General features: G+C 71.7%; 49 protein-coding genes, 3 tRNA genes and 1 pseudogene (2 of these 53 cut by a window edge). 26 read left to right on the top strand and 27 right to left on the bottom strand.

Translation table 11 applies throughout. The features are described from left to right. Positions 1–111 carry the end of a LysM domain-containing protein gene (locus O7627_RS00770; protein ID WP_278091564.1) on the top strand. 984 nt of this gene lie to the left of the window's left edge, so the window shows 111 of its 1,095 coding nt (coding positions 985–1,095); its start codon lies beyond the left edge, outside the window; it ends in the stop codon at positions 109–111. A gap of 113 nt (positions 112–224) precedes the next feature. Beyond that, positions 225–1,463 (top strand): MFS transporter, encoded by a 1,239-nt coding sequence (locus O7627_RS00765; RefSeq protein ID WP_278091563.1) that lies wholly within the window; start codon positions 225–227, stop codon positions 1,461–1,463. Here O7627_RS00765 and O7627_RS00760 read toward each other — a convergent pair. Beyond that, the gene (locus tag O7627_RS00760; protein WP_278098100.1) at positions 1,416–2,267 is read right to left on the bottom strand and encodes a Rieske (2Fe-2S) protein; all 852 of its coding nucleotides are present in this window, start codon (positions 2,265–2,267) and stop codon (positions 1,416–1,418) included. The two genes, O7627_RS00765 and O7627_RS00760, sit on opposite strands and share 48 nt — an antisense overlap. Before the next feature lie 100 nt (positions 2,268–2,367). Between O7627_RS00760 and O7627_RS00755 the strand changes: the two genes are divergently transcribed. Together O7627_RS00755 and O7627_RS00750 are read left to right on the top strand one after the other, a co-directional pair. Next, positions 2,368–3,408 carry an NAD-dependent epimerase/dehydratase family protein gene (locus tag O7627_RS00755; RefSeq protein WP_278091562.1) on the top strand — a complete coding sequence of 347 codons (1,041 nt, stop codon included), beginning with the start codon at positions 2,368–2,370 and terminating at the stop codon, positions 3,406–3,408. Positions 3,409–3,535: 127 nt separating this feature from the next. Next, positions 3,536–3,847, top strand: coding sequence for a hypothetical protein (locus O7627_RS00750; RefSeq protein WP_278091561.1), 312 nt, complete (start codon positions 3,536–3,538; stop codon positions 3,845–3,847). A 50-nt stretch (positions 3,848–3,897) separates the two neighbouring features. Here O7627_RS00750 and O7627_RS00745 read toward each other — a convergent pair whose 3' ends face one another. Further along, a complete protein-coding gene (locus O7627_RS00745) occupies positions 3,898–4,725 on the bottom strand; it encodes an SAM-dependent methyltransferase (RefSeq protein WP_278091560.1) in 828 nt (275 codons plus the stop codon). After that, complete coding sequence (locus tag O7627_RS00740; protein WP_278091559.1) at positions 4,722–5,579, bottom strand: SAM-dependent methyltransferase; 858 nt, start codon at positions 5,577–5,579, stop codon at positions 4,722–4,724. The genes O7627_RS00745 and O7627_RS00740 overlap by 4 nt, the downstream gene beginning before the upstream one ends. A 239-nt stretch (positions 5,580–5,818) precedes the next feature. Here O7627_RS00740 and O7627_RS00735 point away from each other — a divergent pair, with 239 nt between their 5' ends. After that, positions 5,819–7,057, top strand: coding sequence for an MFS transporter (locus tag O7627_RS00735; protein WP_278098099.1), 1,239 nt, complete (start codon positions 5,819–5,821; stop codon positions 7,055–7,057). A 159-nt stretch (positions 7,058–7,216) separates the two neighbouring features. Here O7627_RS00735 and O7627_RS00730 read toward each other — a convergent pair whose 3' ends face one another. The 5 genes and pseudogenes from O7627_RS00730 to O7627_RS00710 all read right to left on the bottom strand — a co-directional run. Then, positions 7,217–8,215: an RNA polymerase subunit sigma-70 gene (locus O7627_RS00730; RefSeq protein WP_278098098.1), complete on the bottom strand. Its 999-nt coding sequence runs from the start codon at positions 8,213–8,215 to the stop codon at positions 7,217–7,219. Between the two features lie 63 nt (positions 8,216–8,278). Continuing rightward, positions 8,279–9,649 (bottom strand): NAD(P)/FAD-dependent oxidoreductase, encoded by a 1,371-nt coding sequence (locus O7627_RS00725; RefSeq protein WP_278091558.1) that lies wholly within the window; start codon positions 9,647–9,649, stop codon positions 8,279–8,281. Positions 9,650–9,762: 113 nt separating this feature from the next. Continuing rightward, positions 9,763–11,115, bottom strand: a complete 1,353-nt coding sequence (locus O7627_RS00720) for a hypothetical protein (RefSeq protein WP_278091557.1) — start codon at positions 11,113–11,115, stop codon at positions 9,763–9,765. 166 nt (positions 11,116–11,281) lie between these two features. Then, a complete protein-coding gene (locus tag O7627_RS00715; RefSeq protein WP_278091556.1) occupies positions 11,282–12,487 on the bottom strand; it encodes a deoxyribodipyrimidine photo-lyase in 1,206 nt (401 codons plus the stop codon). Between the two features lie 317 nt (positions 12,488–12,804). After that, positions 12,805–13,710, bottom strand: a pseudogene (locus O7627_RS00710) (phytoene/squalene synthase family protein); the annotation flags it as partial. Between the two features lie 177 nt (positions 13,711–13,887). On the opposite strand from O7627_RS00710, the gene O7627_RS00705 reads away from it, so the two are divergent. The 8 genes from O7627_RS00705 to O7627_RS00670 all read left to right on the top strand — a co-directional run bounded on the left by O7627_RS00705 (position 13,888) and on the right by O7627_RS00670 (position 19,345). Continuing rightward, positions 13,888–14,991: a polyprenyl synthetase family protein gene (locus O7627_RS00705; RefSeq protein WP_278098097.1), complete on the top strand. Its 1,104-nt coding sequence runs from the start codon at positions 13,888–13,890 to the stop codon at positions 14,989–14,991. 60 nt (positions 14,992–15,051) lie between these two features. Further along, a complete protein-coding gene (gene crtI / locus O7627_RS00700) occupies positions 15,052–16,533 on the top strand; it encodes a phytoene desaturase family protein (RefSeq protein ID WP_278091555.1) in 1,482 nt (493 codons plus the stop codon). After that, positions 16,530–17,129, top strand: coding sequence for an isopentenyl-diphosphate Delta-isomerase (gene idi / locus O7627_RS00695; RefSeq protein ID WP_278091554.1), 600 nt, complete (start codon positions 16,530–16,532; stop codon positions 17,127–17,129). The genes crtI and idi overlap by 4 nt, the downstream gene beginning before the upstream one ends. Continuing rightward, a complete protein-coding gene (locus O7627_RS00690; RefSeq protein WP_278091553.1) occupies positions 17,119–18,042 on the top strand; it encodes a MerR family transcriptional regulator in 924 nt (307 codons plus the stop codon). Before idi ends, O7627_RS00690 begins: the two co-directional genes overlap by 11 nt. 77 nt (positions 18,043–18,119) lie before the next feature. Beyond that, positions 18,120–18,935, top strand: coding sequence for a polysaccharide deacetylase family protein (locus tag O7627_RS00685; protein ID WP_278091552.1), 816 nt, complete (start codon positions 18,120–18,122; stop codon positions 18,933–18,935). A 125-nt stretch (positions 18,936–19,060) separates the two neighbouring features. Further along, a tRNA-Glu gene (locus tag O7627_RS00680) sits at positions 19,061–19,133 on the top strand. Positions 19,134–19,161: 28 nt separating this feature from the next. Beyond that, positions 19,162–19,235: transfer RNA gene (locus O7627_RS00675), tRNA-Asp, on the top strand. A 36-nt stretch (positions 19,236–19,271) separates the two neighbouring features. Continuing rightward, positions 19,272–19,345 (top strand) — tRNA-Phe (locus O7627_RS00670). A 725-nt stretch (positions 19,346–20,070) separates the two neighbouring features. On the opposite strand, the gene O7627_RS00665 is transcribed toward O7627_RS00670, so the two are convergent. After that, entirely contained in the window at positions 20,071–20,556 is a 486-nt protein-coding gene (locus tag O7627_RS00665; protein WP_278091551.1) for a GNAT family N-acetyltransferase, read from the bottom strand. A gap of 84 nt (positions 20,557–20,640) precedes the next feature. Between O7627_RS00665 and O7627_RS00660 the strand changes: the two genes are divergently transcribed. The 4 genes from O7627_RS00660 (at position 20,641) to O7627_RS00645 (ending at position 24,278) form a co-directional block, all read left to right on the top strand. After that, the gene (locus O7627_RS00660; RefSeq protein WP_278091550.1) at positions 20,641–21,168 is read left to right on the top strand and encodes a DUF6244 family protein; all 528 of its coding nucleotides are present in this window, start codon (positions 20,641–20,643) and stop codon (positions 21,166–21,168) included. 80 nt (positions 21,169–21,248) lie between these two features. Continuing rightward, entirely contained in the window at positions 21,249–22,340 is a 1,092-nt protein-coding gene (locus O7627_RS00655; protein WP_278091549.1) for a hypothetical protein, read from the top strand. A 202-nt stretch (positions 22,341–22,542) separates the two neighbouring features. Continuing rightward, positions 22,543–22,719 carry a hypothetical protein gene (locus tag O7627_RS00650; protein WP_278091548.1) on the top strand — a complete coding sequence of 59 codons (177 nt, stop codon included), beginning with the start codon at positions 22,543–22,545 and terminating at the stop codon, positions 22,717–22,719. A 164-nt stretch (positions 22,720–22,883) separates the two neighbouring features. Further along, on the top strand, positions 22,884–24,278 hold the full coding sequence (locus O7627_RS00645) for an IS4 family transposase (RefSeq protein WP_278091547.1): 1,395 nt from the start codon (positions 22,884–22,886) through the stop codon (positions 24,276–24,278). Between the two features lie 122 nt (positions 24,279–24,400). Here O7627_RS00645 and O7627_RS00640 read toward each other — a convergent pair whose 3' ends face one another. The 6 genes from O7627_RS00640 to O7627_RS00615 form a co-directional block, all read right to left on the bottom strand. Then, positions 24,401–25,873 carry a glycosyltransferase family 39 protein gene (locus O7627_RS00640; RefSeq protein ID WP_278091546.1) on the bottom strand — a complete coding sequence of 491 codons (1,473 nt, stop codon included), beginning with the start codon at positions 25,871–25,873 and terminating at the stop codon, positions 24,401–24,403. A 221-nt stretch (positions 25,874–26,094) separates the two neighbouring features. Then, positions 26,095–26,823 (bottom strand): 3-oxoacyl-ACP reductase FabG, encoded by a 729-nt coding sequence (gene fabG, locus O7627_RS00635; protein WP_278091545.1) that lies wholly within the window; start codon positions 26,821–26,823, stop codon positions 26,095–26,097. 1 nt (position 26,824) lies between these two features. After that, positions 26,825–28,336, bottom strand: a complete 1,512-nt coding sequence (locus O7627_RS00630) for an aromatic amino acid ammonia-lyase (RefSeq protein ID WP_278091544.1) — start codon at positions 28,334–28,336, stop codon at positions 26,825–26,827. Next, on the bottom strand, positions 28,333–29,490 hold the full coding sequence (locus O7627_RS00625) for a class I adenylate-forming enzyme family protein (RefSeq protein ID WP_278091543.1): 1,158 nt from the start codon (positions 29,488–29,490) through the stop codon (positions 28,333–28,335). The genes O7627_RS00630 and O7627_RS00625 overlap by 4 nt, the downstream gene beginning before the upstream one ends. Before the next feature lie 53 nt (positions 29,491–29,543). Continuing rightward, a complete protein-coding gene (locus O7627_RS00620; protein ID WP_278091542.1) occupies positions 29,544–29,864 on the bottom strand; it encodes an acyl carrier protein in 321 nt (106 codons plus the stop codon). A gap of 107 nt (positions 29,865–29,971) precedes the next feature. Next, positions 29,972–31,228: a beta-ketoacyl-[acyl-carrier-protein] synthase family protein gene (locus tag O7627_RS00615; protein ID WP_278091541.1), complete on the bottom strand. Its 1,257-nt coding sequence runs from the start codon at positions 31,226–31,228 to the stop codon at positions 29,972–29,974. A 472-nt stretch (positions 31,229–31,700) separates the two neighbouring features. On the opposite strand from O7627_RS00615, the gene O7627_RS00610 reads away from it, so the two are divergent. Then, entirely contained in the window at positions 31,701–33,857 is a 2,157-nt protein-coding gene (locus O7627_RS00610) for a BTAD domain-containing putative transcriptional regulator (RefSeq protein WP_278091540.1), read from the top strand. 25 nt (positions 33,858–33,882) lie between these two features. Here O7627_RS00610 and O7627_RS00605 read toward each other — a convergent pair whose 3' ends face one another. Together O7627_RS00605 and O7627_RS00600 are read right to left on the bottom strand one after the other, a co-directional pair. Then, positions 33,883–34,596: a class I SAM-dependent methyltransferase gene (locus O7627_RS00605; RefSeq protein ID WP_278091539.1), complete on the bottom strand. Its 714-nt coding sequence runs from the start codon at positions 34,594–34,596 to the stop codon at positions 33,883–33,885. Between the two features lie 29 nt (positions 34,597–34,625). Then, positions 34,626–35,927, bottom strand: coding sequence for an activator-dependent family glycosyltransferase (locus O7627_RS00600; protein WP_278091538.1), 1,302 nt, complete (start codon positions 35,925–35,927; stop codon positions 34,626–34,628). Between the two features lie 251 nt (positions 35,928–36,178). On the opposite strand from O7627_RS00600, the gene O7627_RS00595 reads away from it, so the two are divergent. Then, a complete protein-coding gene (locus tag O7627_RS00595; RefSeq protein ID WP_278091537.1) occupies positions 36,179–36,943 on the top strand; it encodes an NAD-dependent epimerase/dehydratase family protein in 765 nt (254 codons plus the stop codon). A 24-nt stretch (positions 36,944–36,967) separates the two neighbouring features. On the opposite strand, the gene O7627_RS00590 is transcribed toward O7627_RS00595, so the two are convergent. From O7627_RS00590 to O7627_RS00575, 4 genes are read right to left on the bottom strand one after another with little or no spacing between them, the layout of a single operon-like run. Then, complete coding sequence (locus O7627_RS00590; protein ID WP_278091536.1) at positions 36,968–38,263, bottom strand: activator-dependent family glycosyltransferase; 1,296 nt, start codon at positions 38,261–38,263, stop codon at positions 36,968–36,970. A gap of 32 nt (positions 38,264–38,295) precedes the next feature. Further along, positions 38,296–39,603, bottom strand: coding sequence for an activator-dependent family glycosyltransferase (locus tag O7627_RS00585; protein WP_278091535.1), 1,308 nt, complete (start codon positions 39,601–39,603; stop codon positions 38,296–38,298). Between the two features lie 48 nt (positions 39,604–39,651). Then, on the bottom strand, positions 39,652–40,956 hold the full coding sequence (rfbH, locus tag O7627_RS00580) for a lipopolysaccharide biosynthesis protein RfbH (protein ID WP_278091534.1): 1,305 nt from the start codon (positions 40,954–40,956) through the stop codon (positions 39,652–39,654). A 17-nt stretch (positions 40,957–40,973) separates the two neighbouring features. Further along, entirely contained in the window at positions 40,974–41,972 is a 999-nt protein-coding gene (locus O7627_RS00575; protein WP_278091533.1) for a Gfo/Idh/MocA family oxidoreductase, read from the bottom strand. Positions 41,973–42,233: 261 nt separating this feature from the next. On the opposite strand from O7627_RS00575, the gene O7627_RS00570 reads away from it, so the two are divergent. Next, positions 42,234–42,518: a hypothetical protein gene (locus O7627_RS00570; RefSeq protein ID WP_278091532.1), complete on the top strand. Its 285-nt coding sequence runs from the start codon at positions 42,234–42,236 to the stop codon at positions 42,516–42,518. A 77-nt stretch (positions 42,519–42,595) separates the two neighbouring features. Here O7627_RS00570 and O7627_RS00565 read toward each other — a convergent pair whose 3' ends face one another. Beyond that, entirely contained in the window at positions 42,596–43,867 is a 1,272-nt protein-coding gene (locus O7627_RS00565) for an activator-dependent family glycosyltransferase (protein WP_278091531.1), read from the bottom strand. Between the two features lie 58 nt (positions 43,868–43,925). On the opposite strand from O7627_RS00565, the gene rfbA reads away from it, so the two are divergent. From rfbA to O7627_RS00540, 5 genes are all read left to right on the top strand, one after another. After that, positions 43,926–44,816: a glucose-1-phosphate thymidylyltransferase RfbA gene (rfbA, locus tag O7627_RS00560; RefSeq protein WP_278091530.1), complete on the top strand. Its 891-nt coding sequence runs from the start codon at positions 43,926–43,928 to the stop codon at positions 44,814–44,816. A gap of 129 nt (positions 44,817–44,945) precedes the next feature. Next, entirely contained in the window at positions 44,946–45,611 is a 666-nt protein-coding gene (locus tag O7627_RS00555; protein ID WP_278091529.1) for an LmbU family transcriptional regulator, read from the top strand. A gap of 71 nt (positions 45,612–45,682) precedes the next feature. Next, complete coding sequence (locus O7627_RS00550; protein WP_278091528.1) at positions 45,683–47,431, top strand: fatty acyl-AMP ligase; 1,749 nt, start codon at positions 45,683–45,685, stop codon at positions 47,429–47,431. Between the two features lie 77 nt (positions 47,432–47,508). After that, a complete protein-coding gene (locus O7627_RS00545; RefSeq protein ID WP_278091527.1) occupies positions 47,509–48,618 on the top strand; it encodes a DegT/DnrJ/EryC1/StrS family aminotransferase in 1,110 nt (369 codons plus the stop codon). Between the two features lie 30 nt (positions 48,619–48,648). Then, positions 48,649–50,085, top strand: coding sequence for an NDP-hexose 2,3-dehydratase family protein (locus O7627_RS00540; protein WP_278091526.1), 1,437 nt, complete (start codon positions 48,649–48,651; stop codon positions 50,083–50,085). Between the two features lies 1 nt (position 50,086). Here O7627_RS00540 and O7627_RS00535 read toward each other — a convergent pair whose 3' ends face one another. Genes O7627_RS00535 through O7627_RS00515 form a run of 5 tightly spaced genes read right to left on the bottom strand, consistent with a single transcriptional unit; the run spans position 50,087 to position 56,375 of the window. Then, positions 50,087–51,589 (bottom strand): amino acid adenylation domain-containing protein, encoded by a 1,503-nt coding sequence (locus O7627_RS00535; RefSeq protein ID WP_278091525.1) that lies wholly within the window; start codon positions 51,587–51,589, stop codon positions 50,087–50,089. Next, positions 51,586–52,731 (bottom strand): acyl-CoA dehydrogenase, encoded by a 1,146-nt coding sequence (locus tag O7627_RS00530; protein WP_278091524.1) that lies wholly within the window; start codon positions 52,729–52,731, stop codon positions 51,586–51,588. Before O7627_RS00530 ends, O7627_RS00535 begins: the two co-directional genes overlap by 4 nt. 25 nt (positions 52,732–52,756) lie before the next feature. After that, positions 52,757–53,791, bottom strand: a complete 1,035-nt coding sequence (locus tag O7627_RS00525) for a ketoacyl-ACP synthase III family protein (protein ID WP_278091523.1) — start codon at positions 53,789–53,791, stop codon at positions 52,757–52,759. 2 nt (positions 53,792–53,793) lie between these two features. Next, positions 53,794–55,098, bottom strand: coding sequence for an activator-dependent family glycosyltransferase (locus O7627_RS00520; RefSeq protein WP_278091522.1), 1,305 nt, complete (start codon positions 55,096–55,098; stop codon positions 53,794–53,796). Between the two features lie 26 nt (positions 55,099–55,124). Next, complete coding sequence (locus O7627_RS00515) at positions 55,125–56,375, bottom strand: activator-dependent family glycosyltransferase (RefSeq protein ID WP_278091521.1); 1,251 nt, start codon at positions 56,373–56,375, stop codon at positions 55,125–55,127. A 250-nt stretch (positions 56,376–56,625) separates the two neighbouring features. On the opposite strand from O7627_RS00515, the gene O7627_RS00510 reads away from it, so the two are divergent. After that, positions 56,626–57,671 carry the 5' portion of an activator-dependent family glycosyltransferase gene (locus O7627_RS00510; RefSeq protein WP_278091520.1) on the top strand. The gene runs 223 nt beyond the window's last position, so 1,046 of the gene's 1,269 nt are visible here — the first part of the coding sequence; the start codon lies at positions 56,626–56,628; its stop codon lies off the right edge, out of view.

Below are 57,671 nucleotides of genomic sequence, written 5' to 3'. Positions count from 1 at the left end.
ATCGGCGCCCAGATCGGCGCGGTGCTCGGGCTGCGCCGGCAGTCGGTGGGCCAGAGCGGCGAGATCGAGGTCGGGCGGCACCGCAACCGGTTCCGGCGGCCACGCGGCTGACCCCATCCGGCCGGGGCTCCTGGCCAGGGCTCCCCGGCCGCCGGGTGCGATCCCGGCCACTGCCCAGGCTAATTGGCTGGGCAGGTCGGCGGGGACGGCGGAGAATCCGGCAGGTGCCCGCAGCCACCCCGACCGCCGTCGCCCCCGCTCCCGCCGGGGTGACCCTGCGCGGCGCGGCCGTGGTGGGCGCCCTCGCCCTCGGCGCGTTCGCCTTCGTCACCACCGAGAACCTGCCGATCGGTCTGCTCCCGCTGATCGCGGCCGACCTGCAGACCTCGCTGTCCGCGGTGGGCCTGCTGGTCACCGGGTACGGGTTGACGGTGGCCGTGGTGTCGGTGCCGCTGACCCGGCTGACCCTGCGGATTCCGCGCCGCTTCCTGCTGTCCGGGTTGTTGACCGTCTTCGTGCTGGCCACCCTGCTCTCGGTGGCCTCCTCGACGTACTGGCTGCTGCTGGTCGCCCGGGTGGTCACGGCGCTCGCCCAGTCGGTGTTCTGGGGGGTGATCGCGGCGACCGCCAGCGGGCTGTTCCCGCCCCGGGTCCGCAGTCGGGTGATCGCGGTCGCGTACTCGGGCGGGTCGCTCGCCGCGGTGCTCGGCGTGCCGGCCGGCACCTGGCTGGGCCAGCAGGCCGGCTGGCGGGCTGCCTTCCTGGCGCTGAGCGGGCTCGGCCTGCTCGCCCTGGTGAGCATCGCGACGCTGCTGCCGACCACGCCGGCCGGGCAGGGGCACTCGGCCACCGGCACGGAACCGGACCGGCGCCGCTTCGTGGTGGTGCTGGTGGTGACCGCGCTGGCGGTGACCGGCCTGTTCACCGCGTACACGTATGTGGTCGCGTTCCTGACCGAGGTCAGCGGGTTCGCGTTGGAAACGGTGAGCCTGCTGCTCCTGGTTTTCGGGGCGGCCGGGGTGTTCGGGACGCTCGCGGCCGGCGCGCTCGCCGACCGGCACCCCCGCCCAGCGGTGATCGCGCCGGTGGCCACGGCGATGACCGCGCTGGCGGGGCTCTACCTGTTCGGTGCCGCCCAGCCGGCGGCGGTCGGCCTGGTCGGGTTGACCGGGATGTCGCTGGCCGCCGTCCCGACCGCGATGCAGAGCCGGATCATGCACATCGCCCCCGGCAGCACCGAGGTCGCGTCGGCGGCGAACGGCGCCGCCTTCAACGCGGGCATCGCCGGTGGTGCCCTGCTCGGCGGCGTGCTGCTACCGGTGGCCGGGGTGCGTGCCACCCCCCTGGTGGGGGTCGTGCTGCTCGCCGCGGCGCTGGCGGTCCTGCTCGCCGAGCCGCTGCTGGCCCGGGACCAGTCAGGGCAGGCGGGTGTGCAGGGTGCCGCCGATCACCCGGGTCGGTAGCACCTGCTGGTCGGTGCCGGCCGGTCCGTGAATCACCTCACCGCCGCCGAGCTCGAAGGTGCTGCCGTGCCAGGGGCAGATCACGCAGGTGCGGCCATCCACCCGGGCCACCTCCCCGCTGCCGAGCGGCCCGCCCTGGTGGGCGCAGCGCTCCAGCATCACCGTCACCTCGTCGCCGTCCCGGTAGACCACCACCGCGACGTCGTCGACCTTCCGGGTGACCAGGGTGGCCTCGGGGATGGCGGCCAGGTCGGCGACCGGGCGCCAGCCGTCCGACATCTGGTGCAGCTCCGGTACGCCCTGGTTGACGCCGGCCGCCTGCTTGTACGCCAGATGACCGCCGAGGTACGCGCCGCCGTTCACCGCGGCCAGCCCGAGAAATCCGAGGGTACGACCGGCGCGGTGCCGCCCGGCAAGCCGCGCCACCAGCGAGCCGGCGTAGCAGACCGTGCCCACCGCGTTCGCGGCGGCGTGGACCAGCCCGACCCGGCGCTGGTCCCGGGAGAGCTCCGCCCAGTCGTTCGCCCCGGCCGCCGCCGCCGGAACCGCGGCCGCCACCCCGACCGCGACCAGCACGGTGGCCGGCCGCCGCGGGCCGGGCAGCAGGTCGAGGATCGCCGCGCTGGTCCACGCCCCGATCGGGACCTGGGCCAGCGCGGGGTGCAGCGGATGCCCGAGCCAGACGCCGTGCAGCAGGTCACGGACCCGCTGCGACCGGAAGGTCGACCACACCCGCCGCTGGAGCTGGTCGGCTGCCCCGTCCAGCCGGGCGGCCCGCTCGATTCTCGTCAACGCTGCTCGCACCCGTTGCGGCTTCCCGGTCTCCGCGCCGACAAACCGGCGGGCGTCGAGCACCAGCCGACCCGTTCGGGCATGTCCGGCCGCCGGCCGGGTAGAGGCGGGGATGCGGATCGTGATCACCGGAGCCACCGGCAACGTCGGCACCGCCCTGCTGCGCCGGCTGTCCGACGAACCGGACATCGAGGTGATCGGCATCGCCCGCCGGACACCCCGCCCGGACGCCGGCCCCCCGTACCAGGGGGTGCGCTGGCACGCGCTGGACCTCGGCGACCCGGCCTGCCTGAAGCCGCTCACCGAACTGCTGGCCGGCGTGGACGCGGTCGTCCACCTCGCCTGGCGGATCCAGCCCAGTCACCGCAGGGCCCGGCTGCGCCGGACCAACCTCGGCGGCACCCGTCACCTGCTCACCGCGATGCTCGACGCGGGCATCAGGAAGCTGGTGTACGCCTCCTCGGTGGCCGCGTACTCGCCGGGTCCGAAGGATCGGCGGGTGGACGAGAGCTGGCCGACGACCGGGGTCGGCAGCTCCGGCTACAGCGTGGACAAGGCCGCGGTGGAGGCGCTGCTCGACCGGTACGAGCGGGAGCATCCGGAGTTGCTGGTGACCCGGCTACGCAAGGCGCTGGTCTTCCAACGGGACGCCGGCTCCGAGATCACCCGTTACTTCATCGGCCGGCTGGCGCCGACCTCGCTGCTGCGGACCGGCCGGTTGCCGGTGATCCCCCGGCACCGCCAGCTTCGCGGGCAGGTGCTGCACGCCGATGACGCCGCCGAGGCGTACCTGTTGGCGCTGCGCAGCGACCTGGTCGGGCCGTTCAACCTGGCCACCGAGCCGGTGCTCGACGGCCCGCTGCTCGCCGAGGAGCTCGGCGCCATGCCGGTTCCGACGCCGATGGTCGCGCTGCGGCTGGCGGTGCGGGCGGCCTGGCGGGCCCGGATCGTGCCGACCGAGCCGGGCTGGCTGGACCTGACCGCGTCGGCGCCGATCGTCGACTGTTCGCGGGCCCGGGACGAGCTCGGCTGGCGGCCCCGCCACGACGCCCGGCAGACCGTCCACGAGCTGCTGATGGGGATCGCCACCGGCGCCGGCACGGCGACCGCCAAGCTGCGCCCGTCCCGGCGGGCGGTGCACACCGGCAGCTGACCGCCAAGCTGCTCCCACTCCGGCGGCGGCATCGGCAGTTGAGGTGCCGGGGGTGGTCCCTTCGGGGTACCGGGGTTTCCGCTTCCGGGAGGACGACCCGGCCGCGTCCGCATGGTCTGGTGACGGTATGGCCACCCAGCCCGATCCCACCCGAGCCCGCGTATCCGGTCCGGTCGACGAAGCCATCGCCACCGAGCGACGACGCTGGTTGGCGCACCTCGCGCTCTACCTGGTCGCGCAGGTAGTGCTGGCGTTGCTGGGGCACTCCTGGCCGTACGCGGCGCTGACCGGCCAGCTGACCTGGGAGGAGATCGTCACCGGGAACATGGGCGGCGGCTGGCCGCTGCAGGCGAGCCGGATCTGGACCTTCGTCATCGTCGCCGACACGATCTGGTCCTGGGCGAGGATCGCCCGCTGGTCTGCTCGCGCCCGCCGCTGACCCGGCCGGGCCTCGTCGGCGGCCCGCCCGGCCGGGTCAGCGGCGACAGGTCACGGCTTGCGGGCCAGTGCGCCGGCGAAGGTGTGGTAGGTGTCGGTCTGCTCCGAGGGCGGCTCGTCGGGGTCGGGCCGCCAGTCCGCCACCGGCACCAGGCCCGGTTCGGCCAGTTCGAGGCCGTCCAGGTAGGTGAGGATCTCGTCGTCGGTGCGCCACCGTCCGGTGCCGAGCGTCTGGTTGAACAGCTTCTCGACCTCCCGCGCCTTGCGGGACGCGTCCGGGTGCGCCTCGCCCGGGTCCCGGAAATGCGAGATCGCCACCCAACTGCCGGACGGCAACGCGTCGATCATCATCCTGGCGATTCCGGCCGGGTCTTCTTCATCGGAGAGGTGGTGCAGGATGGCGAAGAGCAACAAGCCGACCGGCCGATCGAAGTCGATGAACCGACGCACCTCCGGATGCTCCAGAATCGCGTTCGGCTCCCGCAGATCCGCCTGGATCACCGTCGCAGAACCACCGTCAGCGAGCAACGCCCGACCGTGCGCCAACACGATCGGATCATTGTCGACATACACCACCTTCGCCTGCGGATTCGACTCCTTGGCGATCTGATGCACATTCCCCTGCGTCGGCAACCCCGAACCGACGTCGATGAACTGGGTGATCCCCTGGTCAGCCACCAGATGCCGAACCACCCGGCGGAGGAACGCCCGACCGGCGCGGCCGGCCTCGGGACCGTCCGGAGTGATCTCCAGCGCCTTCTGGGCCACCATCCGGTCCACGGCGAAGTTGTCCTTGCCGCCGAGCATCCAGTCGTAAACCCGGGCGACGCTGGGGACAGTGGGGTCGACGCCGGTGGGCACCCATTCCTCGTCGGTCATCCCGCACCTCCATCCTCGCTGGATACGCCCGGCTTCCGCGCCAACACACCGACGAAGGTGTGGTACGTGTAGGTCTGCTCCGACGGCGGATCGCCGGCGTCGGGACGCCAGTCGGGCAGTGGCACCAGTCCCGGCTCAACCACGTCGAGACCGTCCAGGTAGGTGAGGATCTCCTGGTCACTGCGCCACCGTCCGGTGCCGAGCGTCTGGTTGAACAGCTTCTCGACCTCCCGCGCCCTGGCCGACGCATCCGGGTGCGCCTCGCCCGGGTCCCGGAAGTGCGAGATCGCCACCCAACTACCCGGCGGCAACGCGTCGATGAGCGTCCGGGTGACGCCGGCCGGGTCCTCGTCGTCGGAGAGATGGTGCAGGATCGCGAAGAGCAACAAACCGACCGGCCGATCGAAGTCGATGAACCGACGCACCTCCGGATGCTCCAGAATCGCGTTCGGCTCCCGCAGATCCGCCTGGATCACCGTCGCAGAACCACCGTCAGCGAGCAACGCCCGACCGTGCGCCAACACGATCGGATCATTGTCGACATACACCACCTTCGCCTGCGGATTCGACTCCTTGGCGATCTGATGCACATTCCCCTGCGTCGGCAACCCCGAACCGACGTCGATGAACTGGGTGATCCCCTGGTCAGCCACCAGATGCCGAACCACCCGGCGGAGGAAGGCGCGGTTGGCGCGTCCGGCCTTCGCGCCGTCCGGAGTGATCTCGTTGGCCTTTTCGGCCACCATCCGATCGATGGCGAAGTTGTCCTTGCCACCGAGGAAGAAGTCGTAGACCCGGGCGACACTGGGGACGCTGGTGTCGACGCCGGTCGGCGCCCACTCTTCATCCGTCACCGTGTTCTCCTCCGTCCTCGGTGGAAAACGCCCTCCGGGCGCGTTCGTGAATTCTAGCCACGTCCCGCAAAGCCCGGTGCCCGCCCACCGGCCGGCACCGGACCAGGGGCGGCACCAGGCCAGGGCCGGCCTTCCGCTCGGAGCGTAGCCACTGGTCGCCGGGGCGTACCCGCTGGAATGCTTCGGCGGTGATCCTGGCTGTGCTGTCCCGCGCCGTCCGGTCGACGCCGTACCGACCGGTGGTCGCGCACCCGGTGCTGCGCCGGTTGCTGCCGGGCTTCACCCTTTCCTACCTCGGCGACGCGATGAGCCTGCTGGCGGTGAGCTGGCTGGCCATCCAACTCGCACCCGGGCGGGCGGCCGGCCTCTGGGTCGCCGCCGCGGTGGCCGCGTACACCCTGCCCGGGGTGCTGGGGACGGTGCTGTTCGGCCGGCTGCTGGCCGGTCGGTCCGGTGCCCAGCTCGCGGCCTGGGACGCCACCCTACGGGCGGCCGGGCTGTTCCTGATCCCGATCTGCTACCTCGCCGGGGTGCTGGAGATCTGGCTCTACGTGACCCTGCTCGGCCTCTCCGCGTTGTTGAGCGCGTGGGGGTCGGCCGGCCGGTTCACCCTGGTGGCCGAGTTGCTGCCCGAGCGACACCGGCTGGCCGGCAACGCCCTGATCAGCCTGCTCGGCGAGACCTCCGGGCTGTTCGGGCCGGCGCTGGCGGCGATCGTCATCGCGTTCGGCGGTCCGGTCCTGGTGATCACGATCGACGCGGCGACCTTCGCCGTGCTGGCGCTGAGCTACGCGTTCGGTGTGCCGCGAACGGCACGGGCCGCGCCGGAGGACCGGCCGACGGCCCGGCTGGCCGGGTTCGCGTTGATCCGCGCCGACCGGCGGCTGCTCGGGCTGGTCACCCTGGTCTTCGCGTTCTTTTTCCTGTACGGGCCGGTGCAGGTGGCGTTGCCGATCCACGCGGCCAGGGAGCTCGGCTCGGCCGGTGCGCTGGCCGCGTTCTGGACGGTCTTCGGGGTCGGGGCGGTGATCGGCGGCTTCGCGGCCGGCTACCTGCGCCGGTGGCGGCTCTGGCCGACCACGATCGGCATCGTGATCGGGTGGGGGGCCGCCCTGCTGCCGCTCGGCTTCGGCGCGCCGACCGGGGTCGCGCTGGCCGCGTTCGCCCTGGGCGGGCTGATCTGGGCGCCCTTTCCGGCGACCACGATGGCGATGCTGCAGCGGTCGACGGACGACCGGACCCGGGCTCAGGTGCTGGCCGCGTACTCGGCGCTGGCGATGCTCTCCGTTCCGCTCGGCACCATGGTCGGCGGCCCGCTGGTCACCGGCCTGGGCGCCCGCGCGACGATCCTCGCCGCCGGCCTGGCCACCGTGGCCGTCGGCGCGGTGGCCGCCTGGGTCGTCCTGCGCCACCGCCATCACCACCGCACCCTCCCCCCGCACCCACAACAGGAGAACGCCGAGCCGCGCAGCCATTGACCGGCCCAACCGCGATCCTCTTGTTGATCTGGGCGCTACTGCTGTTAAACCTCACCGGTAACAGCAGTAGCGCTCAGATCGTCAACGGTTCGCCGCCGGCCGGACGCAGGTTTGCCCGGAGTTCACGAACGAACCCAGTCATATTGCCGGTGAAGGTCGCTACTCGGTCCCGTCCGCGGGCAGGCGCTCCGGCAGGCCGAACCGCGGGAACCGGTCGGCGTGGAACGTGACGATCTCGGTGATCGCGCCGCCGGTGACCCGCAGGACGTCGAGGGTCAGCGGCAGGTACGCGCCCTCGGACTGCCGCCAGTGGTAGAAGGCGACGGCGGGCTGCCGGTTGGCGGTGGTGGGTACCGCGCGCAGGCCGGTCATGCCCGGGAAGCCGTCGTCGACCCAGTTGTTCAGCACCGCGTCGCGGCCGACGTACAGCCCCGGCGTGGGCGGCATCGAGCAGCGGACGTCGTCGCGGAGCAGCGTGGCCAGCCGGTCGATGTCGGTGGCCACGCTGGCGTCGGTGAAGCGGCGTACCAGCTCGCGGGTTCCGGCGTCCTCGTCGCTGCCGGTCCAGTCCTGCCGCTCGGCGGGCAGGTGCTCCCGCATGCCGGCGCGGGCCCGCTGCAGCGCGCTGTTGACCGAGTTGACCGAGTCGCCGAGCAGCTCCGCCACGTCCTTCGCCGGCCAGCCGACCACGTCCCGCAGGATCAGCACGGCCCGCGGGCGCGGCGCGAGGTGCTGGACCGCGACCAGGTACGCCAGCTCGATGGTCTCCCGGGCCACGGCGACGGCCTCCGGCTCGTCCGCGTCGCCAGCGGGCAGTTCGTCGAGCAGCCGGTCCGGGTACGGCTGCAACCACCGCACCTCGCCCCCGGTCGCCGGTTCCGGCCGCCGCTTGGCGAGCAGGTCCAGGCAGGCGTTGGTGGCGATCCGGTACAGCCAGGCCCGGAACGTCGACCGTCCCTCGAAGGTCTCCCGCCGCCGCCAGGCGCGCAGGAACGTCTCCTGCACGGTGTCCTCGGCGTCCTCGAACGACCCGAGCATCCGGTAGCAGTGCACGTGCAGCTCCCGCCGGTGCCGCTGCGCCAGCCGCGAGAAGCCCGGCTCGTCGACCGCGCCCAGCCCGCTCCCACCTGTCTCGTTCGACCGCAGGTCCGCACCCATCACGTCAGCCTTCCACCTCGTCAGATCCGTCATAGGTGTGACGGGTGCGGCCGCGCGAACTCATCACCCCAGGTCGCGTACGGCGTCGCCGATGGCGCGGTGGAAGGTCGGGTAGGCGTACATGGTGTGCCGCAGGGTCTCCACCGGGACGCCGGCCTGCACCGCGACCGCCAACGCGCCGAGCACCTCGCCGCCGGACGGGCCGGCCGAGGTCGCCCCGACCAGGACGCCCCGGTCTGCGTCGGCGACCACCTTGATGAAGCCGGCGTTGCCGGGGCCGTGGATGAAGCCCCGGGACGAGCTGCTCAGCGTGGTGTGGCCGGTCCGCACCGGGATGCCGCGCTCCCGGGCCTGCCGTTCGGTCAGGCCGACCGCGCCGATCTCCGGATCGGTGAAGGTCACCCGCGGCAACGCGTGGTAGTCGGCCGGCGGCCCCGGCTCGCCGAGGATGTCCCGGACCGCGATACCGGCCTGGTACATCGCGGTGTGGGTGAAGGGACCCTTGCCGGTCACGTCGCCGACCGCCCAGAGCCCGTCCGCGCCAGCCACCCGCAGCCGGTCGTCGACGCCGAGGAACCGCTGGTCGGCGTCCACCCCGACGCTGGCCAGGCCGAGGCCGCCCAGCCGCGCCGACCGGCCGGTGGCCACCAGCAGCCGGTCGCCGTGGGCGGGCTCGCCCCCGGTGAGGTGCACGGTGAAGCCACCGTCGCCGTACTCGACCCGGTTGGCCCGGACCCCGCAGCGGATCTCGACGCCGTCGGAGCGCAGCGCGGCGGCGGCCAGCTCGGAGGACTCCGGCTCCTCGACCGCCAGCACCCGGTCGCCGGGCTCGACGATGGTGACCCGGCAGCCGAACCGGGCGAACACCTGGGCCAGCTCCAGCCCGATCGCCCCGGCGCCGAGGATCACCAGCGAACCGGGCAGCTCCTTCGCCTCGATCGCCTCCCGGTTTGTCCAGTACGGCGTGTCGGCGAGCCCGTCGATCGGCGGCACCACGGCTGCCGTGCCGGTGCCGAGCACCACCGCCCGGGACGCCTCGAACACCGCGTCGCCGACCCGGACCCGACCGGGGCCGTCGAGCGTTCCGGTGCCCCGGACGAACCGGCCGCCCTTGCCGGTGAAGCGTTCGACGGCGGCGGTGTCGTCCCAGTCGGCGGTGGCCACCTCGCGGATCCGGGTCGCCACCGGGGTCCAGTCCGGCTCGACCCGGGCCCGGCCGGCCAGGTCGTCGACCCGGCGCGCCTCGGCCAGCGCGTTGCCGGCCCGGATCATCATCTTGCTCGGGATGCAGCCCCAGTACGGGCATTCGCCGCCGACCAGGTTGTGTTCGACGCCCACCACCGCCAGGCCGGCCTCGGCCAGCCGGCCGGCCACCTCCTCGCCACCCACGCCGAGCCCGACGACGACCACATCCACCCGCTCCGGTTCCGTCATCCCGCCAGCATGCCGCAGCCCGGGAACGCCCGGCCACCCGCCGGGTGGCCGGGTCGATGAACGGCTGCGGCCCCGCCCACCGAATCGGTGAGCGGGGCCACAGCGCCGTGGGGTCAGTGCCGGCCGGGCCGGTACTGCCGCCGCCGGGTCATCAGCAGGATCACCACGCCGGCGACGAGCAGGGCCACCCCGGCACCGCCGATGACGAAGGTGTTCACGCCGGTGAACGCGAGGTTGCCGCCGTCATCGTCGGCGCCGTTGTCCGCGACCTGGTCGAGGGTGGCCAGGTCGTCGGCCGGCGGCGCGGGCGCCTCGGTCGTCTCGTCCGGAGCGGGCGCCTCCGCCGCGGGCGGCTGCTCGTCGTCCGGCTGCTCGGCCGGCGGCTTCTCGTCGTCGGGCTGCTCGGCGGGCGGCTGCTCGTCGTCGGGCTGCTCAGCGGGCGGCTGCTCGTCGTCGGGCTGCTCAGCGGGCGGCTGCTCGCCACCGGGCTGCTCGGCCGGCGGCTCCTCGTCGTCGGGCTGCTCGGCCGGCGGCTGCTCCCCACCCGGCTCCTCAGCGGGCGGCTCCTCAGCCGGCGGCTCCTCAGCCGGCGGCTCCTCAGCGGGCGGCTCCTCGGCCGGGGGCTCCTCAGCGGGCGGGTCCTCGGCCGGCGGCTCCTCGCCCGGCTGGACCTCGATGCGGACGGAGTCGATCGCCGGGATCTGGTTGGCCCGCGCCATCATCGGGATGCGGTGCGAGCCGTCCCCCGCCCACGACGCGCACTGCGCGACACCGGCCGGCAGCCCCGGCACCGTGATGGTCACCGTGTCGGACTCGGCACCGCCGCCACCGTCCTCGGTCGCCACGAAGAACGCCGGCACCGGCGACGGGTCGACCGCCGCGTCGGTGCTGTCGAGGATCCGGCACGCGGTGTGGAAGTGTCCCCGGACCAGACCCTCGTCGGTGAGCAGGGACGATTCGACGTAGTACCCGCCGCGCGCGGCCGGCAGGAACCGGTCCCGCACCAGGTTGCGGGTGCTCACCTCAAGCTGGAACTGCTCACCGGCGGTGACCCGGCGGGGCGCCTCGGCGATCAGCAGCGTCGGGTTATTCGCCGCGTCGCCCACCTCGCCGAAGGCGGTCGAGACGCACCGGTTGCCGTCCTGGAAGCCGGTGTGCGCCTCCAGGTCGCTGTTGTCGCAGTTGTTGCCGAGGATCTCCAGTCCGCCGGGGCTGGCGGTCGGCGCGGCGCTGCTCGGGGCGGCGTCACCCGGGGCGGGGCTACTCGGCGCGGCGCTGCTCGGGGCGGCCTCGCTCGGGGTCGCGCTACCTTCGGCGGCGCCGGGCGATGGGGGGTTGGTCTGGGCCAGGGCTGCCTGGCTGATGCCGACCAGGCCGCCGAACGCGGCCAGGGTGACGATGGCGACCGCGGCGCGACGGCCGGGCCCACGACCGGCTGACGGGCGATCGTGGTTGGACCGACGCATATCCGTACCTCCGACTGTTTGCTGCGAACTCGGACCGGGGTCACGCCGAGGTGCCGCACGCAATACCGTAGGGATCGGTTCATGGAGATACCAACCCAGCCGGGAGATATCAGCGGCTCTTCAAGCACGCCTAAAGAAAACTTATAACTGAGCAGTCACACAGCGGTCAGTCCACTACACCGTGCCGTCGGCGGTACTCCCCGGCCGGGTCGTACCGCTCCGCCTGCCGGTCGGGGTTGAAGCGCCGGTACGGCCGGGTGTCGTTGCCGGTGCCGGCCACCCACTGCCAGTTCCCGGAGTTGTTCGGCACGTCGCCGTCGAGCAGCCAGCGGAAGAAGACCCGCTGGCCGTCCCGCCAGTCCTGCCCGAGCTGTTTGGTCAGGTAGGAGGCGGTGACCAGCCGGGCCCGGTTGTGCATCCAGCCCTCCTCGCGCAGCTGCCGCATCCCGGCGTCCACAAGCGACACCCCCGTCCGCCCGTGCGCCCAGGCGTCGAGCGTGCCGGTGTCGTAGCCCCAGTCGTCGCGCGCGCCGGGCCGGTAGGGCCGGCGGCCGATGTCCGGGAACGCCCAGGCCACCTGATAGTAGAAGTCGCGCCAGCAGAGCTGCCGGGCGAACGGCCCCTCGCGCTCGCCGGCCGCCAGCGCCACCGACAGCGGCGACAGGCAGCCGAACCGCAGGTACGGGCTGAGTCGGGAGGTGCCGTCGCCGGCCAGGTCGTCGTGCAGGTCGTCATACCGGTCCAGGGTGGGCAACCAGTCGCGCAGCCGGCGCCGGCCCACGGTCTCGCCACCCGCGGCGGCCCGGGGCGACTCGCCGGTCGGCGCCGCGGGCAGCCGGCCGACCGCGACTCCGGTCGGCAGCGCGACGGCCGTCGGTGCGGCCACCTCGTCGCGCCACTTCGCCGCCACCCAGCGGCGGAAGTAGGGGCTGAACACCCGGTAGTGGTCGCCGCCGCCCGGGGTCAGCTCGCCGGGGTCGACCACGGTGAGGCCACCGAAGACGCGCAGCGCGATCCGGTGCCGTTCGCACTCGGCGCGCAGCCGGGCCTCCCGGCGCCGGGCGTAGTGGCTGACGTCGGCGGAGACCGCCACCCCCTCGGCGCCCACCTCGGTGGCGAGCCGGATCGTCTCGGCCACCGGATCACCGTGCCGCAGCACCAGGTCACCGCCGAGCCCGCGCAGCGTTTCGCGGAGGTCGACCAGGCACTGGTGCAGGAACCGGTCCCGGTTCGGTGACCGGCCGGCCAGCGCCGGGTCCAGCATGAACAGCGGCACCACCCGCTCGAAGTTCGCGCCGGCGGTCGCCAGCGCCGGCTGGTCGCGCACCCGCAGGTCGCGGGTGAACAGGACCACCGCGGTGCGCGCACTCACCGGCCCGGCGCCGACTGATCGCCCTCCCCGGCCACCCCCGGGGGTACGCGGGCAGCCGCCGATCGCGCCCGGCCACCGCTCTCGGCGGCCGCCGAGGTCGACCCGCCCGACGCCGACCCCGACGCGGCGCCATCGAGCGCCGGACCCGGCGAAGAGCCGGCAGGCGCCGATCCCGACGCCGACCCGGGCGCCGAACCCGACACGGACCCGCCCGACGCCGACCCGGGCGCCGAACCCGACACGGACCCGCCCGACGCCGACCCGGGCGCCGAACCCGACACGGACCCGCCCGACGCCGGACCCGGCGCGGAGCCGTCGAGCGCCGGACCCGGGATGGTGACCGGGGTGCCGGCGGGGGTGAGCAGGGCGCGGGCCACCTCGGCGGCGCGGCGGCGGCGCAGGACGGTGGCCCGCCGGGTGAAGACGTCGTAGTCGGCGGCAGCCACCTCGTCGAGGATGCCGCCGTAGAGCCGGTAGGCGGTCCGGATGCAGGTCTGCGAGGTCGGGTTCAACAGCACGACCCCCGGGGCGGCGGCGGCGTAGTGCGCCTGGGCGCGGCTGACCTCGTACTCGATCAGGTCTTTGATCTTCGGGGTGGCCGTCCGGCGCTCGGCGGCGGCGGCCAGGTCGTCGCGGGTCACCTCGAACTTGGCGAGGTCCTCGTCGGGCAGGTAGGTGCGGCCGCGGGCCAGGTCCTCGGCGACGTCGCGGATGAAGTTGGTGAGCTGGAACGCGAAGCCGAGCTGGCGGGCCGGTTCGCGGGCCGCCGCCCGGTCGGCGGAGCCGAGGATCGGCAGCATCATGGTGCCGATGACGGCGGCCGAGCCCTCCATGTAGTCGAGCAGGTCGTCGTAGCTGCGGTAGCTGGTGACGGTCAGGTCCATCGCCATGCTGCGCAGGAAGGAGGCGAAGTCCTCCCGGTCCAGGTCGAAGACGGCGATGGTGTGCAGCACGGCGGGCAGCAGCGGGTCGTCCACGGCGGCGCCGCGCAGGCCGGCGACGAACCGGTCCGACCAGTCGGTGAGCCGGGCCGCCCGTTCGGCCGGCGGCAGGTCCTCGGTCCGGTCGACGATCTCGTCCGCGTAGCGGGTGAAGCCGTAGAGCGCGTGCACGTGCCGCCGTTTCCAGGCGGGCAGCAGCCGGGTCGCGAGATAGTAGGTGCGGCCGTGATGTTTGTGCAGCTCACGACAGCGTTCGTAGGCCGCGTTCAGGCTGTCGTCCACGGGTTCGCCTCCACTGTCCACCGTTTGCTGATCCCCCGGGCGCTGTCGGTCCACCCGATGAATCGACGCAGAAATCGACGCAACTCGTAAGCCTAGGGTATGGTCAGCCAGGTGGCCAACGATGCGGTTGCGGAAGCGGTTGCGGGCAGCGCGCTCCGCGAGGCGCCCCGACCACCGCTGGCCGCCGACGTCGACGTGCTCGATGCCGAGCTCACGGCGGCGGTCGAGACCACCCTGCGGGCCTTCCTGATCGGCGAGAGCGGCGCGCTACGGGAGGTCGACCCGGCGCTCGGCGACTTCGCCCAGGTGGCCCAGGACTGCGTGCTCGGCGGCGGCAAGCGGCTGCGGCCCAGGTTCGCGTACTGGGGATGGCACGGCCTCGCCGGTGCCGACGAGTCCCTCACCCCGATCCTGCCCGCGCTCGCCGCGCTGGAGCTGCTGCACACCTTCGCGCTGGTGCACGACGACGTGATGGACGGGTCGGCCACCCGGCGGGGCCGGCCCACCGCCCACCGGACGCTCACCGAGCGGCACGCCGCCAGCGACCGCACCGGCGACGCCGACCGGTTCGGGCAGGCCGGCGCGATCCTGGTCGGTGACCTCTGCCTGGTCTGGGCCGACCGGCTGCTCGGCCACACCGCGCTGCCCGCCGGCACCGTGCTGGCGGCCCGGCGCTGCTACGACCAGATGCGGGTGGAGACCGTGGCCGGGCAGTACCTCGACGTCCTCGGCGAGACCGACACCCGCAACTGGTCGGTGGATCGGGCGCTGCGGGTGGCCCGCTACAAGACGGCCAGCTACACCGTCGCGCACCCGCTGCTGTTCGGCGCCGCCCTCGCCGGCCACACCCCCGGCACCCCGGCCACCGAGGCGTACCTGCAGTACGGGCTCGCCGTCGGCGAAGCGTTCCAACTCCGCGACGACCTGCTCGGCGTCTACGGCGACCCGGCCACCACCGGCAAACCGGCCGGCGACGACCTGCGGACCGGCAAGCCGACCGCGCTGCTGATGCTGGCCCGCGAGCTGGCCACCGGCGACCAGCGGGCGGAGTTGGACGCCGCACCGACCCGGCTGGCCGGCGCCACCGACGCCGAGGCCGGCGACGAGGTGGCCCGGCTGGCCGAGTTGGTGGCGGCCACCGGCGCGGTCCGGCACGTCCAGAAGATGATCGACGAGCGGGTGGCCGAGGCGCTGACCGTGTTGCGGGACGCGCCGGTCAGAGCCGCCGCGCGCCAGGCGCTCACCGGCCTCGCGACGGCCGCCACGCAACGCCAGGCATGATTTCGGGACGCCGACACACCGGTGACGGCGGCGGCACGGGGATCTTCGGGAGGTGATCGGGTGCGGACGGTGAGTGGACGGACCGACCGGGTGGTGATCGTCGGCGCCGGCCTCGGCGGGCTGGCCTGCGCATTGCACCTGGCCGGCAGCGGACGGCAGGTCACCATCCTGGAACGCGAACCGGTGCCGGGCGGCCGGGCCGGACGGCTCTCCGTGGACGGCTACGAGTTCGACACCGGGCCGACGGTGCTGACCATGCCCGACCTGATCGCCGAGGCGCTGGACGCGGTGGGCGAGCGGCTCCCCGACTGGCTGGAACTGCAGCCACTCGACCCGGCCTACCGGGCGCACTACCCGGACGGCTCCACGCTGGACGTGATCACCGACACTACCCGGATGGCGGCCGAGATCTCCCGGGTCTGCGGCCCCCGGGAGGCCGACGGTTACCTGCGGTTCGTCGACTACGCCCGGGACCTGTGGCGGCTGGAGCGGGCCGACTTCATCGACCGCAACCTCGACTCGCCGATCGACCTGCTCAACGCCAACCTGCTCCGACTGCTCACCGCCGGCGCGTTCCGGCGCCTCCAGACGAAGATCAACCAGTTCTTCGCCGACCCGCGGACCCGCCGGATCTTCTCCTTCCAGGCCATGTACGCCGGCCTCGCCCCACACGACGCGCTCGCCATCTACGCCGTCATCGCGTACCTCGACTCCGTCGCCGGGGTCTACTTCCCCCGCGGCGGCATCCACGCGGTCGCCCGCGGCATGGCCGGCGCCGCCGAGAAACACGGCGTCCAGATCCGGTACGACACCACCGTCAACCGGGTCGAGACGTCCGCCGGCCGGGCCGTCGCGGTGATCACCGACCAGGACGAGCGGGTGCCGGCCGACGTCGTGGTGCTCAACCCCGACCTGCCGATCGCCTACCGCGACCTGCTGCCGCCGGCCCGGCAGCGCCGGCTGCGCTACTCCCCGTCCTGCGTGGTGCTGCACGTCGGCTCGCGGCAGGCGTACCGGAAGATCGCCCACCACAACATCCACTTCGGCCGGGCCTGGAAGGGCACCTTCGACGAGCTGATCCGCCGGGGCGAGCTGATGACCGACCCGTCGCTGCTGGTCACCAACCCCAGCCGGACCGACCCGACCGTGGTGCCGGAGGGCCGACAGTCCTACTACGTGCTCGCCCCGGTGCCCAACCTTGACCGAGCCGAGCTGGACTGGCGCGGCGACCTGCCCCGCTGGTACTCGGAGCAGCTGATGCGGACCCTGGAGGACCGCGGCTACGTCGGCTTCCGGGACGGCGTGGAGGTGCTGCGCACCGTCACCCCGGCCGACTGGGCCGACGCCGGGATGGCCGCCGGGACCCCGTTCGCCGCCGCCCACAACTTCCTGCAGACCGGCCCGTTCCGGCCGACGAACCTGCACCGCAAGCTGGAGAACGTGGTCTTCGTCGGCTCCGGCACCCAGCCCGGGGTGGGCGTACCGATGGTGTTGATCTCCGGCAAGTTGGCCGCCGCCCGGGTGACGGGAGCGGCCGCGTGAACCCGTCCCGGGAACAACACCTGGTCGAACTGGTCGACGACGCCGGCCGGCCGGTCGGGGAACGCACCGTCGAGGAGGCACACCAGGCACCCGGTCTGCTGCACCGGGCGTTCTCGGTGCTGCTCGTCGACGACGACGGCCGGATCCTGCTGCAGCGCCGGGCGGCCACCAAGACCCGGTTCCCGCTGCGCTGGGCGAACTCCTGCTGCGGTCATCCGGCCCCCGGCCAGTCGTTGCCGGCCGCCGCCAACCGGCGCCTCGACGAGGAGCTCGGCGCCCCGCCGGTCGAGCTGACCGAGGTGGGGGTGCACCGCTACCAGGCCACCGACCCGGCCACCGGCCGGGTGGAGTACGAGTACGACCACGTCCTGCGCGGCGCCCTGCCGCCCGGCGCGACGCTGCGGCCCGACCCGGAGGAGGTCGCCGAGCTGCGTTGGGCGGACCCGGTCGCGCTGCGGGCCGAGCTGGCCGCCGACCCTTCGTCGTACGCCCCCTGGCTGGCCGGGGTGCTCGACCGGTTCATCGAGGCCGCCCCGGTCGATCCCGTCCCGGAGCGGTCGGCCGAACCTGTTCCGGAGCGGTCGGGTGAGCGATGACGGCCTGAGCGCGGGGGCCGTGGCACGCCGGCTCGGCGTCGCCGTCACCACGCTGCGCACCTGGCACCAGCGGTACGGGCTGGGGCCGAGCGGACACGTCCCGGGCCACCACCGGCGGTACACCCCGGCGGACCTGGCCCGGCTGGAGATCATGCGGCGGCTCACCGCCGACGGAGTCAGCCCCGCCGAGGCCGCCCGCTGGGCCCGGCACGCGTCGGCGACCGCCACCCCGGTGGTGTCGACCGCCCGCGACGGCGGCGGCTCCACCATCCCGGTCGGCCGGGCCGGACCCGCCGCCCGGGGACTGGCCCGGGCCGCGATGCGGATGGACGCCATCGGCATGGTGTCGGCGATCGAACGCGCGATCTCCACCGCGGGAGTGGTCGCCGCCTGGGATGACGTGCTCCGCCCGGTACTGGCCGGGATCGGCGAACGGCACGCCAGCACCGACGGGCTGATCGAGGTGGAGCACCTGCTGTCCCGCTCGGTGTCGGCGGTCTTCGCCACCGTCACCCGACCGCCGGCCGGGCCGCACCCGCCCCGGATCCTGCTCGCCTGCGCCGACGAGGAGCACCACACCCTGCCGCTGGAGGCGCTCGCCGCGGCGCTCGCCGAGGCGGGCGCCGGTTGCCGGCTGCTCGGCGCCCGGGTGCCGCCGACGGCGCTGGCCGAGGCCGTCAACCGAACCGGGCCGACCTCGGTGGTCGTCTGGTCGCACTCCCGCGCCACCGGCGATCCCGGGCAGCTCGCCACCCTGCTCGCCGGCCGGCACCGCCCCCCGGTGGTGCTGGCCGCCGGCCCGGGCTGGCGGGCCGGGGTGCCCGCCGGAGTGCTCCGGCCGACCGGCCTCGGCGAGGCGGTCGAGCTGCTACTCGCCGCGCTCGAACCGCCCCGGCGCTCGACCGCCAGCTAACCCCGGGGCTCAACTCCGAGGCGGATTTGCGTTAGCGTGGCCCCCTGCGCCGTCCCGATCCCCTCTCGGGAGTATGCATGCCGAAACGCCCCGCATTCGTCGGCGGCGTGGCCCTGCTGGTGATGCTGACCGGCGGGTACGCCACCACCGCCCTCCGATCCGACACCGACGCCCAGCCCTGGCTGACCCGACCGGCCGCCACCGTCCCGAACCTGCCGCCCGAGTCCGTACCGGCGGATCCGCCCGACGTCGCCGACCCGACGCCCGCTCCCGCCACCAAGCCCGCCCCCCGGGGGAAGGTCGGCCCGCACGGCACCCAGCGGCTCACCGGGAAGAAGCAGGTCGCCGTCACCTTCGACGACGGGCCGGACCCGCAGTGGACGCCCAAGGTGCTGGACTCGCTGCGGGCGGCCAAGGTCAAGGCGACCTTCTGCCTGGTCGGGTCGAAGGTACGCAGTCACCCCGCGCTCGTCGTCCGGATCGTCCGGGAGGGCCACTCGCTCTGCAACCACAGCTGGCAGCACGACCTCAAGCTCGGCGAGAAGCCGGAGCCGGAGATCGCCAGCGACCTGGCCCGGACCAACCGGCAGATCCAGCAGGCCGTTCCGGGAGCCGAGATCGACTGGTACCGGCAGCCCGGCGGGAAGTGGACGCCGGCGGTGATCAAGGTCGCCCGGGAGCAGGGGATGGCCGCCCTGCACTGGGACGTCGACCCGGCAGACTGGGAGAAACCGGGCGCGGCCGTGATCGCCAAGCGGGTCGCCAACCAGGCCCGGCCGGGCTCGATCGTGCTGCTGCACGACGGCGGCGGCGACCGCAGCGGCACCGTCGGCGCCTGCCCGGGGATGCTCCGTTCGCTGCGCGCCAAGTACGGCATCCTGCGGCTGAAGTGATCACCCCTGGCCAGGGTGATACCGGTTTGGCCGACCTGCCGGGCGTCACGTATGCTTTCGGAGCCTCCGGCGGGGCCGGTGGGAGCACTGCCGCATGATTCGCCATGTGCGATGATTGCGGAGCCGCCCTCATCGTCTAGTGGCCCAGGACGCCGCCCTTTCAAGGCGGTAGCACGGGTTCGAATCCCGTTGGGGGCACGACCGGCCCGGCCGGAAGCAAGAGCTAGGTCCTGTGGAGCAGTTGGAGTGCTCGCCGCCCTGTCAAGGCGGAGGTCGCGGGTTCAAGTCCCGTCAGGACCGCGGAAAGGCTGGGCAGGTAACATGAGCCGAGCACCCGGCCAGGTAGCTCAGTTGGTACGAGCGTCCGACTGAAAATCGGAAGGTCGGCGGTTCGACCCCGCCCCTGGCCACATAGCCTTTCGCCGGGCTACAGAGATCCCCACCAGCGGAAACGCGGTGGGGATCTTGCTATCTGCCAGCGTCTTGCATCAGTTGGTGACGATGGGAGCATGGCTCGGCAGATGAAACTGGAGACCGGCAACCGCCGCCCCGGGGAGGCCGGGTGAGCCAGCGCCCGCCGCGCCGGCGGGGCCGGTGCCCCGTCTGTAAGCGCATCGTAGCCCTCACGGCTGACGGAGAAGCTGCTCGGCACAACGGCACCATCCGCGCCTACGCCCCGCCCGAGGAGTGCCCCGGGGGTGGACAGCGCGCGGAAGCCACCGGGTCATGAGCCACACCGGGGCACTGAAGCGCCGGCCGGCGCGTCGCTGTTCGGCCTCCCGGTAGGCACAAATTCGCAGGACTGCGTTCCGATGACAGGGCTAACATCGCCGTCTCCACCGATCCCGCCCATGTCGAGGCGTGGTGCCATCGGGTTGGATCGGATGCGGTGATCGAGGCTCGACTCCAACTCGCCGACCTGATCGATCGCCGCTGGCCGTCTGGGACCGGTCCGAGGTTGAGGCGTGGATCAAGGAGTACCGGCCACCAGCGCCAGCAGCCCGAGGACCAACCATGGCGGTCGCATGCTCAAGATCGAAAGGACATTGAGCACGCAATCGCCGCCCAGAGCGTGCTGAATGTCCTTCCGATCTTGCTACCCCGCCAGCGCTGGCAGCCGGAGAACAGCGGCCGGTCAGAGTCGCTGGTACATGACGTGTAGGCCGACGAGGCCGTGGCGGGCGTGGTCGAATGCCTCGGGGACGGTGGCCAGGACCTCGAAGCCGAGTGATCGCCAGAGCGCGACGGCGGCGGTGTTCGTCTCGACGACCGCGTTGAACTGGATGCCGTGGTAGCCGTCGGCGCGCGCCGCGTCGACCACGTACCGGCCGAGCGCCCGGCCGACCCCGCGCCCCTGCCGCTGCGGGTCGACCATGAAGCTCGCGGTCGCGATGTGCGCGCCCCGACCCGGCCGGTTCGGCCCCATCTTGGCCGACCCCAGCACGGTCTCTCCGTCGACGGCCACCACCGTCCGACCGGGCGCCGGCTCCATCCACAGCCGCCGGGCCGCGTCCGAGGAGAGGCCATCCGGGTACGCGTACGTCTCGCCCTCCGCGACGATCCGCTCGAAGAACGGCCAGATGCGTGGCCAGTCGTCCCCGGTGGCGACCCTGATCTCCATGGCGACGACGGTACCCAGGACGGCGGCACCCGGCGGGCCGGGAGGTCCCACACCTGGGGCGGTCGGCTTGGCAGACTCGGCAGCGTGTCGGAACTGGAGAAGATCACGGGTGAACTGCGGGCGCTGCTGACCGGGGTCGAGCGGGCGCGGGGGCAGGCCGCCAGCGCGGACAACCAGGCCCAGGAGGCGGCGGTACGGGCGGCCGGCGCCGGCTTCGTCGCCGTGGCCGCCGGGCTGACAAGTGTCCGCAACGCGATCGCCGAGCTGCAGGGCCAGCTCGGCGGGCTGGCCGGCTCGCTCGGCGACGCGGCGAGAGCGACGGCGGCCGTACCCCATCAGGCCACCCCGCAGGAGACGATCGCCGGGCTGGCGCCGATCCAGAACAGTGTCGACGGCGCCCGGGACGCGACGGCCGGCGCCATCGCCAAGGTGGACGAGGCGCAGCGTCTGGTGGCCACCGTGCTGCAGGGCGGGCAGCCGGGGCCGATGCTCTCCGCCCTGAGCAGTGTCAAGGACGTCCTGATGCAGGTGACGCAGCGCACCGGCAGCACCCGGCAGCACGTCGAGGCGGCGATCGCCGAGGCCCGCCGGCTGGGTTCGACCGGAACCTGAGCCCGATCGGCGACCGCCATAAGCCGGCCAGGCTTTACCTGGTACGCGACAATGGTGGTCACGCCGAACAGGAAGGTCCAATGGAGGATCAGCAGGCATCGACGCAGGACCAGCAGCCGGCCGAGGACTATCAGGGTTTCACCGAACGCGGGATCTGTTACGACGTCGGCACCAGTTATGTGCCCGGCATGCTCTCCCGTGAGGTGCTCACCGACGAGATGATCCGCGACGAGCTGACGGTGATCCGGGACGAGTTGCACTGCAACGCGGTGAACCTGTTCGGGTCGGACCGGGACCGGTTGGTGCGGGCCGGCCGGATCGCCCGGGAGCTGGGCCTGCTGGTGTGGATCCAGCCACGACTGATCGACGCCGACCAGGCCACCACGATCGCCGGGGTGGCGGAGATGGCGGTGGCGGCCGAGGAGCTGCGCCGCCAGTACGGCGAGGTGAGCTTCAACGTCGGCTGCGAGCTGACGGTCTTCATGGCGGGCATCATCCCGGGCCGGGACTTCCTGCGCCGCGCCATGCGGTTGGGCTGGCTCTGGGTGCTGCTGCCCTGGTGGAACCTGCGGCTGAACGTGGTACTGGGCCGGCTGCGCAAGGTCGCCCGGGCCAACTTCGGTGGCCGGATCGGTTACGGCGCCGGGACGTGGGAGAGCGTCAACTGGAGCGACTTCGACGTGGTCGGTCTGAACTACTACCGCGACAAGTCCAACAAGTCGCGATATGTCAGTGACCTGCGCGGGTTCCACCGCTACCGGAAGCCGATCGTGATCGTCGAGTTCGGCTGCTGCCCGTACGAGGGGGCCGACCGGCTCGGCGGCGGGGGCGACCACATCGCAGACCTGGCCGAACCCCCGACGGGAGAGGCCAGCCGGCCCAAGCTGAAGCTGCGGCGCAACCCGCGCCGGGACGAACGGGTGCAGGCCGACTACCTGGCCGAGCTGGTCGGGATCTTCGAGGCCGAGCGGGTGTACGGCAGCTACGTCTTCGAGTTCATCGAGCCGCTCTACACGTATTCGACCGACCCGGCCGAGGATCTCGACAAGGCAAGCTTCGGGATCGTCCGGGCGCTGCCGGCTGCCGAGGGGGAGCCGCCAGCCTGGGAGCGCAAGGCAGCCTTCGCGGAGGTGGCCCGGCTCTACGGCCGGGTCCCGGATGCCCGGCGCTGAGCGCCGCGAAGACTGGGGCGACCCGGGTTGATCCGCTAGCATCGGTGCGGACTTCGACCGCTGGTCGGAGCGTACGCCAGCCGGCCGTCACTGTGGTCGGTCGTGGCCTTCTCGGCACCCGGGGACCGGGTGCGGCAACCAACGGCGGCGCCAGCCGCGCGACCGCATATGCGGTCGGCAGCCGATCTGAATGGAGTCCATTATGGAGAGTCTAAGCGCCAAGGGCTGGTCCACTCTGCTGATGACCGCGCTGCCGACCGGGGTCGGAATCGGCCTGCTCTTCCTGGACAGCGCGCTGCTCGGCGTGCTGGTCGGGTGGGGCCTGGTGGCCGCCTTCCTGATCGTCCACAGCCTGGTCCGCTTCCTGGCCAACCGGTAACAGACCGGTCCGGGGCAGCGCGTTGAGACGTTCTGATGTCGCTGGGGCGCAATGCCAGGAAGTTAAGGGTGTGTCACGTGCCTGAATAAGACGAAGCTCCTGTAGAACGTGGATCGACCAAGATCTAAATTCATACAGGAGCTTCGTTGTCCGGGGATTCTTCCATGGATGCGTTGCCGCGGCTTGGTGCGGGCGCCGCGTGGCAACACATCGGGCTGGGCGTGCTGTCACAGTCGGTGCCGCGAGAGCTCATCGATGAGGCGGTAGCGGCGACCGGAGTCACTCAGCGGCGGGTACGTCTGCTGCCGGCTCGGGTGGTGGTGTTGTTTGTGTTGGCGATGTGCCTGTTCAGTACGGACGGCTACCGGCAGGTGTGGCGGTTGCTGGTTTCGGGCTGGCCCGCGTTGGCCAGGATCACCCCTACCACCTCGGCGTTTTCTCAGGCCCGTCAGCGGTTGGGGGAGGCGCCTCTGAGATATCTGTTCGAGCGGGTGGCCGGGGCGCGGGGCGAGCCGGGCATGCCCGGCGTGTTCGTGGCCGGACGGCGGGTCGTGGCCTGGGACGGCACCAAGCTGCAGACGGCCGACAGTCCCGCCAATGAGGCCGCTTTTGGTCGTGATGCGGGTGGCGGTGGCAACACGGCGGGCTACCCACGGCTGTGGCTGTTGACGTTGATCGAGTGTGGCACGCATGCGGTCATCGGTGCGTCGTTCGGCCGCGAAGCGGAAATGGTCCAGGCCCGCGCCCTGCTTCCCCTGCTACGGGAAGACATGCTGCTCGTCGCTGACCGGAACTTTCACGGCTATGACCTGTGGCGGGCAGCGGAGGCCACCGGCGCAGGACTGCTCTGGCGGATGAAGTCCAACCGCCACCTGCCCGTGGTAAGGGCACTGCCAGATGGATCTTGGATATCAGTCATCAAACCCCCACCAGGGCGGCGGCGGGGCACCGAACCGGTCATCACCGTCCGGGTGATCGAGTACACCGTCACGGTCGCCACCACCAACCGACACGGCGTGACGGCATGCCGGACCGAGCGGTACCGGCTGGTCACCAACCTACTCTGCCCGCAGGACATCACCGCGGGACAGCTGATCGACTGCTACCACCAACGCTGGGAAACAGAGAACAGCTACCAGAACCTCAAGACCCACCAGCGAGGGTCGAAGGTCGTACTACGTTCCCACGATCCCACCGGTGTCCGGCAGGAGATGTGGGCTCATCTCATCGTCTACCAAGCGTTACGGGACCTGATCACCACGACCGCCGCCGAGCATCACCTCGACCCCGACCGACTACCGTTCCTGACCTGCCTACGCCTGGCACGTCGACACGTCATCAACACCGCGATCACCACCAGCCGGGACCTCACCAGCGCACTGATCACGGTCGCTGACGAACTCCTAGACGATCAGACCGGCCCACGCCGGTCACGCTCCAGCCCCCGAGCGGTCAAACGCCCTACCTCGCCCTACCGCGGCAAGAAACGAACCGAACCAGCATCAACCACAGCCACCTACACCACCAACCTCACCAAACCCGGCCCGGAAAGCACTTAACTTCCTGGCATTGCGCTGGGGCGACAACGAATCGTCTCAACGTCGGCGCTCCCGACAGTGACCGGACCGCGGGTCAGCGGATCACGGCCTGCCCACGATCACGTTTACTCACCCAGGTCGGGTCACAGGTCGCGGTAGGTGGGCCAGATCTGCGACCACGGGCGCTGGCGGTCGGCGCAGAGCCAGACGGTGTGCGTCACGCCGGGGCTGCGCACCGACGCCACCTGCTGAGCGGAGCCGAAGTGCTCCCGCAGCTCGCCGGGGTCGTCCCCGACGAAGAGCACCAGTCCGGAGTCGTCGGGGGGCGCGCCGAAGTAGGCGTACCCCCGGTTTGCGCTGTAGGTCGGGGGTAGGCCGCGGTCCGGGCCGAACCATTCCAGCGCGCTGGCCCGCCAGTAGTTGTCGGCGACCAGCACCGCGCCGGCCTGCTGTTCGGCCGGGAGCGCCCGGTAGGCGCCGGCCACCGTGTCGGCCAGCTCCGGCCAGCCGAGACTCCCCCGGGTCACCAGGTCGGCGTTGTCGGAATGCCAGCTCGCCGGCACCACGGGCAACGAGTTGAGGGCGAAGAGCATGGACAGCGCGTACACCGGACGGCTCGGGATCCAGCGCCACCAGCGGGCCGGGCGCCGCTCCTGCAACTCCACCGCCGCCACCGCCCACAGCAGCGGGAACACGCCGGCCAGGTAGTACGGCCGCCCGCCGGCGGCGAGAAACACGACCGCGAGCAGCAGGGTCGTCCAGCCCAGATAGCGGTAGTCGCGCAGCCGGTCGGCCCGCAGCAGCCGCCACTGTCCATAACAGAGTAGTACCGCGCCGACCAGTAGGCCGGCGGTGAGCAGCAGGCCCGGCAGGAAGAACAGCCGGCCGCTCTCGCCGCTCTCGGCGGCGATCACCTGGCCCATCCGCAGCTGCGGCCAGCCGTTGGTGGCCTGCCAGATCAGGCCCGGCACCGCCGAGACCGCCGCCAGGCCGGCGCCCAGCCAGAGCGCCGGGCGGCGCAGCGCGGCCCGCGGACCGACCGCGAGCAGGCAACCCACCGCCACCACGCAGAGCGCGACGATCAGGTACTTAGCCTGGAGGGTGACGGCGACCGCCGCGCCCACCCCGACCAGCAGCGGATCCCGGCGGGTCCGCGTCCAGCGCACCAGCAGCCAGGTCACAAGCGTCCAACCGAAGACGTCCACGGTGGCCGTGTAGAGCAGGTGCCCGGCCGACAGCAGAAAGCCCGAGGTGGGAAACGCCGCGGCCGCCAGCACCTGGGCCCGCCGCCCGCCGCCCAACTCCCGGGCGATGAGCGCGGTCAGCACGATGCCGAGCACCGTCAAGACCATCGACGGGGTACGCAACGCGAGCAGCGAACCGCCGGCCAGCTCGTCGGCGGCCCGGGCCAGCAGCGGCAGTAGCGGCGGCTGATCGGCGTACCCCCAGCTCAGCCGCTGCCCGGCGGCCAGAAAGTAGAGCTCGTCGCCGAAGTAGCCGTACCGGCCGCTGGTCAGCAGGAGCACGGCCCCCACCGCCGCACCGAGCGCCAGCACCGGCCAGCGGGCGAACGGCGGCAGATCGTCCGACGCGGCCGGCACCAGCGCGGCCGACACAGACCCAGCCGGCTCCGACGCGACCAGCCCCAGCGCGGCCGGCACGGGTGGGGCCGGCTCAGGCGCGGCCGGCTCAGGCGCGGCCGGCTCAGGCGCGGCCGGCTCGGGCGCGGCGGAGTCAGGTGGGGCCGCTTGGACCAGCTCGGGCGAGACCGATGTGGCCGGTGCGGGCGTGGCCGGCTCGGGGCGAGTGGTGTCGTCTGGAGGCGGCGCGGTGTGCATCAGTGGCCCATGCCGAGGCCACCGTCCACGGGGATCACCGCCCCGGTGATGTAGCCGGCGTCCTCGCTGGCCACGAAGCGCACCACCCGGGCGACCTCGTGCGGCACCGCAAAGCGCTTCAGCGGGATGATGGTCCTGGCGGTCTCCTGCCGCTTCGGGTCGAGCACCGCGGTCATGTCGGTCTCGATGTAGCCGGGCGCCACCACGTTCACGGTGATCGCGGCCGGACCCAGCTCCCGGGCCAGCGAGCGGGCGAACCCGATCATGCCCGCCTTGCTGGCCGCGTAGTTGGCCTGCCCGGCCGAGCCGAACATGCCCAGCACCGAGGAGATCAGCACCACCCGGCCGTACCGGGCCCGGAGCATGCCCCGGACCGCCCGCTTGGTCACCCGGTACGCCCCGGTCAGGTTGGTGTCCAGGACGGTGGTGAACTTCTCCTCGGGCATCATCGCCAGCAGCGTGTCCTGGGTGATGCCGGCGTTGGCGACCAGCACCTCGACCGGCCCCTGTTCGGCCTCCACCTTGCCGAACGCCTCGTCGACGTCGGCCCCGCTGGTCACGTCACAGCGCACCCCGAACAGCCCGGCCGGTGGCTCACCGGACCGGTAGGTGACGGCGACCCGGTCACCGACCCGGGCCAGCTCCCGGGCCACCGCCAGGCCGATGCCGCGGTTGCCTCCGGTCACCAGCACCGATCGGCTCGCTGCGCCCTCTGCGCCCGTCGACATCTCAGCGGTCCTCGTCGGCCAGCCGCTCGGCGGCGACGGCGACCATCAGGTCCCGGGCGCCGCGCACCTCGGCGGCCAGCGGACGGTCCCGCTCCAGCGGCGGCGAGAGCGCCGCCAACTCGGCCCAGAGGCCGGCTGCCTCGGCCGGCGCGCCGGTGATGGCCGCCCGCTGCGCGGTGGCCACCGCGAGCGAGCCGACCACCAGCCAGGCCAGGTCGGCCGCCTCGGCCACCGAGTTCGCCCCGTTCAGGGCCATCGGTACGTGGTCCTGGTTGCCGCCGTTGGTCGGCAGCGCGGTCAGCGAGGCGGGATAGGCGAGCTGCCGGATCCGGGAGACGAACGAGGTGGCGCTGAGCTGCACGCCGGCCAGTCCGCTGCCGGCACCCGGCCGGGGGGTCAGCATCGGCGGCACCCCACCGTTGTAGGTCGGGTCGCAGAGCAGCGCGAGTTGCCGTTCGGCCAGGAAGGCCACCTGCTGCAGGCAGAGGCCGAGCTGGTCGGAGCAGAGGCCGACCGGCATCGCGTGGAAGTTCCCGCCGTGCAGCAGCTCGCCTTCGAAGCAGATCGGGTTGTCGGTGCAGCCGGTCGCCTCGCGTACCAGGATCTCCTCGGCGGCGTTGAGCTGGTCGAGCACCGCGCCCAGCACCTGCGGGGCGCAGCGCAGGCTGTACGGCTCCTGCAGCGGCCGGCTCGGGTCGCGCTCCATCCCGGCGGGCAGGTCGTCGCGGATCCAGCGGGCGACGGTGAGCTGCCCGACCTGGCCGCGGGCCTGGCCGATGCCGTGGTGGTACGCCTCCGGGTTGGAGCCGAGCAGCCGGGCGATCCGGGCGGTGAGGATGGCGACCGCGCGGGTCAGCCGCAGCACCGACCGGTGGTTGAGGATGGTGACGGCGAGCCCGACGCTGGTGCCGTTGACGAAGGCCAGCGCCTCCCGGGCCGGCCAGACGATCGGCTCGGAGCCCAGCGCGGCAAGCGCCTGGCCGGCGGGGCGGGTGTCCCAGCGACCGTCGTCACCGCGTACCCAGGCTTCGCCGTTGCCGGCGTGGGCCAGCGCCGCGTGGGCCAGCGGTTGCAGGTCACCGCTCGCGCTCACCGTCCCGTCGCGCGGGATGGCCGGGGTGAAGCCCGCGTTCCAGAGGTCCGCCAGGACCTGCCAGAACTCCGGGGACACGGCCGAGTAGCCCTGGCGCATGCTGTTCAGCCGCAGCCACACCACCAGCCGGCAGGCGTCGGGGTCGAGCGGGCGGCCCTGGGCGGAACCGAGGTGGGCGATCAGGCCGCTGCCCTGTTCGACGGCGGAGTCGGACGCGGCGAACGCCACCAGCGGCCCGAAGCCGTGGGTGATGCCGTAGACCGGGGAGTCCGCCGCCAGCACCTTCGCCAGGACGGCGGCGCTGGCCTGCATCCGGACGGTGTCGTCGTAGCTGCACTCGTCGACGCGTCCGTCCCAGCCGGAGCTCCGGAGCACGTCGGCGAGCCGTTCCCTGCGCTGGTCTGTCACGAAGAGGGTCACGAGTCTGCTCCCGTTCCGGAGGTGAGCGGTGGTTGGAGCCGGCGCAGCTTGCCCGTCTCGGATCGGTCGATCCGGTCGACGAGGTGCACCTGTCGGGGCCGCACCTCGAGCTGTGAGACGGCCGTGTGTACCTCGGTCATGGTCAGCGGCTGTCCGGGTTCCGGCACCACCAGCAGGTCCAGGTGCTCGCCGCTGGTGGCGTCGGTGACCGGGAGGAAGGCCAGGTCGGCGCAGCGCAGCCTGGTCCGCAGGGACTCCTGGAGCAGGTCCAGGTTGATCCGCCGGCCGTTGACCTTCACCAGTCGGGACCGCCGTCCCGCGAACCGGTACCGGCGTTCGTCGATCGGCTCGACGAAGTCGTCGAGTTGCCAGGTGGCCGGCGCCTCGGCGCCGGGCCGGTGGGCCAGCCGGGGACTGCGGATCACCAGCGGCACCTCGGTGTCCCCATCCTCGCCGTCCGGATCAGGCGTCGTCACCAGGTCGACGTCGGCGAAGAGCTGCCAGGGCGGGTCCGAGCTGTCCCACTCGCGGGTGGCCACCCCGCCGGCCTCGGTGGAGCCGAAGATCTCGACGATGCGGGCCTGGCCCGGGTCGAGTTCGGCCAGCAGGTCGCCGGCCGACGCGGGCACCATGGCGGAGCTGTGCAGGATGCTGACCCGGTCGGCCGCCCGGACCCAGGGCAGGTGCCGGCTCAGGATCGAGAACGTCCACGGCACCGCCACCACCGCCCAGCGGTCCAGCCGGACGGTGCTGCCGTCCGGGTCGACCAGTTCCTGGGGCGGCATCGCACCGAAGTACCTGGGGCGATACCAGACCGGCAGCCCGAGCCGGGCCGGCACCAGGACGCTGGCGAGCATCCCGTAGACGTGCCGGGGCGGCGCGAACGACACGACCGCGGTCGGCCGGTCGTCGGCCAGCAGGTCGGCCAGCAGGCCGGCCTCGGCCCACAACTGCTCCCGGGTACGCCGCCAGCACTGGCTGGGTCCGGTGCTGCCCGAGGTCCAGAAGTCCATTGTGGCCGGCAGGGTGTCAAGTACCAGTCGCTCGACGTCCGTGGCGAGATCCCAGCGGACCAGCCACGGTTGATCCGTGGTCTCGTCCGCCGTGGAGCCGGCCGAAAGGAGATCGAAGCCCGTCAACTCTTTGTACGTCACGAGGCCCTCAGTCCCGACAATTGTCCCGCGCGGATCGGACGGGGGTTGTTAAATCAATTCTGCGAGCTCGCCTGGCTGGCCAGGAGCAGGAGGTCCCCTACCGTGACCGCGCCCGCCAACGACTCCTCGGGAATGTCACCCGAGGTGCTTTCCTCAAGCGCGAAGACGACCGCGACGATGGCCAGCGAATCGAGGCCGAGGTCTTCCACGAGCGATTTCTCCGGGCTCACCTCGGCGGCCGGTACCCCGGCCACGCGCTCGATGATTTCGGACAGCTGGGAGAGTTGTTCGGGATCCACACCGGAGGTGGTGGTCATATCAGCGGACATTCGATTCTCCCGCGTCGCCAGGGTGCCGGCAGCTACGGCCAGCACATTAACTACGGTATGGCCATTCAACAAGCCACCCAGCAAGAATGCGCAGCTCATTGGTTGTCCCGCCGGCGAGACGCCGACGTATTCCTACCGGCGCCCCCGGATCGTCACGGGCGCCATCGCCGCGCGATCAGTACGACGTTGTGGCCGCCGAAGCCGAAGGAGTTGCTCATCGCGGTCTCGACCGCGTGTTCCTGTGCCTTGTGCGGCACGAAGTTCATCGCCGGATCCTCGGGATCATCGCAGTTGATGGTCGGCGGCACCACCCCGGTACGGCAGGTCTCGATCATCACCATCGCCTCGATGGCGCCGGCCGCCGCCAGCATGTGCCCGGTCATGCTCTTGGTCGAGCTGACCGGTACCGAGGTGGCGTGCTCGCCGAAGACCCGCCGGAGGACGGCGACCTCGGTCGCGTCGTTGAGTTGGGTGCTGGTGCCGTGGGCGTTGACGTAGTCCACCGAGCCCGGTCCGATCCGCGCCTCCGCCAGCGCCGCCCGCATCGCCCGCTCCACGGCGACCCCGTCGGGCCGGGGCGCGGCGAGGTGGTACGCGTCGGTGCTCGACCCGTAGCCGACGAGCTCGCCGTGGATCCGCGCGCCGCGGCGCACCGCGTGCTCGGCCTCCTCCAACACCAGCAGGCCGGCCCCGGCGCTCATCACGAAACCGTCCCGCTCCCGGTCGAAGGGGCGGGAGGCCCCCTCGGGGTCGTCGTTGCGGCGGGACAGCGCGTTCGCCCGGGCCGCGGTCGCGAGATCGAACCGGGTGAGGGTGTCGTCCGCGCCGCCGGCGACCATCACGTCGGCGCGTCCCGTTCGGATCATCCACATCGCCTCGCCGAGGCAGCTGCCGCCGGTCGCGCAGGCGGTGGCCAGCCCGGCGCCGGGTCCCTCCGCGCCGATGTGCAGCGCGACCTCGGCGGCCGGGCTGACGATGCCGGTGCCGGCGAAGGCGTACGGGCTGATGCCCTTGAAACCGCGGGCGGTGAAGGCGGCGTTCGCGCTGAGGACCGCGGCGGTGGGGGTGCCCACCGACCCGAGCAGGACGCCGACCCTGGGCGCGAGGTCGGCGTCGATCTCCAGGTCGGCGTCGCGCAGGGCGAGTCCGGCGGCGGCCAGCGCCAGCTGCACGGTGCGGGTGGTGCGGTGCACAAGTGGCGCCGGCAGGTGCTCGCCAGCGCGGAAGTCACGCACCTCGCCGCCGATCCGCACCGGCAGGTCGGTCACCTCGAGCTCACTGAGGGTGTTGATGCCGCTGCGGCCGTCGACCAGGTTCGACCAGGTTTCCGGCCAACTCAAACCAACCGGTGTTATCGCGCCGAGGCCGGTGACGACCACCCGGCGGGCGTGGGTTCCGGGCTCTTCCACGACGGGCACCTCGCAAAGGGGAGAGGAAGCTGACGGCACTGTCACGGGCCTTGCGGGCCGCCGCCGAGGGGGGATCGGCGGGCCCGGCGCGGGCCGGCGACGACCGGCCACCCGCGCCTGTCGCAACCGGCTCCACCTGCGATGACCGGCTGGTCAGAGGAGCATGGCGAGCCTCGTACGCCGGTGTCAACCGCGGCCGCGGTGGGTCGCCGAGGAGGCGGATGGGGCCGGCCCACCGCAAACGTCAGATGGCTTTTTATAGCTCCAAAACGGACTAAGAACGGTATGACAGGGCAGGCCCGCAGGCGATGTGAATATGTAACTGCCTCACTAACAAAACCGGCCACGCTAGCTCGTTGCTGTTAGCCTCTGTTAGTCGCTACTCCGGGGGGAGGACGGGTCGGCAGGCCCGTTCGAGCGTACGCATCTTGCCGCATCGGCTGAAGCGGGGGCACATGCATTGGGTGGCACTGTGCAGGTGAGATTGCTCGGCTCCGTCCGGGCCAGCGGCGATGGCGGCGACGTCGACCTCGGCTCGCCCCGGCAGAAGGCGCTCTTCGCGGTGCTCGCCACCCGCGCCCGGCAGGTGGTCAGCCGCGAGGAACTCATCGACGCGGTCTGGGGTGCCAATCACCCGGCCACAGTGGAGAGCAGCGTCTACACCTACGTCGCCCGGCTACGCCGCCGGCTCGAACCCCGCCGTCCCAGCCGAGCGCCGTCGGACCTGCTGGTGCACGTCGGATCCGGCTACTCGCTCCAGCTCGATCCCTGCCAGGTGGACGTGCACGTCTTCGGGGACCAGCTCGAACGTGCCCGACAGCTGGGCGGCAGCGGCGCCGTGCGGGAGTTGGACGCGGCGCTCGCGCTCTGGCACGGTACCGCATTCGGTGGCGCGGTAGGTCCGTTCGCCGAGGCGGAACGGACCCGGCTGGCCGAACTGCAGTTCACCGCGATGGAGGAGCGCATCGCCATCCTCATCGAGCTCGGCCGGCACGCCGAGGTGATCGGCGAGCTGACCGAACTGGTCCGCCGCTACCCGCTCCGGGAGCGGCTGCGCTACCTGCGGATGGTCGCCTTCTTCCGGTCCGGCCGGCGGGTCGACGCACTCGCCGACTTCCGCGACGTCCGCACTCTGCTGATCAGGGAACTCGGCATCGAGCCCAGCGACGACCTGCAGCGTTGCCACCAGCAGATCCTCCGCAACGATCCCGCCCTGCTCGCGACCGGCGCCGAACCCGAGCCGGGCGAGCCGCCGATCGAGATCGGCGAGGCCGCCCCCGCCCAGCTGCCCCGGGTCGTCCCGCCGTTCACCGGGCGGCGGACCGAGCTGGAGCAGCTGCACGCCCTGGTGGCCGAGGCAGAGGCGCAGCACGAGGCCGCGATCGTGTTGATCAACGGGGCACCCGGCGTGGGCAAAACCGCCCTGGCGGTCCGGTTCGCGCACGAGTTGGCCCACCGGTTCGGTGACGGGCAGCTCTTCCTCAACCTGAACGGCTTCTCCGAGTCCGGCCGGCCCACGCCGCCCGTCGAAGCGCTCAACCACCTGGTGTCCGCCCTCGGCGGGGCACCCGTGCCGGACGATCCCGGCTCGGTGGACCTGGAGCGGCAGGCCGGTCGCTACCGGACGATGGTCTCCTCCAAACGGCTGCTGATCGTGCTGGACAACGCCGAGTCCGCCGCCCAGATCCGACCGCTGCTGCCCGGCGGCAGGTCCTGCGTCGTACTCGTGACCAGCCGCAACCGGCTCTCCGGCCTGGCCGCCCGGGACGGCGCGCAGCGGATGACCCTGCGCGGCATGCCGCGCGACGACGGGATGACCCTGATGCGGCGGATCATCGGCCCGTCGGTCGGTCCGAGCGACACCGCCGGCCTGGCCGAGGCTGTCCGGGCCTGCTGCGGCCTGCCGGTCGCGCTCCGGATCGCCGCCGAACGGATCGTCACCAGCTCGGGGCTGGCCTGCGCCGACTCCATCCAGGAGCTGGTCGACGGCCAGAACCTGCTGGACCGGTTGGACGCCGACGGCGACTCGTCCTCCTCGATCCGCAGCCTCTTCTCCTGGTCCTACCGAGCGCTGCCGATGGAGGCGGCCCGGATGTTCCGCACCCTCGGACTGCACGGCGGCGCCGAGATCAGCCTGGCCGCCGCCGCGGCGATGTTGGACGCCAGCGCCAACTGCGCCCGCCAGTCGCTGTACGCCCTGGTCTGCGCGCACCTGCTGGAGGAGGCCGGGCCGGACCGCTACCGATGTCACGAGCTGATGCACGCGTACGCCACCGAACTCGCGGCGGCGGAGGATTCCTATCCGCACCGGCAGACCGTGGTCCGGCGGATGCTCGCCTTCTACCTGGCCGCCGCGAACCGGGCGCTGGCGATGATGCACGGCAAACAGCAGTTGCTGGCCGCGGTCGGCGACGCGGACGGATCGGCCTTCGGCATGGCGGTGACGTTCGGCGTCAGTTCGCCCGAGGAGGCGGCCCGCTGGTTCGAGGTCGAGCTGCCGAACCTGGTCACGGCCGCGGGTCTGGGCCCGGAGTTCGGCGCCCACCACCTGTCCCGCCAGCTCTACCTCGTGGTGCAGCGCTTCCTCGCCGCCCGGACGCCGGCCGGCGCCGACCGGATGACCGGCTGACGCCGCACCCGTACCGGTCACCCGCTCAGTCCCGCACCGCGACGAAGAGCCCGCGCCCGGACGGCCCACCCGGCAGGTACTCGACACCGAGGCCGGCCGACTTGAACGCCAGTTCGTAGCGTTCCCGGCTGAACAGGGTGTTCACGTGCTCCACCACGAAGTGCCGCACCCCGCTGTCGGCATCCGCGACCAGGTAGTGGGCGGCCATCCGGCTGACCGCCCCGTCCCGGACGGTGTGCGAGACCCGGGCGATGGTCCGGCCGTCCACGGTGGCCGCGTCACCGGCGACATAGCCGGGCAGGAAGGTCTCCGGGAACCACCACGGCTCGATCACCACCACCCCACCCGGGACCAGGTGGGCCGCCATCCGGGTGAGGGCCGCGGTCAGCTCGGCGTCGTCGGCCATGTAGGCGATCGAGCTGAACATGCAGGTCACCACGTCGAACGTGCGGTCGAGGTGGAAATCGCGCATGTCGCCGAGGTGCAGCGGCACTCCCGGCAGCCGGCGTCGGGCCGCCTCGATCATGTCGGCCGAGTACTCCAACCCCTCGACCTGGTCGAAGACGTCGGCGAACGCGGCCAGGTGCGCACCGGTGCCGCAGGCCACGTCGAGCAGCGAGGTCGCCGCCGGGTGCCGCTGCCGGGCCAGCCCGGCCACCTGCGCCGCCTCGGCGGGGTAGTCCTTGCCCCGGGCCTGGTAGATCGCGTCGTAAACGTCAGTTAGCCGCGCGTCGTACATCTGGTGGCTCCTTTCTCGCGGCCGGGCCGCTAGCCGACCGGCACCTGGGCGCCGGCGCGATACGTCTCGGTCAACCGCTCCAGCTCTCCGACGAGCTGGTTCGGCGTCGGCAGGGCGAGCAGCTCGGCCCGCAGCCGGCCGGCACCGGCGGCGAACGACGGCTCTCCGACCAGCCGCGCGACCGCGTCCCGGACCCGCTCCCCGGTCACCTCGCTGGTGTGCATCGCCAGCCCGGCGCCCTGCTTGACCAGATGCCGGGCCCGGACCGGGGCGTCCAGGAAGTTGTAGAGGACCAGCTGCGGGATGCCGGCCAGCACGGTGGTGCTGTAGGAGCCACCGCCACCGTGGTTGATCACCGCCGAACAGGTCGGCGCCAACGCGTGCAACGGGACGTAGGTGACCAACCGGACGTTTTCCGGGACCGGTCCCAACTCCTCCTGCTGCCGCTGCGGCAGCGTGGCGACCACCTCGATGTCCAACTCGGCGATCGATTCCAGCAGCTCACCCACGGGTACGGAATAGCCGTCGAAGCGTTCGGTCGCGGCGGTGCCCAGGGTGAGGCAGACCCGGGGCCGCTCCGGCGGCACCCGCAGCCACGGCGGCACCACCGAGACCCCGTTGTACGGCACGTACCGCATCGGCAGGTAGTGCAGGTCCAGGTTCAGGTCGAGGTCCGGGTCCAGCCGCAGGGAGTCCGGGAAGAAGTCGATGGTGAAGTGGCCGCTCGTCATCTCCTCGGCGAACGTGCCGCCGTACCGGCCCACCGAGGCGCCCAGCCAGCGGGCCAGCGCGTCGGCCCGGTCGTCGGACGGCCGGTCGGCACCCAGCCGCAGGAAGTGGCTGCGCATCCGGGCGAAGAGGTCGACACTCCACATCAGACGGGCATGCACCGCGCCGGAGGCGGTCGCCGCGATGGAGGCGGCGAAGGTGGTCTGGTCCCAGATCACCAGATCGGGTTTCCAGGTCCGGCAGAGGGTGACCAGGTCGTCGACCATCGAGTCGTTGATGAGCCGGAACCACCACGGCACGATCTGCTCATAACCCCAGGCGAGATATTCCCAGGTCAGTTCCTCGGGTGGCAGCTCGGCGATACCGAACGGGGGCACCCGGTCCCGGCGCGGGTCAAAGATCGGATACGTACGCATCACCCGGAAGAAACTGTGGTCCTTTCCGACCGGCACCGCGGTCAGCCCGGCCCGGGTGATGACGTCGGTCATCTCCGGCTGGCTCGCCACCCGCACCTCGTGGCCGGCCGTCTGCATTGCCCAGGCCAGGGGCGCCATCAGGAAGAAGTGCGTCTTCTCGGCGTAGGTGGCGAACAGCACGCGCATTCGGTCTTTCCTTTCCGATGAAGACCCATTCGGCCGTTAGCCGACGGCCCGGGACGTTACCCGATCAACGGCGAAAGCCGAACCGTACGGCCGGCTCGCTGGACGGCCCGGAAACACCTCTTCTAGTCTCGCTGGCGGGACACGTCGGCCACTGCGGGCCGACGCGTAATTTGCAATGCGCAGAATATCCGGCGAACAGCCGGTGTCGCCGGACAATCAACGGCGACTGGTCGAAACCGAGGCGGCGCGGCATGGAAATCATCGGGACCGGATTCATCGCGCGACACCTGGCGCCGTTGGCCGGTGCGCACCCGGAGGCCACCGTGCTGGCCGCCGGCGTACCGCTACCGGAGAACCCCGATTCGGAGTACGCGCGGGAGACCGCGCTCGTCGACGAGACGATCGCCCGGTGCCGGGCCGACGACCGGCTGCTGGTCTTCTTCTCCACCGCCGCCGTCGGGCTCTACGGCGGCCGGGGCTGCCAGGGCCGGGAGGATCTGCCGATCCACCCGCCGACCGACTACGGCCGGCACAAGCTCGCCCTGGAACACCGGATCCAGGCGTCCGGTGTCCGGCACCTCACCCTGCGTCTGACCTATGTGGTCGGTCCGCACGGGCGCGACGACCGGCTGATTCCGGCGCTGGTGCAGCAGATCCTCTCCGGCCGCGTCACCGTCTACCAGGGGGCCCGCCGGGACCTGCTGGACGTGGCCGACCTGATCCAGATCATCGACCGGCTGCTGGCCGCCGGGGTCAGCGGCGAGGTGATAAACGTCGCGTCGGGCGAGTCGGTGCCGGTGAGCCTGATCATCGACCACATCGAGGCCCGGCTCGGCGTCTTCGCCGACCGGCGCTACGTCCAGGTGGACGCCCCGCACTGGGTCTCGGTCGAGAAGCTGCGGCGGATCCTGCCGTCGGTCGCCGACCTCGGCTTCGGCCCGACCTACTACCAGGAGGTCATCGACCGCTACTTCGAGCGGGCCGGGCTGGTCGGCCCGGCACCCGGCGACGGCTGACCCGGCCCGGTCAGGGCCGGCCCGTCAGCGGCCGCGGGCCTCGTCCCGGTACAGCTCGGTCAGCTTCTCCAGCTCCGGCACCACGTCGTTCGGCGCCGGCATCGCCAGCATCTGCGCACGCAGCCCCCGCGCCCCGGCCGCCAGCGCGGGGTCGTCCAGCAGCCGCCGCACCGCCTCCCGGACCCGGGGGCCGGTCGCCTCCGTCCGGGGGATCGCCAGCCCCGCCCCCTGACCGGCCAGCCAGCCGGCCAGCAATGGCTCGTCGAACATGTTCGGCACCACCAGCTGGGGGACGCTGTGCAGTGCGGTGGTGAACAGCGTCCCCGGCCCGCCGTGGTTGATCACCACCGAGCAGGTGGCGGCCAGCGCGTTCAACGGCGCGAACGTCACCAGCCGGACATTGGCCGGCACCCGCCCCAACGCCTCCTGCTCGCGTTGCGGCAGCGTCGCCACCACCTCGACGTCGAGGTCGGCCAGCGCGTCCAGCAGGTCGGCGACCGACACCGCGTAGCCGTCGAACCGTTCGGTCGCGGTGGTGCCCAGGGTCAGCGCCACCCGGGGCCGGGGCAGCTCCGACCGCCGCTGCCGCAGCCACGACGGGACGGCCGACCGACCGTTGTACGGCACGTACCGGGTCGGCAGGTAGCGCAGGTCCAGCTCCAGTCCCAGCGCCGGGTCGTGGCGCAGCGAGTCGGGAATGGTGTCGACGGTGAAGTGGCCGGTCGTCAGCACCTCGGAGAACTCCGCGCCGAACCGGGCCACCCGGGAGCCCAGCCAGCGGGCCAGCACGTCCTCCCGCTCACCGGGCGGCTGCGCGTCGTGCAGCCGGCGGAAGTGCCGGCGCATCCGGGCGAACACGTCCACGCTCCACATCACCCGGGCGTGCACGGCGCCCGAGGCGGTGGCCCCGACCGCACCGGCGTAGGTGATCGGCTCCCAGAGCACCAGATCCGGCTTCCAGGCCAGGCAGAACTCGGTCACGTCGGCGATCATCGGATCGTTGACCATCCGCCACCACCAGGGCACCAGGTGGCGGTAGCCGTCGCGCAGGTCGGCCCAGTCGTACCGGCCCAGGTCGCGGTCGGCCAGGTCCAGCAACGGTACGTCGAGCCGCTGGCTGGTCTCCATCCGCTTGACCCGGTAGAGCGGGTGGTCCCGGCTCACCGGCACCGCGGTGAGCCCGGCGCCGGTGATCACCTCGGTCAGCTCCGGGTGGCTCATCACCCGGACCTCGTGCCCCGCGGTCTGCAGCGCCCACGCCAGCGGCACCATGCTCATGAAGTGCGTCTTCTCGGCGTACGCGGTGAACAGGACGCGCATGCTGCCCCCTCAGGTCCGCCGCCGGCGGCGGTTCACTGCCCGCCCCGGGCGGCCAGCGCCTCGTCCCGGTACACCTCGGTCAGCTTCTCCAGCTCCGGCACCACGTCGTTCGGGGTCGGCAGCGCCAGCATCTGCTCGCGCAGGCCGCGCGCGCCGGCCGCGAACGACGGGTCACCGAGCAGCCGCTCGACCCCGGCCCGGACCCGCTCCCCCGTCACCTCGGCCGGCGGAACCGCCAACCCGGCCCCCTGGGCCGCGACCCAGTTCGCCAGCAGCGGCTCGTCGAACATGTTCGGCACCACGAGCTGCGGGACGCTGTTCATCAGGGTGGTGAAGAGGGTGCCCGGACCGCCGTGGTTGATCACCACCGAGCAGGTCGCGGCCAGCGCGTTCAACGGCGCGAACGCCACCATCCGGACGTTGTCCGGAACCCGGCCGCCGAGCACGTCCCGCTCCCGCCGGGGCAGCGTGGCCACCACCTCGACGTCCAGGTCCGCCAGCGACTCCAGCAGCTCGCCGACCGACACCCCGTACCCGTCGAACCGCTCGATGGCGGAGGTGCCGAGCGTCAGCGCGACCCGCGGCCGGTCCAGGCTCTCCCGCCCCTGCCGCAGCCAGTCGGGGACGACCGACGGGCCGTTGTACGGCACGTACCGCTGCTGGACGTAGCGCAGGTCCAGGTCCAGGCCGAGCCCGGAGTCGAACCGCAGCGAATCCGGGATCGGATCGACGGTGAAGTAGCCGGTGGTCAGCACCTCGTCGAACGCGCCGCCGTGGCGGGCCACCCGGGAGCCCAGCCAGCGTCCCAGGATGTCCTCCCGCTTGTCCGGCGGCTGCTCGGCCTGCAGCCGCAGGAAGTGCCCGCGCATCCGGGCGAAGACGTCGACGCTCCACATCAGCCGGCCGTGCACCGCTCCGCACGCGGTGGCGGCCACCGCTCCGGCGAAGGTGAGCGGCTCCCACAGCACCAGGTCCGGCTTCCACTGCCGGCAGAACTCCGTCAGGTCCCCGATCATCGGATCGTTCACCACGCGCCACCACCACGGCACCACGTCGCTGTAGCCCCACCGGACGTGTTCCCAGGTCAGCGCGTCGGGATCGATCTGGCACAGCTCGAAGTCCGGCGCGTCGGGGACGGTCTTGTTCGCCTCGATCATCGCGTCCAGCAGATGGTCCTTGCCGACCGGGACGGCGGTCAGCCCGGCGTTGGTGATGACCTCCGTCAGCACGGGCTGGCTCGCCACCCGCACCTCGTGTCCCGCCGCCTGCAACGCCCACGCCAACGGCACCATGCTCATGAAGTGCGTCTTCTCGGCATGGCTGGTCAACAGCACGCGCATGGCTCTCCTCGACCGGGAATCGTTGTGACGGTACGGCGACGACGCGGGTCAGGAGTTCTTGGCCACGAAGTCGCGGATGCTCTGCGCGATGTAGTCGATCATCTCGCTGGTGAGGCCCGGGTAGACGCCGACCCAGAACGTCTGCTCGGTGATGATGTCGCTGTTGGTCAGGTCGCCGTGCACCCGGTGCGGCCCGTCGGCGTACGCCGGGTGCCGGGTCAGGTTGCCGCCGAACAGGCCGCGGGTGCTGATCCGCCGGTCCTCCAGGAAGGCCACCAACGCGTCGCGGCGGAACGGCGCGTCCGGCAGCACGGTCAGCACGAAACCGAACCAGCTCGGGTCGCTGCGTACGGTCGCCTCCGGCAGCACCAGGCCGGGCAGCCCGTCGAGGGCCTCCCGCAACCGGGTCCAGTTGCGCCGGCGGGCCGCCCCGAACTCGTCCACCCGCTTGAGCTGGCTCAACCCGAGCGCGGCCTGCAGGTCGGTGGTCTTGAGGTTGTAGCCGACGGTGGAGAAGACGTACTTGTGGTCGTAGCCGTGCGGCAGGGTGCCCAGTTGCTGGTCGAACCGCTTGAAGCAGCGGTTGTCCTCACCCGGCTGGCACCAGCAGTCCCGGCCCCAGTCGCGCATCGACTCGACCAACCGGGCGAGCGCCAGGTCACCGGTGAGCACGCAGCCGCCCTCGCCCATGGTGATGTGGTGGGCGGGGTAGAAGCTGACCGTCGCCATGTCACCGAAGGTCCCGCAGAGCCGGCCGTCGTAGTAGGACCCGACCGCGTCGCAGTTGTCCTCGATGAACCAGAGGCCCCGGTCGGCGGCGAGCTGCGCGATCTCCTTCGCCTGGTAGGGGTTGCCGAGCGTGTGGGCGATCATGATGGCCCGGGTCTTCGGCCCGATCGCGGCGGCCACCCGGTCCGGCGTGGTGTTGTAGGTGCCCAGCTCGATGTCGACGAAGACCGGCACCAGGCCGTTCTGCAGGATCGGGTTCACCGTGGTGGGGAAGCCGGCGGCGACGGTGACCACCTCGTCGCCGGGCCGCAGCCGCTGGTCCTCCAGCGGCGGGGTGGTCAACGCGCTGAGCGCCAGCAGGTTCGCCGACGACCCGGAGTTCGTCAGGTGCGCCTTGCGCAGGCCGAAGTAGCGGCCGAACTCGCGCTCGAAGGCGGTCGAGCTCACCCCGGCCGCGATCCGCATGTCGAGGGCCGCCTCGACCAGGGCGACCCGGTCGGACTCGTCGAGCACCGCGCCGGAGGCGAGAATCCGGGTCTGCCCCGGCACGAACTCACCGGTCCCGCCCTTGCTGGCGTGGTACTCGCGTACCTGCTCCAGGATCTGATTCTTGTTGACGGTCATGGCCGTTCGCCTCTCGCTCAGTCCCGGTCACCAGCCAGCCGCCGCACCTGGTCGACGAGCTTCGCCTGGGTAACGATGGTCTCGTCGCTTACCGCACCCCCCGGGGTGCGCACCGCGTCGACGAACGCGGTAAGCGAGTTCACGAACTGGTCGTCGGGCTCCAGGGACCGGCGTTCGTGGTAGTTCTGCTGGTCCACCCGCACCGACGGCCGGTAGCCGGCCGGGGGCGTGAAGACGTGGTCCACCGAGATCCGGCCGGTGCTGCCGAAGAGTTCGTAGTTGGACGTGTAGAGGTGGTCCAGACCGAAGGTGAGCTGTGCGGTCACCCCGTCCGGCCGGCGCAGCAGCACCGCGCCGCCGACGTCGACCTGGACCGCCGGGTCGGGCCGCAGGATCGCTCCGACCACCTCGATCTCGGAGCCGAGGAAGAGCTGGGCGGCCCGGATCGGATAGCCGGCCACGTCGAGCAGTGCGCCGCCGCCGAGTTCGCGGCGGTACCGGATGTCGTCGGCCGGCCGGGGCGGGATGGCGAACGTCGACGAGAAGGTACGCAGCTCACCGATCGCGCCGGCGGTCACCAGGTCCCGGACGAAGGCATGCTGGCTGTGGTGCAGGAACATGTAGTTCTCCCGCAGCACCAGCCCGTTCGCCTTGGCCAGGCCGACCAGTCGGGCGGTCTCCTCGTGGCTGGTGGTGAGCGGCTTCTCGGCGAGCACGTGCTTGCCGGCGGTCAACGCGCGTTCGATCCACTCGGCGTGCAGGCCACAGGGCAGCGGCACGTAGACGACATCGATGTCGGGCTGTTCCAGTAGCTGGTCGTATCCCTCGACGACCCGACCGCCGAACCGCGCGCGCACCGCTTCGGCCTTCGCCGGAGTCCGACTCGCCACCGCCACCAGTTCGATTCCGTCGGTGAGCGCCGCCGCCGGCAGAACGCGTTTGGTGGCGATCGCGGCGCAGCCCAGGACACCGAGCCCGAGTGGGGAGACCTCGCTGCGGTGAAGTTGCAATGGCATGGCTCCCCTATCGGGTGGCGCCCCCAAGGTGTGGACGGTGCGATCGTGTAGTGATTGCCGGTTAGCTGTCAAGGTCGCGCACACCGGGCCGGCCGAATAGCGGATTCGACCGGACGGAATAGGGCCGACTCGACGTCGGGCATCCGGAGCGTACGATGCAGCGGCCTACGGGGAAGGCGCGCCAGTCGCATTCGGCCGTACCGAGAAGGAGTGTTTCCGATGAGTATGGAGAGTTTCAGATCGGCACGGGACGTCGACCCTATGCTGGATTTTGATCCCATTGCCCATTTCGACACCGACACCTGGATCAGGAGCGAGGTCACCCGGGTCTGGAACGAGGCGACCGGCGGCGGCAAGCCACCCGCCGAGGCCCAGATGAGCGACCTCGGCCAGGATCATTTCATCAGTCTGGTCCTGTCGCTGGAGAGCGCGATCAACGCCCCCATCCTGGCCCAGATGCACCGGTTCACCGGCACCACCGTCGAGGATTTCATCGAGTTCGTCGATGAGCTGGCCGGCTCCGGGTCGGCTGACGGGCAGTCCTGATCCGGGCCGCCACCCCGCTGGCGGTGACGGGTCACGTCCCGCCAGCGAGACAGCCGGCGCCGGCCCACCGGGGGCGGTCAGCCCGGCTGACCGGGACCGGGCCGGTACTTGGCGGTCAGCCGCTCCAGCTCCGGCACCAGCTCGTTGGGGGTCGGCATGGCCAGCACCTCCTCGCGGAGCCGACTCGCGCGCTGCCGGAACGATGGCTCGCCGAGCAGCCGCAACACGTGCTCCCGGACGTTCGCCCCGGTCGCCGCGTCGCTGTCGATGGTCAGCCCCGCGCCGTACTCGGTGAGGCTGCGGGCCCGCAGCGGGGCGTCGAAGAGTTTGGGGAGGATGAGCTGCGGCACGCCGTTCAGCATCGGGGTGCAGTACGAACCGCCCCCGCCGTGATGGATCACCACGGAGCAGGTCGGCACCAAGGCGTGCAGCGGTACGAAGGAGACCAGCCGGACGTTGTCCGGAACGCTGCCCAGCCGGGCCTGTTCGCGCTCGGAGACCGTCGCCACCACCTCGATGTCCTCGCCGCCCAGCGCGTCGAGCAGCTCCGCGACCGGCACCTCGTAGCCGCCGAGCCGTTCCGCCGCCGCGGTGCCGAGGGTCAGGCAGACCCGGGGTCGCTCCGGCGGGACCCGCAGCCACGGCGGGATCACCGAGACGCCGTTGTAGGGCACGTAACGGATCGGCACGTGGTGCCCGCCGCCGTCGATCCGCACCGATTCCGGGTGGTAGTCGATGGTGAACTGCCCGGTCACCATCTCCTCGGTGAACTCCACCCCGTGCCGCTCGGCCCGGCCGCCGAGCCACTCGGCGAACGGATCGGCCCGCTTCTGCGGTGGCTGATCGTCGCGCAGTCGCCGGAACTGCTCGCGCATCCGGCCGAAGACGTCGAAGCCCCACATGAATCGGGCGTGTGCGGCGCCGCAGGCGCGGGCGGCGACCGGCGCGGCGTAGGTGATCGGCTCCCAGATGACCAGATCCGGCCGCCATTGGCGGCAGTATTCGGTCAGCCCGTCGACCATCGGGTCGTTGACCACCCGCCACCACCACTGCACCAGTTGCTCGTAGCCCGGCCGGACCCGGTCCCACCGCAACTGTTCCGGCCGCTCGTCGGACATGTCGAACAGCGGTTTGCCCGGCGACACCGTGTTCTCCACCTTCGACAGCAGGTAGAGGCGGTGGTTCCGGCCGACCGGGACGGCGGTGAGCCCCGCTCCGGTGATGACGTCGGTCATTTCCGGTTGGCTGGCCACCCGGACCTCGTGACCGGCGGTCTGCAGGGCCCAGGCCAATGGCACCATGCCCAGGAAGTGGGTCTTTTCGGCTATCGAAGCGAATAGGATTCGCATGTTTCCCTTTCCCTGACGGTATGGTGGCGTGGCTTCGGGGACACAGTGAGGAGATCCGATGAAAGGCATCGTCCTGGCCGGGGGGAATGGCACCCGGCTACACCCGGTGACCATTGCGACGTCAAAGCAACTGCTCCCCATCTACGACAAGCCGATGATCTACTATCCCGTTTCGGTCTTGATGCTGGCCGGCATCAGGGACATCCTGATCATATCGACGCCGGCCAGCCTGCCCGCGATACAGGAACTCTTCGGCGACGGTTCACAGTTCGGGTTGAACATTTCCTACACGCCGCAGCCGGAGCCGCGGGGAATAGCGGAGGCGTTCACCCTCGGGGCAGGATACCTAGCCGGCGAGGAGTGCGCCCTCATCCTCGGTGACAACCTGTTCCACGGTGCGGGGTTCCACGACCTGCTGCACGCGGCCCGGACGGACCTGAGCGGCTGTGTCCTGTTCGGCTACCCGGTCATCGACCCGCAGCGCTACGGCATCGGCGAGGTCGACGACGAGGGACGGCTGATCTCGATCGAGGAGAAGCCGCTCCAACCGCGCTCCGACAACGCGATCACCGGGCTGTACTTCTACCCGCCGGACGTGGTCGAGCTGGCCCGCGGGCTGCGCCCGTCGGCCCGCGGCGAACTGGAGATCACCGACATCAACCGGCACTACCTGGCCGAGGGCCGGGCCCGGCTGGTCGGCCTGGGCCGGGGCTTCACCTGGCTGGACGCCGGCACCCACCAGTCGCTGCTGGAGGCCAGCCAGTACGTCCAGGTGCTGGAGAACCGGCAGGGGGTCCGGGTCGCGTGCCTGGAGGAAATCGCCCTCCGGATGGGATTCATCGACGCAGATCAGTGTTATGACAGAGGCATTCAAATGAGACATTCGCCGTACGGCCGGTATGTAATGGAGGTTGCTAGGGCAATGGCCCCCGCCCTGGCGTCCCGTTGACGGGATTATTGCTGGTCAGAGCAGCCTGGACGAGGTGTCGATTGCCGTATAGAGCACGTCTAGAGCGCGTCCAGTCGACGCCGGCAGAATGCGATCCCACTGACGCCAATTCATGTGAGGGGTGTGCGGATGTCGAACAGAAACGGCGGCGGCAATCTCGTGGTGGAAATGGCCCCATCGGCGCCGAGTCGAGGAGCTTCGATCCCCGGCGAGGTCTCCCGGCTTTCTATCGACGGTACGGCCGCGAAGCGCCGGACCTCCCTCTACATCCCGCAGGGTATGTCCATCGATGCCTGGCGGCATCTGGGCCGGCAGATCTTCATCGTCACCGACGCCTCGGGCTGGTGGCTCGGCGACTGGCTCATCTACGGCCAGGCCCAGTACCCCGGCCGCTACAAGCGGGCCATCGCCGAGACCTCGCTGGACTACCAGACGCTGCGCAACTACGCCTGGGTGGCCCGGCAGTTCAGCCCCGCCCGGCGCCGCAACAAGCTCAGCTTCCAGCACCACGCCGAGGTGGCCAGCCTCTCCGAGGCCGAGCAGGACAAGTGGCTGGACGAGGCCGAACGGTGCTCCTGGTCGCGCAACGAACTGCGCCGCCAACTCAAGGCCAGCCGCGACCCGGAGCACCGGACGCGGGAGGTCATCCACATCCAGATGAACGTGATCGCCGACCAGAAGCGCCGCTGGCAGGAGGCGGCCAAGAGCGAGGAGCTGGACCTGCTGGCCTGGATGTTCAACATCCTCGACCACGCCGCCAGCCGGGCCCTGGAAACCCGGCAGGGCGTCGCCTGACGCCTGCGCGGCCGCTCGCCGGACCCGGGACCGTCTCAGTCGATCGACCGCGCAGGCAGGAAGGGAAGTCCGTGGAGCACCTGTTCGAGGCGATCGCCCGGACGGCGCGCGAGCGCGCGGAGGCGCCGGCGATGACGTTCGTCGACTACCGGGTGCCGAGCGCCTCCGGCCGGCGCGACGGGGTCCCGACCACGCTCACCTACGGCGAGCTCGACCGGCGGGTACGGGCACTCGCCGCCCGGCTGCAGCGGCACTGCGGACCGACCGACCGGGTGGCGGTGCTCTGCCCGCACGAACCGGCGTACGTGATCGGGTTTCTGGCCTGTCTCTACGCCGGCGTGGTCGGCGTGCCGCTGCACGCCCCCGAGGTGGTCCGGGACCGGGCCCGGCTGCGGGCGGTCATCTCCGACTGCCGACCGGAGGGCGTGATCACCACCGGCCGGGCGGCGCCGTCGGTCCGCCAGGTCCTGGCCGACCTCGACCGCCCGCCCCGGCACCTGCTGTACGCGGACGACCCGCCCGCCGGCGACCAGGACGGTGCGCCGGCGGGCGCGGACTGGCGGCCGCCCGAGCTGGCCCCGGAGGCGTTGGCCTACCTGCAGTACACCTCCGGCTCGACCGGCGCCCCGGCCGGCGTGCGGATCAGCCAGCGCAACCTGTCGGCCGCCAACCGCCAGATCCGCGACCACTTCCCGGACTCCGCGGTGACCGCCAGCTGGGTGCCGTTCTTCCACGACTTCGGCCTGGTCTGCGGGCTGCTCAACCCGCTCGCGGCCGGCTCGCACACGGTGCACATCAGCCCGATGGCGTTCGTCCAGGACCCGTACCGCTGGCTGCGGACGATCTCCGACTACCAGGTGGACTGGAGCATCACCCCCAACTTCAGCCTGGCCCAGTGCGTCAACCGGGTCACCGACGAGCAGAAACGCACCCTCGACCTGAGTTCGCTGCGGCTGCTCACCGTCGCGGCCGAACCGGTGCGGGCCGAGGCGGTGGACGCCTTCGTCGCCGCGTTCGCCGACTGCGGGCTGCGGCCCACCGCGCCGACCCCCTGCTACGGCCTGGCCGAGGCGACCCTGCCGGTGACCGCCCCGCCGCTGGACGAGGGAACGGTCGACCGGCACTTCGACCGGGCCGCGCTGGCCGCCGGCCGGGCCGAGCCGCGCCCGGACGGCACGCCCGACACGGTCCGACTCGTCTCCTGCGGCCTGCCCCGGACCGGGGTCTCGGTCCGGGTGGTCGACCCGGCCGCGCACCACCGGCTGGCCGACGGCGAGATCGGCGAGATCTGGGTACGCGGACCGAACGTCGCCGACGGCTACTGGGCCCGCCCGGACCGCACGGCCGAGGTGTTCGCCGGCCGGCTCCGCCCCGCCGCCGCGGACGACACCGACGACGGACCCTGGTTGCGTACCGGTGACCTGGGTTTTCTTCTGGACGGCCGGCTGCACGTGACCGGCCGGCTCAAGGATCTCGTCATCGTGCGGGGACGCAACCACTACCCGGACGACATCGAGATCACCGTGCAGCAGGCCGTCGGGGAACCGAACCCGGGCCTGGCCGCCGCCTTCGCCGTCGACCTGGACGGCACCGAACGGCTGATCGTCCTGCTGGAGGCGAACCGGGACCTGCTCGGCGCGGAGCCGGCCGCCCGGGACGCGACCCGGGCCGCGCTGCGCCGCGAGGTGACCCGGCGACACGGCGTCGACGTCCACGACCTCGTCCTGGTGCGGCGCGGCCTGCTGGCCCGGACGAGCAGCGGGAAGATCCGCCGCGGCACCTGCCGCGACCAGTACCTGCGCGGCGAGTTCCACCCGTAGCCCACCGCGTGCCACCGCTCGACCCGAGTTCCACCCGATGATCCGTGCCCGAAACGACCCCCGAGGTGACGCCGAACATGACCCTTTACGTATGGGGCTATCTGCAGGAGTACGAGAAGGAGCGGGACGACATCCTCGATGCCGTCGACAGCGTGTTCCGCTCCGGTCAACTCGTGCTGGGACGTAGCGTCCGCAAGTTCGAGGCGGCGTTCGCCGAATACCACGGCCTGGCGCACTGCGTCGGCGTCGACAACGGCACCGACGCCATCGTGCTCGGCCTGCAGTCGGTCGGGGTCGGTCCCGGCGACGAGGTGATCACGGTGTCGAACACCGCCGCCCCGACCATCCTCGCCATCGACTCGGTGGGCGCGACGCCGGTCTTCGTCGACGTGCACCCCGACACCTACCTGATGGACGTCGCCCAGGTCGAGGCCGCCATCACCGAGCGCACCCGCTGCCTGCTGCCGGTGCACCTGTACGGCCAGTGTGTCGACATGGCGCCGCTGAAGGCGCTGGCCGACAAGCACGGTCTGGTGATCTTCGAGGACTGCGCCCAGGCGCACGGTGCCCGCCACCACGGCACCATCGCCGGCTCGATGGGGCGGGCCGCCGCCTTCTCGTTCTACCCCACCAAGGTGCTCGGCGCGTACGGCGACGGAGGGGCGGTCATCACCGACGACGCCGAGGTGGAGAGCCGGCTGCGCCGGCTGCGCTACTACGGCATGAAGGACCAGTACTACGTGGTCGAGACCCCCGGGCACAACAGCCGGCTCGACGAGGTGCACGCCGAGATCCTCAGCCGCAAGCTGACCCGGCTCGACGGCTACCTCGCCGACCGGCGGGCGGTCGCCGACCGGTACGCCGAGGCGCTGGCCGACACCGAGATCGTGCTGCCGACGGTCGCCCCGGGCAACGACCACGTCTACTACGTGTACGTCGTCCGGCACCCGCAGCGCGACAGGATCATCGAGGCGCTGAAGGCGTACGACATCTCGTTGAACATCAGCTACCCGTGGCCGGTGCACACGATGACCGGCTTCGCCCACCTCGGCTACCCGACGGGCGCGTTCCCGGTCACCGAGGCCGCCGCCAAGGAGATCTTCTCCCTTCCGATGTACCCCTCACTCTCGATTCAGGACCAGGAAAAGGTTATCGACGCGCTGCGCCGCGTACTGGCGTCGCTGTGAACGCATCGCTGTGAGCGGAAGGAGATCAAGGTGACCAATCAACTCGCCTATCCGGATGGCACCGCACTGGACACCGCGGCGCAGTTCACCCTCTCGGCACTCGCCGCCGATCCGGCGATCTCGGCCGGACTGGCCTTTCACGAATGGTGGGCCGACCGGCACCGCGCCGGCCGGTTCGAGGTGGTCACCATCCCGTTCTCCGAACTGGACAAGTGGCATTTCCGGCCCGACGGCGGCAATCTGGTCCACGAGAGCGGGAAGTTCTTCGCGATCGAGGGGGTCGGGGTCCGCGACGGCGGCACGTCGGACTGGTCCCGACCCATCATCAACCAGCCGGAGATCGGGGTGCTCGGCATCCTGGTCAAGGAGTTCGACGGGGTGCTGCACTGCCTGATGCAGGCGAAGATGGAGCCCGGCAACGTCAACACCCTGCAGCTCTCCCCGACCGTTCAGGCCACCCGCAGCAACTACACCCGCATCCACCGTGGCGGGGACACCCGCTACCTGGAGCACTTCCGCGGCCCGACCCGCGGCGAGGTGCTCGTCGACGTGCTCCAGTCCGAGCAGGGCGCCTGGTTCTGGCACAAGAGCAACCGCAACATGGTGGTCCGGGTGACCGGCGAGGTCCCGGTGCACGAGGACTTCTGCTGGCTGACCCTGCACCAGATCCGGGCCCTGCTCCGGACCGACAACCTGATCAACATGGATGCCCGGACGGTGCTCTCCTGCATGCCGTTCGCGCACCCCAGCGCGCCCGTCGGCCCGGCCGTCGACGCGTTCACCGACGCGCTGCTGCGCTCCTACCAGTCTCCGTCGGCCGGTCCGGCCGCCGCCTCGCTGCACACCCCGGAGGAGGTGCTGACCTGGTTCATCGAGGCGAAGACGAGGTGCGAGTGGACCTCCCGGTTGTTGCCGCTGACCGGGATCACCGGGTGGACCCGGACCGCCGACGAGATCGGCGACGACGAGGGGCGGTCGGCCCGGATCATCGCGGTCCGGGTGGCGGCCGGCAACCGGGAGGTCACCACCTGGACCCAGCCGCTGCTGGCCCCGCGTGACCACGGGCTCGCCGCGTTCCTGGCCCGGCCGATCAAGGGGGTCCTGCATCTGCTGGTGCAGGCCCGACCCGAGCCGGGTCTGCTGGACATCCTCGAAATGGCGCCGACCGTGCAGCTACCCAACTGCGACGGTTCGGCCACCGACTCCGGTACGCCCTTCGTGGACGAGGTGTTCTCGGCCGACCCCGGCCGGGTGCGGTTCGACTCGGTGCTCTCCGAGGAGGGCGGGCGGTTCTACCACTCCCAGACCCGCTACCGGGTGGTCGAGGTGGGCGACGAGTTCCCGGTGGAGGTGCCGGAGAACTACTGCTGGATGACCGTCCGCCAGCTGATGGACCTGCTCCGGCACGGGCACTACCTGAACATCGAGGCCCGCAGCCTGCTGGCCTGCGTACACAGTCTCTGGTGAGTCACCGGCCGGCCGGCACCTGGCTGTCGGTGTCCGCCCGCCGCGCGGACCCGTCGGCCAGCGCCGTCCGGTCGATCTTGCCGTTGCGGGTCCGGGGCAGCTCCGGCACGATCCGGATCTCGCCGGGCACCATGTAGAGCGGAAGCCGCCGCGCCGCGTACCCGCGCACCGACAGCGCCGCCGGCCGGCTGCCGGGCCGACCGACCAGGTGGGCCACCAGGACCGCCTCCACGCCCTGGCCGACCAGCACCACCGCCGCCTCCGCCACGTCCGGGTGGGCGGCCAGCACGGCCTCCACCTCGCCCAGCTCCACCCGGTTGCCGCGCACCTTCACCATGTGGTCGGTCCGCCCGAGGTAGTCGAACCCGCCGTCCGGCAGCACCCGGACGATGTCGCCGGTCGGGTACGGGCCGACCTGCGCCGGCCGCCCCCAGTAGCCGAGCATCACCGTCGGGCCGTCCACCAGTAGTTCGCCCTCGCCGCCCGGCCCGGCCGGGGTGCCGTCGGGCTGCCGCGCCCAGACGGTGTTGCCGCAGCTGGCCCGGCCGATCGGCACCGGCCGGTCCCGGCCGAGGTCGTCGGCGGTCACCTGGTGGAAGGTGCAGACGTTCGTCTCGGTCGGCCCGTAGAGGTTGAGCAGCCGGGCCCGGGTCCAGCCGGCCAGGCTCCGCACGTACGGGATGGGGAACGGCTCGCCGGCGAAGAGAAGCGCGCGCAGCGCCGCCGGTGCCGGCCGGTCCAGCAGCCCGCCGTCGCGGATCATGAAGATCAGCGCGGACGGGACCGAGTACCAGACGGTGATCCGCTCGTCGTGCAGCACGTCCACGAGCGCCTCCGGGGCGTACCCCAGCTCGGCCGGGATCAGCACCACCGCCGCGCCGACGGCGAACGCCGCGTAGAGGTCGAGCACCGACAGGTCGAAGGTCAGCGGGGCGTGGTTGGCGAACCGGTCCGCCGGGACGGCCGCCAGCTCGGTCACTGCCCAGTCGACGAAGGCGCGGGCGTTGCGATGGCTGACGCAGACGCCCTTCGGTCGGCCGGTCGATCCGGAGGTGTAGAGGATGTACGCCAGGTCGTCGGGGCCGACCGGGGTGTGCACCGGCCCGGCCGCGGGTGGTGTCGGCGCGGCCAGGTCGACCCGGGCGACCGTGTCGTCGAGTTCACCGGTGAGCCGGGCCAGCTCGTCACCGCCCGCGCAGACCGCCCGGGCGGCGCAGTCGCCGGCCATCGCGGCCACCCGGGCCGCCGGGGTGGCCCCGGTCGCCGGCACGTACGCCGCGCCGAGCCGCAGGACGGCCTGGGTGGCCACCACCACCCGGGGCGACTTGTCGGCCCAGACGACGACCCGGTCGCCGGCCCGCACCCCACGGTCGGCGAGCACCAGCGCCAGTTCGTCGGCCTGCCGGTCCAGCTCGGCGTAGCTGAGCTCACCGGTGGGGCCGGTGACGGCGGGCCGGTCCGGGTGCCGCCGGGCGGAGTTGCTGAGCAGTTCGTGCAGGCTCACAGACCCACCTCCCGGGCGATGATGTCCCGCTGGATCTCGGTGGTCCCGGAAAAGATCCCCGCCGGGATCGCGTCGCGCAGGCCGGCCTCGATCCCGGTCGGGACGAGGTAGCCGGCGGCCCCGAAGAGGTGGATCGCGTCGAGTCCGTTCGCCACCGCCGCCTCCGAGACGGCCACCTTGGACAGCGCGGCGGCCGCGATCCGGTCGTCGGTGTCCCGGTCCAACGCCCAGCAGGCCCGGTAGAGCAGCAGCCGGGCGGCCTCCAGCCGCTGTTTCATGCCGGCTATCCGGTGCGACACCGCCTGGAAGTCGCCGATGCTGCGGCCGAACTGGCGGCGCTGCCCGGCGTGCCGGATCGCGCGGTGCAGCTGTTCGTCCATCGCGCCCAGGTAGATGCCGAAGAGGCAGGCCCGCTCCCAGCCCATCGAGTGCTGGAACACCGCGCTGCCGCTGCCCTCGTCACCGAGCCGGTAGCGGTCCGGGATCCGGCAGCCGGCGAACTCCACCCGGCCGGCCTGGCAGCCGTGCAGGCCGAGTTTTGCCAGCGGCGGGCTGACCGTGACGCCGGGCGAGTGCCGCGGTACGGCGAACGCGGTGATCCCGAGGTGGCCGGCCGCCGGGTCGGTGACCGCGTAGGTGACGAGCAGGTCCGCGATCGGCCCGTTGCTGACGAACGACTTCACCCCGTCGAGGCGCCAGCCGTCGCCGTCGCGGACGGCCGTGGTGGTCAGCCGGCTGACGTCCGAACCCGCCTCGTCCTCGGTCATCGCGTTCGCGGCGATCAGCTCGCCGCTCGCCAGCCCGGTCAGCAGCTCGGCCCGGGTCGGCTCCGCCGCGAAGTCGCGGATCGGTACGCCGCAGGCGAGCAGGTGCGCGGCGATCGCGAACGCCAGCCCGGTCTCCGCGCCACCCCGGGTGGTCGCCTCCAGGCAGAGCGCGGTGTCCAGCGCGCCGAGCCCGCCGCCGCCGTGCTCGGCGGGCAGGCACAGGCCGGTCAGCCCCAGCTCGGCCGCCACCCGCCACCGCTGACGCGGGGAACGGTCCGCCGACCCCGGCGGTCCGTCGGTGGCGAGCCGGTCGCGGACCGCGCCGGTCAGTTCGTCGAGGCGCTTGCTCTGCTCGGCCGTCAGCCCGAAATCCATCGCCTTCCGCCCTTCGTCGCGGTGGTCAGCTCGTCCACGGCGGGGTGTCGGTGATCCGTACCAGGGCACAGGAGACGGTCACCCCGGGCCCGACGCCGGCCATCAGTAGGTGGTCACCGGGCCGCAGCTCACCGGTGGCGAGCAGGTGGTCCAGCGCGATCACCTGGTCGCTGGCGCCGACGTGCCCGATGTCGCGGCCGTGCGTCCAGGTCGACCTGGACATCGGGATGCCGAGCGCGCCCATGCAGCGCTCCTCGACCGACTCCCGGCCCAGATTCGTGAAGGCGACCCGGGTGATGTCGTCGATGCCGATTCCGGCGGTGGCGCAGGCCCGCTCGACCACCTCGACCAGCTGCTGGTTGATCATGGCCCAGATCGCCCAGAGCTCCTCGTCGGCCATGGTCAGCTCGACGAACGCGTCGGTGCGGGCCGCGAAGTCCACCTGCCGGCCGGTGGTGACCCCGGGCGGGAAGAACTCCTCGCCGCGGCGGTGCAGCTCCTCGCCGGCCGCGATGGTCACCGACTCCACCGCCATCAGCTGGGCGAAGCTGGGCTGCGCGGTGAGCACCAGGGCACTCGCCCCGTCTCCCATGATCAGGTTCGGGCCGGTACGCCACCGGTCGATCAGCGGGGTGCCGAAGTTCTCCGCCGCCACGATCAGGATGTCCCGCCGCCGGGGGTCGCCGCGCAGATAGCCGGCGGCCAGCTCCAACGCGTTGAACATGCCGTTGCAGCCCTGCCGCACCTCGAGCGCCAGCACCTCGCCGCCGGTCAGGTGACGCTGCAGGTAGTAGTGCGGCAGCCAGCCGTCCGGACCCTGGTGCCAGACGTCCACGTAGAGCAGCAGCCCGAGGTTGTCGCCGCCGGACCCGTGTCGCTTCAGCGCGTCCTGGGCGGCGGCCAGGGCCAGCTCCGGCGCGGGCCGGTCGCCGGCCACCGCCGCCCCGCCGAGTTCGTGCAGCTCCGCCTTGTCCGGCGGGCAGAGCCCCTGCTCGATCGCGGTCTCGATGCTGACCAGCGGCGGGACCACCGAGCCCACGCCACCGATGAAGATCTCCATGGCTACTGGTTCCTCACCGGCCGCGCCCCGGCGGCCTCGACGTGGTATTTGGCGGTCAGTTCCTCGATCTGGGGAACGAGGTCGTTGGGGGTGGGTAGGGCGTGCATCTCCGCGGCGAGCCGGGCCGCGTTCGCCGCGTACCCGGGGTCGGTGGTCAGCCGCAGGACCGCCTCCCGGATCTTCGGCCCGGTCGCCTCCGCGTCGGTGATGGCGATGCCGGCCCCCTGCCGGGCCAGGTAGTCGGCCCGGACCCCACCGTCGAAGAAGCGCGGCACGATGAGCTGGGGTACGCCGCTGGTGAGGGTGGTCTGGTAGGTGCCGTTGCCGCCGTGGTGGATGACGGCGTTGCAGGTGGGGGCGAGGGCGTTCAGGGGTGCGAAGGGTACGACGTGGGTGTTGGTGGGGATGCGGAGTTGGTCGGCTTGGGTGGGTGGGAGGGTGGCGATGATGTCGAGGTCGAGGTCGTGGAGGTGGTCGAGGATTTCCTGGACGCTGATGGCGTAGCCGTCGAGGCGTTCGGTGGAGGAGACGCCGAGGGTGATGGCGATGCGGGGTTTGGTGGGTGGGGTGCGTAGCCAGGTGGGGATGGTTGATGGTCCGTTGTAGGGGATGTGGCGCATGGGGAGGTAGTGCAGGTCGAGGTCGAGGTTGAGGTGGGGGTCGTGGCGGAGTGAGTCGGGGGTGGTGTCGATGGTGAAGTGGCCGGTGGTCATCACTTCGGAGAACTCACCGCCGTACCGGCCCACCCGGGCGGCCAGCCACTGCTGGAAGACGTCCTCGCGCTGGTCGGCGGGCTGCTCCTCGCTCAGCTGGTGGAACCGCTGGCGCATCCGGGTGAAGAGGTCGACGCTCCACATCAGCCGGGCGTGCGGCACGCCGATCGCGGTGGCGGCGATCGGGCCGGCGAAGGTGAGCGGTTCCCAGATCACCAGCTCCGGGCGCCACTGCCGGCAGTAGGTGGTCAGGTCGTCAATCATCACGTCGTTGAAGACCCGCCACCACCAGAGCACCACCTGGCCGTAGCCCCACTGCAGGTGTTCCCAGGTGAGCACCTCCGGCCGGTCCTCGGCGAAGTCGAACCACTCCTCCGCCTCGGTGTCCTCGGTCGAGGACTGCTTGATGAACTCGTACAGCCGGTGGTCCTTGCCGACCGGGACGGCGGTGAGGCCGGCGCCGGTGATCACGTCGGTGAGTTCGGGCTGGCTGGCCACCCGCACCTCGTGCCCGGCGGTCTGCAACGCCCAGGCCAGCGGCACCATGGTCCAGAAGTGGGTCTTCTCCGCATAAGTCGCGAACAGGATCCGCACCGGTGCTCCTTCGGAAACTAAAGGGGTCAGCGGGTGAGCTTCTCGATCTGCGGCACCAGGTCGCACGGGCTGGGCAGGGCGCGCATCTCGTCGGCGAGCCGACCGGCGTTGCGGGCGAAGTCGGGCTCGTCCAACAGCCGCGACACCGCCGCCCGGACCGCCGGCCCGGTCACCTCGCCGGTGCTGATGGTCAGGCCGGCACCCTGCCCGGCAAGATAGTCGGCCAACGGCCGGCCCTGGAAGAAGAACGGCACGACAAGCTGCGGTACGCCGTGCACCAGCGTGGTGCAGAAGGTGCCGTTGCTGCCGTGGTTGATGACCGCGGCGCAGGTCGGGGCGAGCGCGTTCAGCGGCGCGAACGGCACCGCCCGGACGTTGTCCGGGATCGGGCCGAGTTGCTCCTGTTGCCGCTCCGGCAGAGTGGCGACCACCTCCACCGGCAGGTCGGCCAGGGCGCCGAGAATCTCCGGTACGGAGACGGCGTACCCGTCGAGGGTCTCGGTGGAGAACGTGCCGAGGGTGAGGGCGACGCGGGGTCGTTGCGGTGGGGTACGCAGCCAGGGCGGGACGACCGAGGTGCCGTTGTACGGGATGTAGCGCATCGGCAGGTAGCGGTGGTCCAGATCCAGGTCGAGCCGCGGGTCGTGACGCAGCGAGTCCGGCACGGTGTCGATGGTGAAGTGACCGGTGGTCATCACCTCGGAGAACTGGCCGCCGTACCGGCCGACCCGGGTGCCGAGCCAGTCGGCGAGCGGATCGCAACGCTGGTCGGCCGGTTGCTGCTCGCCCAGGCGCAGGAAGTGGCGGCGCATCCGGGTGAACAGGTCCACGCTCCACATGACCCGGGCGTGGGTGACGCCGATGGCGGTGGCCGCGATCGAACCGGCGTAGCTGACCGGTTCCCACAGCACCAGGTCCGGACGCCACCGTCGACACAATCCCACCAGGTCGTCGATCATCGGCTCATTGACCATGCGGAACCACCAGGACACCAGATCGCGGTAACCGGCGCTGAGGAATTCCCAGGTGAGTATCTCCGGGCGCTGTTCGGCGAAGTCGAACCGTACCCCGCGGCCGTCGATCCGCTTCATGATCTCGTAGAGACCGTGGTCGGCGCCGACCGGTGCGGCGGTCAACCCGGCGCCCGTGATGGCCTCGGTGAGCGCCGGCTGGCTGGCCACCATGACCTCGTGGCCGGCGTTCCGCAGCGCCCAGGCGAGCGGCACCATCCCCAGGAAATGTGTCTTCTCCGCATAGGTCGTGAACAGGATACGCAATGCCTTCCCCCTTACAGTGCGTCTCGGTCACGGTGACAGTTTTGCGCGAGCGGGAGAGCCAGAGCGGACGGTACTGGGCAACCGCCGGTAAACCAACCCGTGCCCGACATCCTGAAGGCGCCCTGAAACATTCCTGTGTGCCCGCGTTGGCAGGACGGATGGTTCGCCATATCCTGTTCTGCGCCGAGGATCTCCAGCCCCGCGACAACGCAGAATTGTCCCGTGTCGACAAACGCGTGAAGGCGAGTCCATGCGCATAATCTTCGCCACCTACTCCGAGAAGACGCATTTCTGGTCGATGGTGCCGCTCGCCTGGGCGCTGCGGAACGCCGGTCACGAGGTGGTGGTGGCCAGCCAACCGGCGCTCGCCGACGCGATCACCGCGACCGGGCTGACCGCCGTGCCGGTCGGCACCGACCACCGCTTCCACCAGGTGATGCGCCGGACCGGCCGGCTCACCCGGGACGACCCGCTGCCGTTCGACTTCGCCCGGCCGACGGAACAGTTGAGCTGGGAGTACCTGCGGGACGGGTACCGGCAGTTCGTGCCGTGGTGGTGCCGGCTGGTCAACGACACCATGGTCGATGACCTGGTCGGGTTCTGCCAGCGGTGGCGTCCGGACCTGGTGCTGTGGGAACCGGTCAGCTACGCCGGTTCGATCGCGGCCACCGCCATCGGCGTCACCCACGCCCGGGTCATGTGGAGCGTGGACCTGTTCACCCGGATGCGCCGCCACTTCCTGCGCCTGGGCGAGCAGCAACCGGCCGACCAGCGTTGCGATCCGCTCGCCGACTGGCTCGGCACCCGGGTCGGCCGGTACGGCGGCCAGTTCTCCGAGGTGATGACGACCGGGCACTTCACCATCGACACCGTGCCGGACTCGCTGCGTCACGACCCGCGGCTCGACCTGGATCTGGACCACCGCTACCTGCCGATGCGCTACATCCCGTACAACGGCACCTCGGTCGTCCCGCCCTGGCTGCGTACCCCACCGCAACGACCCCGCGTCGCCCTCACCCTCGGCACCTCCGGCAGCTCCGCCACGGAACGGCAGCACGGCCACGGGCCGTCCGCGGCCGAGATCCTGCGGGCCGTCGCGGCGCTGCCGGTCGAGGTGGTGGCGATGCTGCCGCCCAGCCAGCGCGACCAGCTCGAGGCGGTCCCGGACAACGTCCGACTGGTCGACTACGCCCCGCTCAACGTGCTCGCCCCGACCTGCGCCGCGGTCATCCATCACGGCGGCAACGGCACCTGGTCCACCACGCTGGTGCACGGGGTTCCGCAGCTCGTCCTGCC

The sequence above is a fragment of the Solwaraspora sp. WMMD1047 genome, from assembly GCF_029626155.1.
Taxonomy (GTDB): Bacteria; Actinomycetota; Actinomycetes; order Mycobacteriales; family Micromonosporaceae; genus WMMD1047.
The sequence above is the reverse complement of the archived record's forward strand: the minus strand, read 5'-3'. Positions and strand labels throughout refer to the sequence as shown.

Bases quoted from the DNA above. Each gene is read 5' to 3' on its own strand.
- O7627_RS00755 (WP_278091562.1), top strand. From the start codon at position 2,368: ATGCGGATCGTGATCACCGGAGCCACCGGCAACGTCGGCACCGCCCTG.
- O7627_RS00750 (WP_278091561.1), top strand. From the start codon at position 3,536: ATGGCCACCCAGCCCGATCCCACCCGAGCCCGCGTATCCGGTCCGGTC.
- O7627_RS00745 (WP_278091560.1), bottom strand. From the start codon at position 4,725: ATGACCGACGAGGAATGGGTGCCCACCGGCGTCGACCCCACTGTCCCC.
- O7627_RS00730 (WP_278098098.1), bottom strand. From the start codon at position 8,215: ATGGGTGCGGACCTGCGGTCGAACGAGACAGGTGGGAGCGGGCTGGGC.
- O7627_RS00725 (WP_278091558.1), bottom strand. From the start codon at position 9,649: ATGACGGAACCGGAGCGGGTGGATGTGGTCGTCGTCGGGCTCGGCGTG.
- O7627_RS00720 (WP_278091557.1), bottom strand. From the start codon at position 11,115: ATGCGTCGGTCCAACCACGATCGCCCGTCAGCCGGTCGTGGGCCCGGC.
- O7627_RS00685 (WP_278091552.1), top strand. From the start codon at position 18,120: ATGCCGAAACGCCCCGCATTCGTCGGCGGCGTGGCCCTGCTGGTGATG.
- O7627_RS00665 (WP_278091551.1), bottom strand. From the start codon at position 20,556: ATGGAGATCAGGGTCGCCACCGGGGACGACTGGCCACGCATCTGGCCG.
- O7627_RS00655 (WP_278091549.1), top strand. From the start codon at position 21,249: ATGGAGGATCAGCAGGCATCGACGCAGGACCAGCAGCCGGCCGAGGAC.
- O7627_RS00650 (WP_278091548.1), top strand. From the start codon at position 22,543: ATGGAGAGTCTAAGCGCCAAGGGCTGGTCCACTCTGCTGATGACCGCG.
- O7627_RS00645 (WP_278091547.1), top strand. From the start codon at position 22,884: ATGGATGCGTTGCCGCGGCTTGGTGCGGGCGCCGCGTGGCAACACATC.
- fabG (WP_278091545.1), bottom strand. From the start codon at position 26,823: ATGTCGACGGGCGCAGAGGGCGCAGCGAGCCGATCGGTGCTGGTGACC.
- O7627_RS00605 (WP_278091539.1), bottom strand. From the start codon at position 34,596: ATGTACGACGCGCGGCTAACTGACGTTTACGACGCGATCTACCAGGCC.
- O7627_RS00600 (WP_278091538.1), bottom strand. From the start codon at position 35,927: ATGCGCGTGCTGTTCGCCACCTACGCCGAGAAGACGCACTTCTTCCTG.
- O7627_RS00595 (WP_278091537.1), top strand. From the start codon at position 36,179: ATGGAAATCATCGGGACCGGATTCATCGCGCGACACCTGGCGCCGTTG.
- O7627_RS00590 (WP_278091536.1), bottom strand. From the start codon at position 38,263: ATGCGCGTCCTGTTCACCGCGTACGCCGAGAAGACGCACTTCATGAGC.
- O7627_RS00585 (WP_278091535.1), bottom strand. From the start codon at position 39,603: ATGCGCGTGCTGTTGACCAGCCATGCCGAGAAGACGCACTTCATGAGC.
- rfbH (WP_278091534.1), bottom strand. From the start codon at position 40,956: ATGACCGTCAACAAGAATCAGATCCTGGAGCAGGTACGCGAGTACCAC.
- O7627_RS00575 (WP_278091533.1), bottom strand. From the start codon at position 41,972: ATGCCATTGCAACTTCACCGCAGCGAGGTCTCCCCACTCGGGCTCGGT.
- O7627_RS00570 (WP_278091532.1), top strand. From the start codon at position 42,234: ATGCTGGATTTTGATCCCATTGCCCATTTCGACACCGACACCTGGATC.
- O7627_RS00565 (WP_278091531.1), bottom strand. From the start codon at position 43,867: ATGCGAATCCTATTCGCTTCGATAGCCGAAAAGACCCACTTCCTGGGC.
- rfbA (WP_278091530.1), top strand. From the start codon at position 43,926: ATGAAAGGCATCGTCCTGGCCGGGGGGAATGGCACCCGGCTACACCCG.
- O7627_RS00555 (WP_278091529.1), top strand. From the start codon at position 44,946: ATGTCGAACAGAAACGGCGGCGGCAATCTCGTGGTGGAAATGGCCCCA.
- O7627_RS00545 (WP_278091527.1), top strand. From the start codon at position 47,509: ATGACCCTTTACGTATGGGGCTATCTGCAGGAGTACGAGAAGGAGCGG.
- O7627_RS00530 (WP_278091524.1), bottom strand. From the start codon at position 52,731: ATGGATTTCGGGCTGACGGCCGAGCAGAGCAAGCGCCTCGACGAACTG.
- O7627_RS00525 (WP_278091523.1), bottom strand. From the start codon at position 53,791: ATGGAGATCTTCATCGGTGGCGTGGGCTCGGTGGTCCCGCCGCTGGTC.